At 63.0% G+C, this 56,023-nt stretch carries 62 protein-coding genes (2 of these 62 cut by a window edge); 14 read left to right on the forward strand and 48 right to left on the reverse strand.

Annotated features, from left to right (window positions below; translation table 11 throughout):
* Positions 1-382, reverse strand: partial view of a BTAD domain-containing putative transcriptional regulator gene (locus tag G4D79_RS25895; protein ID WP_214514539.1) — the 5' end (the start) only. Its footprint begins 2,867 nt before the window's first position; 382 of the gene's 3,249 nt are visible here — the first part of the coding sequence; the start codon lies at positions 380-382; its stop codon lies beyond the left edge, outside the window.
* Between the two features lie 49 nt (positions 383-431).
* Between G4D79_RS25895 and G4D79_RS25900 the strand changes: the two genes are divergently transcribed.
* A complete protein-coding gene (locus G4D79_RS25900) occupies positions 432-1,301 on the forward strand; it encodes a 1,4-dihydroxy-2-naphthoate polyprenyltransferase (RefSeq protein WP_019744341.1) in 870 nt (289 codons plus the stop codon).
* 12 nt (positions 1,302-1,313) lie between these two features.
* On the opposite strand, the gene G4D79_RS25905 is transcribed toward G4D79_RS25900, so the two are convergent.
* From G4D79_RS25905 to G4D79_RS25920, 4 genes are read right to left on the reverse strand one after another with little or no spacing between them, the layout of a single operon-like run.
* Positions 1,314-1,694 (reverse strand): phage holin family protein, encoded by a 381-nt coding sequence (locus tag G4D79_RS25905; protein WP_003941998.1) that lies wholly within the window; start codon positions 1,692-1,694, stop codon positions 1,314-1,316.
* A gap of 49 nt (positions 1,695-1,743) precedes the next feature.
* Complete coding sequence (locus tag G4D79_RS25910) at positions 1,744-2,310, reverse strand: Clp protease N-terminal domain-containing protein (protein ID WP_003941949.1); 567 nt, start codon at positions 2,308-2,310, stop codon at positions 1,744-1,746.
* A 5-nt stretch (positions 2,311-2,315) separates the two neighbouring features.
* Entirely contained in the window at positions 2,316-2,567 is a 252-nt protein-coding gene (locus G4D79_RS25915; protein WP_003941869.1) for an HTH domain-containing protein, read from the reverse strand.
* Positions 2,568-2,621: 54 nt separating this feature from the next.
* Positions 2,622-3,359 (reverse strand): 1-acyl-sn-glycerol-3-phosphate acyltransferase, encoded by a 738-nt coding sequence (locus G4D79_RS25920; protein WP_054828445.1) that lies wholly within the window; start codon positions 3,357-3,359, stop codon positions 2,622-2,624.
* 122 nt (positions 3,360-3,481) lie between these two features.
* On the opposite strand from G4D79_RS25920, the gene G4D79_RS25925 reads away from it, so the two are divergent.
* Positions 3,482-4,105, forward strand: coding sequence for a GNAT family N-acetyltransferase (locus G4D79_RS25925; RefSeq protein WP_063314764.1), 624 nt, complete (start codon positions 3,482-3,484; stop codon positions 4,103-4,105).
* On the opposite strand, the gene G4D79_RS25930 is transcribed toward G4D79_RS25925, so the two are convergent.
* On the reverse strand, positions 4,003-5,106 hold the full coding sequence (locus tag G4D79_RS25930; RefSeq protein WP_063314765.1) for a PLP-dependent cysteine synthase family protein: 1,104 nt from the start codon (positions 5,104-5,106) through the stop codon (positions 4,003-4,005). The two genes, G4D79_RS25925 and G4D79_RS25930, sit on opposite strands and share 103 nt — an antisense overlap.
* A complete protein-coding gene (locus tag G4D79_RS25935) occupies positions 5,103-5,489 on the reverse strand; it encodes a DUF4229 domain-containing protein (RefSeq protein ID WP_030535490.1) in 387 nt (128 codons plus the stop codon). Before G4D79_RS25935 ends, G4D79_RS25930 begins: the two co-directional genes overlap by 4 nt.
* Before the next feature lie 291 nt (positions 5,490-5,780).
* Between G4D79_RS25935 and G4D79_RS25940 the strand changes: the two genes are divergently transcribed.
* Together G4D79_RS25940 and G4D79_RS25945 are read left to right on the forward strand one after the other, a co-directional pair.
* Entirely contained in the window at positions 5,781-5,993 is a 213-nt protein-coding gene (locus tag G4D79_RS25940) for a BldC family transcriptional regulator (RefSeq protein WP_003942029.1), read from the forward strand.
* A gap of 165 nt (positions 5,994-6,158) precedes the next feature.
* Positions 6,159-6,365, forward strand: coding sequence for a hypothetical protein (locus G4D79_RS25945; protein WP_003941996.1), 207 nt, complete (start codon positions 6,159-6,161; stop codon positions 6,363-6,365).
* 25 nt (positions 6,366-6,390) lie between these two features.
* Here G4D79_RS25945 and G4D79_RS25950 read toward each other — a convergent pair whose 3' ends face one another.
* The 7 genes from G4D79_RS25950 to hemL all read right to left on the reverse strand — a co-directional run bounded on the left by G4D79_RS25950 (position 6,391) and on the right by hemL (position 14,319).
* Positions 6,391-8,052 carry a MinD/ParA family protein gene (locus G4D79_RS25950; protein ID WP_214514540.1) on the reverse strand — a complete coding sequence of 554 codons (1,662 nt, stop codon included), beginning with the start codon at positions 8,050-8,052 and terminating at the stop codon, positions 6,391-6,393.
* Positions 8,053-8,195: 143 nt separating this feature from the next.
* On the reverse strand, positions 8,196-9,158 hold the full coding sequence (gene ccsB, locus G4D79_RS25955) for a c-type cytochrome biogenesis protein CcsB (RefSeq protein ID WP_003941951.1): 963 nt from the start codon (positions 9,156-9,158) through the stop codon (positions 8,196-8,198).
* Positions 9,155-10,819, reverse strand: coding sequence for a cytochrome c biogenesis protein ResB (locus tag G4D79_RS25960; protein ID WP_063314766.1), 1,665 nt, complete (start codon positions 10,817-10,819; stop codon positions 9,155-9,157). Before G4D79_RS25960 ends, ccsB begins: the two co-directional genes overlap by 4 nt.
* The gene (locus tag G4D79_RS25965; RefSeq protein ID WP_003941906.1) at positions 10,816-11,664 is read right to left on the reverse strand and encodes a cytochrome c biogenesis CcdA family protein; all 849 of its coding nucleotides are present in this window, start codon (positions 11,662-11,664) and stop codon (positions 10,816-10,818) included. The genes G4D79_RS25960 and G4D79_RS25965 overlap by 4 nt, the downstream gene beginning before the upstream one ends.
* Before the next feature lie 2 nt (positions 11,665-11,666).
* Entirely contained in the window at positions 11,667-12,272 is a 606-nt protein-coding gene (locus G4D79_RS25970; protein ID WP_003942071.1) for a TlpA disulfide reductase family protein, read from the reverse strand.
* Positions 12,269-12,928 (reverse strand): histidine phosphatase family protein, encoded by a 660-nt coding sequence (locus G4D79_RS25975; RefSeq protein ID WP_003941868.1) that lies wholly within the window; start codon positions 12,926-12,928, stop codon positions 12,269-12,271. Before G4D79_RS25975 ends, G4D79_RS25970 begins: the two co-directional genes overlap by 4 nt.
* Before the next feature lie 65 nt (positions 12,929-12,993).
* Positions 12,994-14,319, reverse strand: coding sequence for a glutamate-1-semialdehyde 2,1-aminomutase (gene hemL, locus G4D79_RS25980; RefSeq protein ID WP_037129903.1), 1,326 nt, complete (start codon positions 14,317-14,319; stop codon positions 12,994-12,996).
* Positions 14,320-14,429: 110 nt separating this feature from the next.
* Between hemL and G4D79_RS25985 the strand changes: the two genes are divergently transcribed.
* Both G4D79_RS25985 and G4D79_RS25990 read left to right on the forward strand, forming a co-directional pair.
* Positions 14,430-14,777, forward strand: coding sequence for a hypothetical protein (locus G4D79_RS25985; protein ID WP_007735283.1), 348 nt, complete (start codon positions 14,430-14,432; stop codon positions 14,775-14,777).
* Between the two features lie 59 nt (positions 14,778-14,836).
* Positions 14,837-16,768, forward strand: coding sequence for an acyl-CoA dehydrogenase (locus G4D79_RS25990; protein WP_024487810.1), 1,932 nt, complete (start codon positions 14,837-14,839; stop codon positions 16,766-16,768).
* 40 nt (positions 16,769-16,808) lie between these two features.
* Here G4D79_RS25990 and G4D79_RS25995 read toward each other — a convergent pair whose 3' ends face one another.
* Complete coding sequence (locus tag G4D79_RS25995) at positions 16,809-17,825, reverse strand: ABC transporter permease (RefSeq protein ID WP_075832659.1); 1,017 nt, start codon at positions 17,823-17,825, stop codon at positions 16,809-16,811.
* Positions 17,826-17,956: 131 nt separating this feature from the next.
* Here G4D79_RS25995 and G4D79_RS26000 point away from each other — a divergent pair, with 131 nt between their 5' ends.
* Positions 17,957-18,517 carry a TetR family transcriptional regulator gene (locus G4D79_RS26000; protein ID WP_007735287.1) on the forward strand — a complete coding sequence of 187 codons (561 nt, stop codon included), beginning with the start codon at positions 17,957-17,959 and terminating at the stop codon, positions 18,515-18,517.
* On the opposite strand, the gene G4D79_RS26005 is transcribed toward G4D79_RS26000, so the two are convergent.
* The 9 genes from G4D79_RS26005 to G4D79_RS26045 all read right to left on the reverse strand — a co-directional run bounded on the left by G4D79_RS26005 (position 18,508) and on the right by G4D79_RS26045 (position 28,099).
* Positions 18,508-19,383 (reverse strand): TIGR03619 family F420-dependent LLM class oxidoreductase, encoded by an 876-nt coding sequence (locus G4D79_RS26005; RefSeq protein ID WP_007735289.1) that lies wholly within the window; start codon positions 19,381-19,383, stop codon positions 18,508-18,510. The genes G4D79_RS26000 and G4D79_RS26005 overlap by 10 nt on opposite strands.
* Positions 19,380-21,038 carry an ABC transporter substrate-binding protein gene (locus tag G4D79_RS26010; protein WP_214514541.1) on the reverse strand — a complete coding sequence of 553 codons (1,659 nt, stop codon included), beginning with the start codon at positions 21,036-21,038 and terminating at the stop codon, positions 19,380-19,382. The genes G4D79_RS26005 and G4D79_RS26010 overlap by 4 nt, the downstream gene beginning before the upstream one ends.
* Before the next feature lie 24 nt (positions 21,039-21,062).
* A complete protein-coding gene (locus tag G4D79_RS26015; protein ID WP_042925645.1) occupies positions 21,063-22,124 on the reverse strand; it encodes a DUF1214 domain-containing protein in 1,062 nt (353 codons plus the stop codon).
* A gap of 88 nt (positions 22,125-22,212) precedes the next feature.
* Positions 22,213-23,358, reverse strand: coding sequence for a sulfotransferase (locus G4D79_RS26020; RefSeq protein WP_075832655.1), 1,146 nt, complete (start codon positions 23,356-23,358; stop codon positions 22,213-22,215).
* A 22-nt stretch (positions 23,359-23,380) separates the two neighbouring features.
* Positions 23,381-24,172 (reverse strand): SDR family oxidoreductase, encoded by a 792-nt coding sequence (locus G4D79_RS26025; RefSeq protein ID WP_075832653.1) that lies wholly within the window; start codon positions 24,170-24,172, stop codon positions 23,381-23,383.
* Positions 24,166-24,525 carry a nuclear transport factor 2 family protein gene (locus G4D79_RS26030; protein ID WP_003942015.1) on the reverse strand — a complete coding sequence of 120 codons (360 nt, stop codon included), beginning with the start codon at positions 24,523-24,525 and terminating at the stop codon, positions 24,166-24,168. Before G4D79_RS26030 ends, G4D79_RS26025 begins: the two co-directional genes overlap by 7 nt.
* A gap of 24 nt (positions 24,526-24,549) precedes the next feature.
* Positions 24,550-26,451, reverse strand: a complete 1,902-nt coding sequence (gene cysN, locus G4D79_RS26035) for a sulfate adenylyltransferase subunit CysN (protein WP_063314774.1) — start codon at positions 26,449-26,451, stop codon at positions 24,550-24,552.
* Positions 26,451-27,356 (reverse strand): sulfate adenylyltransferase subunit CysD, encoded by a 906-nt coding sequence (gene cysD / locus G4D79_RS26040; RefSeq protein ID WP_019744365.1) that lies wholly within the window; start codon positions 27,354-27,356, stop codon positions 26,451-26,453. Before cysD ends, cysN begins: the two co-directional genes overlap by 1 nt.
* On the reverse strand, positions 27,353-28,099 hold the full coding sequence (locus tag G4D79_RS26045) for a 3'(2'),5'-bisphosphate nucleotidase CysQ (RefSeq protein ID WP_214514542.1): 747 nt from the start codon (positions 28,097-28,099) through the stop codon (positions 27,353-27,355). The genes cysD and G4D79_RS26045 overlap by 4 nt, the downstream gene beginning before the upstream one ends.
* A gap of 254 nt (positions 28,100-28,353) precedes the next feature.
* Between G4D79_RS26045 and G4D79_RS26050 the strand changes: the two genes are divergently transcribed.
* Positions 28,354-28,965, forward strand: coding sequence for a TetR/AcrR family transcriptional regulator (locus G4D79_RS26050; protein WP_214514543.1), 612 nt, complete (start codon positions 28,354-28,356; stop codon positions 28,963-28,965).
* Between the two features lie 12 nt (positions 28,966-28,977).
* On the opposite strand, the gene G4D79_RS26055 is transcribed toward G4D79_RS26050, so the two are convergent.
* The 12 genes from G4D79_RS26055 to G4D79_RS26110 form a co-directional block, all read right to left on the reverse strand.
* Positions 28,978-29,259 (reverse strand): metal-sensitive transcriptional regulator, encoded by a 282-nt coding sequence (locus tag G4D79_RS26055; RefSeq protein WP_003942012.1) that lies wholly within the window; start codon positions 29,257-29,259, stop codon positions 28,978-28,980.
* 31 nt (positions 29,260-29,290) lie between these two features.
* Positions 29,291-29,563, reverse strand: a complete 273-nt coding sequence (locus G4D79_RS26060) for a hypothetical protein (RefSeq protein WP_007735305.1) — start codon at positions 29,561-29,563, stop codon at positions 29,291-29,293.
* Complete coding sequence (locus G4D79_RS26065; RefSeq protein ID WP_003941872.1) at positions 29,556-30,071, reverse strand: hypothetical protein; 516 nt, start codon at positions 30,069-30,071, stop codon at positions 29,556-29,558. Before G4D79_RS26065 ends, G4D79_RS26060 begins: the two co-directional genes overlap by 8 nt.
* Positions 30,064-30,501 (reverse strand): hypothetical protein, encoded by a 438-nt coding sequence (locus G4D79_RS26070; protein WP_003942066.1) that lies wholly within the window; start codon positions 30,499-30,501, stop codon positions 30,064-30,066. Before G4D79_RS26070 ends, G4D79_RS26065 begins: the two co-directional genes overlap by 8 nt.
* Positions 30,502-30,516: 15 nt before the next feature.
* Entirely contained in the window at positions 30,517-30,672 is a 156-nt protein-coding gene (locus G4D79_RS26075) for a hypothetical protein (protein ID WP_003941930.1), read from the reverse strand.
* 57 nt (positions 30,673-30,729) lie between these two features.
* Entirely contained in the window at positions 30,730-31,392 is a 663-nt protein-coding gene (locus tag G4D79_RS26080) for a hypothetical protein (protein WP_007735307.1), read from the reverse strand.
* Positions 31,393-31,441: 49 nt separating this feature from the next.
* Entirely contained in the window at positions 31,442-32,416 is a 975-nt protein-coding gene (gene hemB / locus G4D79_RS26085; RefSeq protein ID WP_007735309.1) for a porphobilinogen synthase, read from the reverse strand.
* A gap of 75 nt (positions 32,417-32,491) precedes the next feature.
* Complete coding sequence (locus tag G4D79_RS26090) at positions 32,492-34,054, reverse strand: bifunctional uroporphyrinogen-III C-methyltransferase/uroporphyrinogen-III synthase (protein ID WP_003941969.1); 1,563 nt, start codon at positions 34,052-34,054, stop codon at positions 32,492-32,494.
* A gap of 60 nt (positions 34,055-34,114) precedes the next feature.
* Positions 34,115-35,089, reverse strand: coding sequence for a hydroxymethylbilane synthase (gene hemC, locus G4D79_RS26095; RefSeq protein WP_019744374.1), 975 nt, complete (start codon positions 35,087-35,089; stop codon positions 34,115-34,117).
* Entirely contained in the window at positions 35,086-36,447 is a 1,362-nt protein-coding gene (locus G4D79_RS26100) for a glutamyl-tRNA reductase (RefSeq protein ID WP_003941867.1), read from the reverse strand. Before G4D79_RS26100 ends, hemC begins: the two co-directional genes overlap by 4 nt.
* Positions 36,444-37,331 (reverse strand): redox-sensing transcriptional repressor Rex, encoded by an 888-nt coding sequence (locus G4D79_RS26105; RefSeq protein ID WP_042923244.1) that lies wholly within the window; start codon positions 37,329-37,331, stop codon positions 36,444-36,446. The genes G4D79_RS26100 and G4D79_RS26105 overlap by 4 nt, the downstream gene beginning before the upstream one ends.
* Before the next feature lie 140 nt (positions 37,332-37,471).
* Entirely contained in the window at positions 37,472-37,732 is a 261-nt protein-coding gene (locus G4D79_RS26110; protein ID WP_214514544.1) for a glutaredoxin family protein, read from the reverse strand.
* Positions 37,733-37,932: 200 nt separating this feature from the next.
* Between G4D79_RS26110 and G4D79_RS26115 the strand changes: the two genes are divergently transcribed.
* Positions 37,933-38,928 carry an HAD family phosphatase gene (locus G4D79_RS26115; protein WP_003941873.1) on the forward strand — a complete coding sequence of 332 codons (996 nt, stop codon included), beginning with the start codon at positions 37,933-37,935 and terminating at the stop codon, positions 38,926-38,928.
* 39 nt (positions 38,929-38,967) lie between these two features.
* On the opposite strand, the gene G4D79_RS26120 is transcribed toward G4D79_RS26115, so the two are convergent.
* The 7 genes from G4D79_RS26120 to G4D79_RS26150 all read right to left on the reverse strand — a co-directional run bounded on the left by G4D79_RS26120 (position 38,968) and on the right by G4D79_RS26150 (position 44,392).
* Complete coding sequence (locus tag G4D79_RS26120; protein ID WP_042923247.1) at positions 38,968-40,005, reverse strand: lysophospholipid acyltransferase family protein; 1,038 nt, start codon at positions 40,003-40,005, stop codon at positions 38,968-38,970.
* Entirely contained in the window at positions 40,002-41,135 is a 1,134-nt protein-coding gene (locus tag G4D79_RS26125; protein ID WP_007735316.1) for an NAD-dependent epimerase/dehydratase family protein, read from the reverse strand. The genes G4D79_RS26120 and G4D79_RS26125 overlap by 4 nt, the downstream gene beginning before the upstream one ends.
* Before the next feature lie 217 nt (positions 41,136-41,352).
* Positions 41,353-41,454: a 30S ribosomal protein bS22 gene (locus G4D79_RS26130; RefSeq protein ID WP_003402602.1), complete on the reverse strand. Its 102-nt coding sequence runs from the start codon at positions 41,452-41,454 to the stop codon at positions 41,353-41,355.
* 244 nt (positions 41,455-41,698) lie between these two features.
* Entirely contained in the window at positions 41,699-41,935 is a 237-nt protein-coding gene (locus tag G4D79_RS26135) for a helix-turn-helix domain-containing protein (RefSeq protein ID WP_003941845.1), read from the reverse strand.
* 126 nt (positions 41,936-42,061) lie between these two features.
* Positions 42,062-42,877, reverse strand: a complete 816-nt coding sequence (proC, locus tag G4D79_RS26140; RefSeq protein ID WP_003941923.1) for a pyrroline-5-carboxylate reductase — start codon at positions 42,875-42,877, stop codon at positions 42,062-42,064.
* Between the two features lie 34 nt (positions 42,878-42,911).
* Positions 42,912-43,757, reverse strand: coding sequence for a thioesterase family protein (locus G4D79_RS26145; RefSeq protein WP_214514545.1), 846 nt, complete (start codon positions 43,755-43,757; stop codon positions 42,912-42,914).
* Complete coding sequence (locus G4D79_RS26150) at positions 43,754-44,392, reverse strand: MerR family transcriptional regulator (protein ID WP_058038152.1); 639 nt, start codon at positions 44,390-44,392, stop codon at positions 43,754-43,756. The genes G4D79_RS26145 and G4D79_RS26150 overlap by 4 nt, the downstream gene beginning before the upstream one ends.
* 150 nt (positions 44,393-44,542) lie before the next feature.
* Between G4D79_RS26150 and G4D79_RS26155 the strand changes: the two genes are divergently transcribed.
* From G4D79_RS26155 to G4D79_RS26170, 4 genes are all read left to right on the forward strand, one after another.
* Positions 44,543-45,166 (forward strand): TetR/AcrR family transcriptional regulator, encoded by a 624-nt coding sequence (locus G4D79_RS26155; protein ID WP_003942051.1) that lies wholly within the window; start codon positions 44,543-44,545, stop codon positions 45,164-45,166.
* A 155-nt stretch (positions 45,167-45,321) separates the two neighbouring features.
* Positions 45,322-46,788 (forward strand): wax ester/triacylglycerol synthase domain-containing protein, encoded by a 1,467-nt coding sequence (locus G4D79_RS26160; protein WP_058038153.1) that lies wholly within the window; start codon positions 45,322-45,324, stop codon positions 46,786-46,788.
* Between the two features lie 3 nt (positions 46,789-46,791).
* On the forward strand, positions 46,792-49,128 hold the full coding sequence (locus tag G4D79_RS26165; RefSeq protein ID WP_007735324.1) for a glycerol-3-phosphate 1-O-acyltransferase: 2,337 nt from the start codon (positions 46,792-46,794) through the stop codon (positions 49,126-49,128).
* Complete coding sequence (locus tag G4D79_RS26170) at positions 49,125-50,558, forward strand: HAD-IB family hydrolase (RefSeq protein ID WP_003941905.1); 1,434 nt, start codon at positions 49,125-49,127, stop codon at positions 50,556-50,558. Before G4D79_RS26165 ends, G4D79_RS26170 begins: the two co-directional genes overlap by 4 nt.
* Here G4D79_RS26170 and G4D79_RS26175 read toward each other — a convergent pair.
* Genes G4D79_RS26175 through G4D79_RS26185 form a run of 3 tightly spaced genes read right to left on the reverse strand, consistent with a single transcriptional unit; the run spans position 50,538 to position 53,513 of the window.
* Entirely contained in the window at positions 50,538-51,422 is an 885-nt protein-coding gene (locus tag G4D79_RS26175) for a sugar phosphate isomerase/epimerase (protein ID WP_042923251.1), read from the reverse strand. The two genes, G4D79_RS26170 and G4D79_RS26175, sit on opposite strands and share 21 nt — an antisense overlap.
* Before the next feature lie 7 nt (positions 51,423-51,429).
* Positions 51,430-52,563, reverse strand: a complete 1,134-nt coding sequence (locus tag G4D79_RS26180; protein WP_214514546.1) for a hypothetical protein — start codon at positions 52,561-52,563, stop codon at positions 51,430-51,432.
* Entirely contained in the window at positions 52,563-53,513 is a 951-nt protein-coding gene (locus tag G4D79_RS26185; RefSeq protein ID WP_003941975.1) for a Ppx/GppA phosphatase family protein, read from the reverse strand. Before G4D79_RS26185 ends, G4D79_RS26180 begins: the two co-directional genes overlap by 1 nt.
* Before the next feature lie 66 nt (positions 53,514-53,579).
* Here G4D79_RS26185 and G4D79_RS26190 point away from each other — a divergent pair, with 66 nt between their 5' ends.
* On the forward strand, positions 53,580-54,365 hold the full coding sequence (locus tag G4D79_RS26190; RefSeq protein ID WP_003941928.1) for a hypothetical protein: 786 nt from the start codon (positions 53,580-53,582) through the stop codon (positions 54,363-54,365).
* A 100-nt stretch (positions 54,366-54,465) separates the two neighbouring features.
* Here the strand turns inward: G4D79_RS26190 and G4D79_RS26195 are convergent, their stop codons facing one another.
* Together G4D79_RS26195 and G4D79_RS26200 are read right to left on the reverse strand one after the other, a co-directional pair.
* Positions 54,466-55,155, reverse strand: coding sequence for a response regulator transcription factor (locus G4D79_RS26195; protein WP_003942020.1), 690 nt, complete (start codon positions 55,153-55,155; stop codon positions 54,466-54,468).
* On the reverse strand, positions 55,152-56,023 hold the 3' portion of the coding sequence (locus G4D79_RS26200; RefSeq protein WP_003941938.1) for a cell wall metabolism sensor histidine kinase WalK. 364 nt of this gene lie beyond the right edge of the window; only the last 872 of its 1,236 coding nucleotides appear in the window; the start codon falls outside the window, past its right edge — the gene reads right to left on this strand; it ends in the stop codon at positions 55,152-55,154. The genes G4D79_RS26195 and G4D79_RS26200 overlap by 4 nt, the downstream gene beginning before the upstream one ends.

The raw sequence follows: 56,023 nt of genomic DNA on the forward strand, positions 1-56,023 counted from the left end.
CGACGGTGCGCAGACCACGGGCGGCGTCCGCTGCCCTGGCCAGGTCGACACGCTCCCGAGCGAGAGTGAGCCGGTATCCGGCCGCCGTGACTTCGAGGGCCCCGTCCGGGAGTGCAGATCGCAGGCGCGAGACCTGAGTGTGGAGGGCGTTCATCGGTGAGCGCGGCGGCTCCAGCCCCCAGACGTCGTCGATCAGGCTCTGCGCGGTACGTGGCTCACCCGGATTGCGAGCCAGCGCAACCAGCAGAGTTCGAGCTCGCGGACCCGGCAACGGAACCAGACGATCGCCCACTTTGGTCGAAACGGGTCCGAGCAAGGCAATGTCTGCCAGGTCTTCGCCCGACTGCGCGTACCTGGCGCGCTCACTCACGTCTCGAGTCATGTGCTGATCCACCGCGTTCGATCGTATTGCACAGTGCAAAGATCGTTGTATGGCAACAGCTGCTCAATGGATCGAAGGCGCGAGGCCGCGCACACTCCCGAACGCGATTGCGCCCGTGCTGGTCGGCACCGGAGCCGCGGCGTCCCTGGACCTCGCAGTGTGGTGGAAGGCGCTCCTGGCACTGATCGTCTCCTTGGCCTTGATCGTCGGGGTGAATTTCGCGAACGACTACTCCGACGGAATCCGCGGAACGGACGACGACCGCGTCGGGCCACTGCGCTTGGTCGGATCGAAGTTGGTCAGTCCCGGAGCTGTGAAGGCCGCGGCGATCAGCTGCTTCACCGTTGCCGCGGTAGCCGGGTTCGTTCTGGCGGCGACCACAGCCTGGTGGCTGGTTGCGGTCGGCGTGTTCTGCATCATCGGTGCCTGGTTCTACACCGGCGGCAAGAAGCCTTACGGATACAGCGGGTTCGGCGAGATCGCCGTGTTCATCTTCTTCGGACTGATTGCAGTGCTGGGAACTCAGTTCGTACAGGCCGAGCGGGTGGATCTGGCCGGGCTGGCCGGCGCGATCGCCATCGGCTCGTTCTCGAGCGCGGTGCTCGTTGCCAACAATCTTCGAGACATCCCGACCGACACCGAGTCTGGAAAGATCACTCTCGCAGTCCGGCTCGGCGACGCCAAGACCCGCACACTGCACGTGATCCTGCTGGCCGTCCCGTTCGTCGCGACCCTGCTGCTGATCCTGCGCACTCCGTGGGCATTGCTCGGATTGCTGGCGTTGCCACTGGCAATCCGAGCCAACGCCCCACTGCGTTCGGGCGGGCAGGGTATGGCCCTGATCCCCGCGTTGCGCGACACCGGACTCGCCATGCTCGTCTGGGGTGCCGCGACCGCAGTTGCGCTCAGTCTCGCCTGAAAGTCGACGGACTCAACGGTTGTCCGGGACGAACGCGCTGAGCAGGAAGTTCACGATCGAGATGATCAGCGCGCCCCAGACTGCCGTCCAGAAGCCGTCGACCGTCAAGCCGTAGGACGTTCCAGACGAGATCCACGCCGTCAGCATCAGCATGAGGGCGTTGATCACGAGCGTGAACAATCCGAGAGTCAGGATGAGCAGCGGTAGCGAGAGAAGCTGCACTACCGGCTTGATGAACGCGTTGACCACCGTGAAGATCAAAGCGATCACCGCGATCACGAGAACCGTGCCCCAGGTGCCGTTGTCGTGGTTGGCGATCGTGATGCCGGTGACCCACGCCGACGCCAGCCAGATGGCTATGCCGTTGATGATGAGACGTGCCAGAAATGTCATGTCTGAATGCTGGCACATCCCGCCCCGTGCATGCGGAGCCGTGCCGAATCTAGGCGGCGCGATTCATCTTCGCTTCCAAGCGCTCACGGATCACCGACATCGTGACCTGCGTTTCGAGGGCCTGACGGGTAGGCCCGTCGGCGACACGCAGGATGCCGAGCAGGATGTGTTCGGCACCGATTCGATTGTCCTTGTGCGCGAGCGCTTCACGGAGCGAGAGTTCCAACACCTTCTTGGAGTCCTTCTCGAATCGTGAACGAGGGAACCCGAATCGGCTCTTGCGAGAAGTGTCGACGCCGTCCGGCACAGGAGTCTCGTCCAGCACACCTTCGCCGAAGGACTGCTCGAGACTCTCCCGAACCGCATCGAGATCGATGCCGATCGACTTGAGTATCTCGGCGTCGTCGTCGAAATTGTTGGAGCTACCTTCGTTCGATCCGGCGCCGGCGTGGCGGATCACGTCGAGCGTGACACCAGACTCGGTGAGCACCTCGGTGGCGATGCCCCGATCAGAGGTGAGCAGCGCGGTCAGAAGTTCCATCGGCGTGACAGGACCGGAGCCGGCGACAGCATCGACAACGACGCCTCGAGCCTGTGCGGAGAACCTTTCGAACATGGCAATTACCTGCCCTTCTCGCGCAGTGAACGCAGCATCGATTCCGACTGCGCGGACGCGTATTTCTTGTGGACGGCTTGACGGCTGACCTCGAGAGCTTCCGCGATCGCCTGCCAGGACCATCCGTGACGGCGCGCATTAGCGACCTGAATGGCCTCGAGTTTTTCGAGAAGACGACGCAGCGCTCGAACAGCACGCAATCCCTCGGTGGGATCCGGGCTACCGGCGGCAGCAGCGAGAGAGGTTGCTTCGGTCATGATGTCAATTTAGGTTGACAACCGGAATCTGTCAACCAAAATTGACAGGCGCGCCTAGTATCCGGCGACGGCCCCGTTCACTGCCACCTGCAAATCCGCCTGCACAGTTCGGGCGATATCCATCGGCTTGTCCGGAAGTTCGGTCACCGGCATTCCGACAAAGACACTCGCAGCCTTGACGTCGCCGGCCACCGGACCGTAGTTGATGCCGATCGACACCAGAGCCGGTGAGCATCCCAATTTCTCGGCGCGCGCGATGATGTGGCCGATTCCACTGTTGACGTGCTGCAACCGCGTCGGATCTTCGGTGTTGCACGTCCCTTCCGGGAAAATCGCCAGACAATCCCCGTTGCCCAGACGCTCGGCCGCGACGTCCATCATCACTCGGCCGGCATCCGAAACAGCCCGGAGACCGTAGTTCTTGCTGCGAAAAACCGGGATGCTGCCCATCATGTCGACCTTCTTGCGCTGTGAAGGATCAACGAAGAGTTCGTCTTTGGCGAGGACCCGGGTCCGTCCGATCACTCGACGCAACGGAGTACGCCACGCGGTCGCGGCGAGCGTGAACTGGTCGCTCTCGGTCAGATGATTGACCGCCACGACCAACTGCGTCTTACGTTCCAGCAGAGTCTTCAGCGCAGCTTCCGCACCCGGCGCGTACCTCACTCGCGGGCGGTACTTCAGCGCCAATGCGGCATAAGCGAGCTTCGCCACGAATCGGTTCTGCTGATGACTGCGGTAGTACTCGTACACAGCCTCGTAATTGTCGAGTGAAACTTCAGGATTGCCCATGGTCCGCCCTCGCTGGAGAAGTGCCCCTTGACCAAACGATACACAACCTACGGTTGCGTAGGTTTGCGTTACAGAAGGCGTAGCGCTGGGAGAAACTCCACTCTCGAGGTAAAACGGTTTCTGTGATCCGCTCGGCCATATCCACCGACCTACCCGCACTGCAACAGATCGAGATCGCCGCGGGCGAACCGTTCCGAGACATCGGGATGGACGCCATCGCAGACGATCCACCGCCGACGCTCGACGAGTTGAACGATTTTCTCGCAGCCGAGCACATCTGGGTTCAGACCGACGCAAACGACGTACCCGTTGCGTACGCGCTCGTCGAGATCGTGGACGGCGGTGCGCATATCGAACAGGTCTCCGTTCACCCCGATCATGCCCGCAAAGGCCTCGGAGCTCAGCTGATCGACGCCGTCACCGAATGGGCGGCGGACCATCACCACGATCTCGTGACTCTGACGACGTTCGTCGACGTTCCGTGGAACGCGCCGTACTACGAGCGACTCGGGTTCGTGCGTCTGGCCGAGAACACGCTCTCTCCCGGCCTGATACGCATCAGAACGGACGAGCAGTCGTCCGGGCTGGACGCCTGGCCGCGGGTGACGATGAGCCGCCCGTCACACGGTCCGGCGCCGGCGATTCAGGAACTGGCCGTCCACGCACCCGAACGGACGAACTCGTCCAGCACTGCCGTCGGACCGAGCAGGTCGATCCCTTCCGACGCCACCCATTCGTCGTTGTAGTACGTCCCCGAGTAACGCTCTCCGCCGTCGCACAGGAGGGTGACGACGCTGCCGCTGCGCCCGGCCGCCATCATTTCGGCAATCAACGCAAAAGCTCCCCACAGGTTCGTCCCCGTCGAGCCGCCCACTTTGCGCCCCAGGGCCGCGCTGGCGTGCCGTGCGGCCGCGATCGAGCCTGCGTCCGGCACCTTGATCATTCGGTCGACCACCTGACCGACAAACGACGGTTCGACGCGCGGACGGCCGATGCCCTCGATCCGGGAACCTCGAGTACCGACGATCGACGGATCGCTCGCTCGCCACGCGTCGAAAAACACGGAGTGCTCCGGGTCCACCACGCACAGCCCCGTGTCGAATTTCCGGTAACGAAGAAAGCGGCCGATCGTGGCACCGGTTCCGCCCGTCCCGGCTCCGACGACCACCCAGTCGGGAATCGGATGTTCCTCGTGTTCGAGCTGAGTGAAGATCGATTCGGCGATGTTGTTGTTTCCGCGCCAATCCGTCGCGCGCTCGGCGTGGGTGAACTGGTCCATGTAGTGACCGTTCAACTCACTCGCGAGCCGATGCGATTCCGAGTAGATCGACGACGGATCGCTCACGAAATGACAACGTCCCCCCTGCGCCTCGATCAACGCGATCTTGGCGGGACTCGTGCTCGCGGGCATCACCGCGACAAAATCCAGGCCCAGCAACTTCGCGAAATACGCCTCGCTGACAGCAGTCGATCCGGACGACGCTTCGATGACAGTGGTCTCTTCGGTAACCCAGCCGTTGCAGATCGCGTAGAGGAAAAGCGACCGTGCGAGTCGATGCTTGAGACTCCCCGTGATGTGGGTCGACTCGTCCTTCAGATAAAGCTGGACGGTCCAGTTACTCGGCAGCGGATAGCGCAGCAGGTGAGTGTCCGCGCTGCGTTGCGCGTCGGCTTCGATCAACCGCACCGCGTTGTCGACCCACTGGCGTGAGGTCCGACGGTCGACGTCGAGCGAGCCCGTGGTCACCGCCCGTCTCCGCGCAGCTTGGAGCGAAGATCGTCACGATCGGACCGACGCTGGGCGTCGACCGCCGCAATGCCCGCATTGACACGCTTGCGCAGTTTCGCGAAGAGCAGCAACGACAGCGGCAGCGCGATCAGAACTGCGAACAGCGCCGCGACGATCAAGGGAACGTCCGTGCCGGCGAGCTTTCCGCCACCGATGATGACGGCACCGATCACGACGACAAGCAGCAGCCGAGCGACCGAGTACAGCACCACGTCGCGGGCCAGTTGACCCTTGGTCACCGGCCCGGAAGCCGACTTTGCTTGCCCAGAGTTTGCGGAAGGTTTACTGGCCTTGACCGGCTCAGAAGGAACATTTTCGGGGTTTTCAGACAACTGACTCACCCTCTCAGGTTACCCATTCCGAATACGGGTGGGACCGAGCCCGCTATATCCATTTTGTCCTTTACTTAAACATTACTTTTTCTTGAAAGATCGACTACCCGGCTATATCTGTGCAAACATTGCGCTACCACTCAGAAAACGGTCGAATGTGAGCGAAGGACTTCGAAACAAACTCGACGCAGGTTTTTGGCAACTGGTCGACACACCGGTTCGGAACCAAAGTTCGGAATCACTGCTCGGTTCGGAATCACTGTTCGTCAAACGTTCGACATCAACATGGAGGACCTCACAATGAGCGCACCAACCTTCAATACCGCCGCAGACGCACTCATGACGCCCGGACAGGTAGCGGCATTGTTTCATGTCGATCCCAAGACCGTGACCCGCTGGGCACACGCAGGACGACTGGGCTCGCTTCGCACGCCAGGAGGACATCGTCGATTCCGTGAGACCGAGGTCATGCAGCTTCTGCGCTCGCTGACCACCGAAGCAGACAACAACTGAGCAACTTCAGCTCACTTCGAAGCACTTTGCGGTACCCGAGAGATCTTGCAGTACCCGACAGATACAGCACTAGCGCACTGAGCCGAAACGCTTGTCCGCACCACTTCTGGTGAAGCGGGGCGGAGACTGAGTAGGCTCGACTTCAGTTCCCTGAGGAGGTGCGCCGTGTTGTATCTGTTGGCGTTGGTGGGTTTGGTGACATTGATCGTTCTGATGTGGAAGGCATTCGGGCCCGATCCGTCGACGCGCACCCCGGTGAGCGGTGTACGCGGGCCGGATGACGATCCCGAATTCCTGTGGAATGTGAACCAGCAAACACGACGCAAGCGCACGGAAGGTCCGGACGTACCGCCGACTGACGCGTCGACGTAGCGTCCGGGCTCACCCGGCTATCCGATTACCGCCCCGTCAACGCGAACGGGGAGGCCGGAAAGTCCTGCGCAACCACCGCAGCCAACTCCAGCACCGCTTCCCGAGTACCTGGACGCAGCCGGTCCAGATCGATTTCGGCGCCCTCTTCCAAATGCGGATCGAACGGAATCAGTTTCACCGCTCGACAGCGCTGCTCGAAGTGCTCGACGACCCGCGGCAGATCAACCTTGCCCGAGCGAGGCCGTACCGCGTTGATGACAGCTACGGACGTGGCGACCAGCCTGCTGTAACCGTGAGCGTCGAGCCAGTCAAGTGTTGCGGAGGCGCTACGTGCACCGTCGACGGAACCGGAACTGACGACGATCAACGAATCTGCACCTTCGAGAATGGCCTGCATCGCCGAGTGCATCAATCCGGTGCCGCAGTCGGTCAGAACTATGCTGTAGAACTTCTCGAGCATGTCGACCGTGCGCGTGTAGTCCCCACCGCTGAAGGCCTCTGAAACTGCTGGATCGCTGTCGGAGGCAAGCACTTCGAGCCGGTGTCGATTTTGCGATGTGTAGCCACGGACGTCGCTGTACTTCTCGATGCTGTTCTCGTCGCGCAGCAGGTTTCGCACTGTTGCCGGAGTTTCGAGCGGGATCTTCTGGCTCAGCGTTCCCCGGTCGGGGTTTGCATCGACAGCGACGACGCGATCGCCGCGGATCGAGCCGAACATCGACCCCAGTGTCGCTGTGGTCGTGGTTTTTCCGACGCCGCCTTTGAGACTGAGCACCGCAACCTTGTAGCAGCCCTGCAGCGGCTGGTTGATCTGGCGCGTCAACTCGACGAGGTGCTGCTCCTTTGCACCGTTTCCGAGGTTCACCGATCGGCCGGACAACGTGTACAGCGCCTTGCGCCAGCCACCCACCGGGGCAGGCCGGACAGGCCGCTTGACGAGGAGCGCAGCCGAGAGATCTTGCGCAGTCATCGGGAGAGCGGACTCGAAGCGACTGTCCGGAGCCGAGGTCAGTCCGGTCTGCGGCATCGGAGCGCGAGTAGGTGGCGCCGTCGGCGGGGCCATCGGCACGGCCTGACCATTCTGGAGGGCGTGGCCGTTCTGCACCGGCGCAGCGCCGGGATGACCGAACTGCCGAATCGCGGGATTGGGCGGATGGACGCCGGGCGAAAAAGGTGCCTGCGGTTGCTGGAGCGGTCTCGCGGATGAATGCGCCGTCGGGCCGGGCTGCGAATTCTGAACAGGATGCAGGTTCTGAACAGGCTGCGAGTTCCGAACAGGCTGCGAATTCTGAACAGGCTGCGGAACGCCAGTTCGTGAATCCGGAAGCGACCCTACACGATTCGTAGGTTCGTAGGTCTGCATCGGCATCGCAGGCGAGGTCGAGAACTGGCCGTTGATCGGGCCTGGCTGCGCTGCCGGATACTGGATGACCGGAGTCTTGGGACCTGGTACCGGAGCCGCTGGGGTCGTCGTCGGCGGCGGAGCGGCGGGTGCACTGGGCACCTGGCCGGCGACTTGCTGGAGCGGCCCGGAGTCGACCGGGGCCACGAAGAGACTACGAACGTCGCTGGGAACCGAGTCCGATGACGGCTCGGGCGCGGATGCGCGCGGCTCGCGCCGCGTCGGCTCGGCAGGGCGCACCGGCTCCCACAATCCTGCTCCGGCGTCTTCAATCTTGTCGGCCATCTCGCCGCTCCCCCTCGTCGATCCCACAGCTACCAGACAGCTAGTAATTCGCCAAGCTGCATCGTAACTGTTGCCCGCCCCTGACGTACCTACCGGTAATACCTACAGACCGGTCGGCAGCCACCCACGGTACCTCGAGAGGATCAGGTGAGTCCCGCGTAGGAGTGCAAGCCGGAGACGACCATGTTGATGATGAAGAGATTGAACAGCATCGCAACAAAACCGGCGATGTTGATCCAGGCGGCCTTCGTCTCCCGCCACCCGGACGTTGCCCTCGCATGCAGGTAGGCCGCGTAGATCACCCAGGCGATGAAGGACATCGTCTCCTTCGGATCCCAACCCCAGAAGCGTCCCCACGCAGCTTCCGCCCAGATGGCACCGAGGATGACGCCGGCGCCGAACAGCGGAAACGCGATGATCGTGCTCTTGTACGCCAAGCGGTCGAGAGTCTGGGCATCGGGCAGTCGCTCTGCGATCCGGCCACCGATACTCGTGCCTTCGTCACCGGGCGGGAACTTCAGTCGCAGCAGGAACAGAAGGCTCGCGATACCGCCGATCATGAAGATTCCGGAACCGACGCTGACGATCGTCACGTGAATCGGAAGCCAGTACGAGCGCAGCGCCGGAACCACGGGAGCCGCGTCGGCGTAAAGGACCGTGCCGGCGAGGAACATCAAGATCAGAACCGGCACCAGCAAGAAGACCCACATCGGACGGTACGCCGGCTTGATCAACAGGACGTGCCCGACCAGCAACGACGCCGCACACGCCATCGCCACGAATTCGTACATGTTGCCGAGCGGGAATCGTTCCGTCGCAAATCCGCGGAGCACGATCGACGCGATGATCAGCACCGTTCCGACGACCAGGACAGCTCGGCCCATTCCGCCGAATCGTTCCGAGAGCGACTTGCTCGGAGTCTCCGCGACCCTGCCAGGCACGGATGCGTCGACACCGCCGGCGGAGACCAGTTCCTTGTCCTGAACCGCCTTTGCTCTGGCCGACGCGTACTGCACGATGAGCAGCACAAACGCCAGCACGAGCACGGTGAAGGCGGACTTGAAGGCCCAGTCGCTGTACTGCGCGAGTGTCTCGTTCGTTGTCATCGGGCGTTCTCCTGCGCGTGCGGTTGGTTCACCGCGGTGGTCGGATTGCTTTTCAGCAAGCGGTCGGCGAGGCGGTCGAACTCGTCGCCCCAGCCTGCGTGGTCGGTGCGGGCAAGCCCACCAAGTTCTACTACAGTACGTCGTTCGTCATCTGGATAGATACGTGCCCAGACGCGGCGACGCTTGATCACGAGCGAGACGAGTAGGCCCGCCATCATGGTCAACGCCGAAACCAACACCCACACCTGAGCGGGATCGTGGGAGACCTGCAGGTTCACGAAGTCGACGGCACCATCGAATCGCACCTGGGTTCCGTCGGCAAGCGTCGCGCTCTCCCCCGGAAACAGATTGACTCGATCCTGCTTGACCAGTCGGCCCTGATTGATCAGTTCGGTGTTGAGTTCGAACAGCGATTGCGGGTTACCGGTATCGAGTCCGGTGTCGCCCTTGTAGATGTCGATGGCGACTGCCGGATCGTTCATCGCCGGGTAGCTCGACGACAGCAGGTTGCCGTGGAACAGCGCGGTGGGCGCGAACAATCCTTCGATGGCAATCTGATTCTTCCGACGCTCGTTCGCATCGGGATACATGCCGCCCGGCGGGTCGAAGCGCATCGCGCCACTGCTCAGGAACGTCGTGGCGTCGTCCGGACGCCACTGGAGCGTCTCGGTGCGGGTCTCACCGTTCGGGAACGTGACGGTGAATGTCGGCGCGTATCCGTGTCCCTGCAGGTACACACGATCGCCGGCGATCCGCAGTGGGTGGTTCACCTGGATGGTCGTGTCCCGCCAGGTATCGGACTCGAGGTCGTCGCCTGCCTGGTACGAGATGTCCGAGGTGAACATCTCGGCCTGACCGGTCTCGAGGTAGTCGGCCTGGAAATTCTTCACACGTACACACAGCGGGGTCATGCCGGTGCCGTCGAGGCTCAGACCGGCGACGAAGGAGTCGAACACTGCCGGCGAGGTGGTGCAGAACCCGGGGCCGTCGTTGGCGATGACGATGCGATTGCCCTCGTAGCCGAACAACTTGCCCGCGGCGATCGCGATCAACAATCCGACCAGCGAGAGGTGGAACACGAGGTTGCCGAACTCGCGGAGGTATCCCTTCTCCGCCGAGATGGTGATCTCGCCTTCGCGTCGTGATTTCGAATCGCCGCGACGCGTTTCGACGCGCCACCCGCGCAGTTCTTTCGACACCCGGGCAGCAAGTTCGTCGGGAGTCTCGCCGTCCACGACGCTCTTGGTGTGGTGCGGCAGGCGAGCAAGATTGCGCGGCGCATTCACCGGACGGGTGCGCAGCGCCTTCGCGTGCTCCACGCAACGCGGCAGGATGCAGCCGACCAGCGAGATGAAGAGCAATGCGTAGATCGCGGTGAACCAGAAACTGCTGAACACGTCGAACAATTCGAGGCGGTCCATCCACGGACCGAGCGTCGGACGCGCGGCGATGTAGTCGGTGACCTTGCCCTCGTTGAGGGTTCGCTGTGGCAGCAGGGCGCCGGGGATCGCAGCGAGCGCGAGGAGGAACAGCAGTACCAGCGCGGTCCGCATCGAGGTGAGCCCGCGCCAGGTGTTGCGCCCGAGTGCAACGACTCGACCGATCACCGACTGCTTCGGCAGCACGGGTTTCGGGTGGTCGTTATTGTCGTCAGCTGTCATATCGGCAGCGTCACCTCCGAGATAAATGCGTCGCGAACCCAGCCGACGAACTGGTCCCACGCGCCTGTGACGAGGGCGATTCCCACTGCCACCAACATGATTCCGCCGAAAATTTGAATGGTGCGTGCATTACGACGCAACCAGCCGACGCCGGTCAGCGCGCGCGCCGATCCCAGCGCCAAGATGATGAACGGCAGGCCGAGTCCGATGCAGTACGCGACGATCAACGTGACACCACGAGCGGCGGTCATCCCGTCGGTTCCCGCCGCTACGGACATCACGCCTGCCAATGTCGGACCGAGGCACGGCGTCCAGCCCAGAGCGAACACTCCCCCGAGCAGCGGCGCACCCACCAGTGACGACACGCGACGCGGTTCGAAACGAACGTCCTTCTGCAGCGCCGGAATCAGCCCGATGAAGACGAGACCCATTGCGATGGTGACGACACCGCCCACTCGCATCAGGACCTCGCGGTTGACGAGCAGCGTGGAGATCACGCCGAATACCGACGCGGTCGCGAGGACGAACACAACGGTGAAGCCCGCGACGAACAGTCCGGCCGCACCGGCCACCCTCAGGCGACTGCTCCGGGTGATCGTCCGGGTCCTCGCCTCGTCCGCGGTGATCGCGGGGGCGTCGGCACCGACGACGCCGGCCAGGTAGGACAGGTAGCCGGGAACGAGCGGCACGACGCACGGTGAAGCGAACGACACCAGACCGGCGAGCACACAGGCGCCGAGGGCGAGCAGAAGCGGACCGGACGACGCCGCGTTCTGAAACGCTTCGCCCACACCGGCACTCAATGTGTCGCTGCCGGCCAGCAGCGTAGTGGTCGTGGTTGTCATCTTTACTGCGCGTCTTCCTGAGCTACTCGCTGGACGACGGGCAGCAAATCCTCGGCGAGAAGTTCTTGGAGGAACACCGCGGCGACGCGATGCTGGCGGTCCAGCACGATCGTCGTCGGAATGACCGACGTGGGGTAGCCGTCACCGAGGGCGATCAGCGAACGCATCGACGGGTCGTAGATCGACGGGTACGAGACCTTGTTGTCGACCACGAAGTCCTGCGCTTTGTTCTTGGTGTCGTCGCGGACGTTGATGCCGAGGAACTGCACGCCCGAATCCTTGGTCTGCTCGTAGACCTGTTCCAGATCGTCGGCTTCGGCACGGCACGGTCCGCACCACTGACCCCAGACGTTGAGGACGACGACCTTGCCCTCGAAGTCGTCGACACCGACCTTCTGACCTTCGTTCATCAGATCGGGCCCGGAGAGCTTGCCGATGGTGCCTCGGTCGGACGGCGGATCGTAGAAGATCTTGGTTTGTCCGCCCGGTGAGACGAAGTCGAAAGTTCCGCCCTGTGCGACGGCGTCGTCGCCGGTCGCGCAGGACGAGAGAAGAAGCATCGCCGACGCAGCGGCTGCGAATGCTGCGGCGATGCGGCGCGAAATCATGCTCCTGTCACTCTCGGGTCGGAGGCGCCGGCAGGTTCGGAGTAGACGATGTCGACCAGGGTGTCGCCTTCGTAGACCAGTGAAGTCAACGACGCCAGTCCACACTGACGGTGACGGGGATCGTGCCAGAGACGCTCGCCCTGCAGGAATCGACGCAGTGTCCAGACCGGAAGCTGATGGCTTACGACGACGGCTTCGTGTCCGACTGCCGCGACGCGTGCGGCATTGACGGCTGCGAGCATGCGATGGGCGATCTGCAGGTAGGGCTCGCCCCAGGACGGGGTGAACGGGTCACGCAGTTTCCACCAGTGACGCGGACGCGAGAGCGCACCGTCCCCGACGGCAACCTTGAGACCCTCGAACTCGTTGCCTGCCTCGATCAGGTTTTCGTCCGTGACGATGTCGAGCTTGTGTGCCTCGGCGATCGGAGTCGCGGTCTCTTGTGCCCGCTGCAGCGGCGACGCGACCACGTGGGTGATGTCGTGATCGGCGAGCACCGACGCGACCGCACGAGCCTGAGCTTCGCCCGCCACCGACAACCGGAAACCCGGGAGCCGTCCGTAGAGGATCCCGCGCGGGTTGTGTACTTCGCCGTGGCGCAGGACGTGGACGATGGTGCGGGTGGACGTGTGGTCGGGGTGATCGGCGTCGGTCACAGTCGAGGGTCCTCGCTGAAGATGATGGATGTCGGAAGCGTGCGGTGTTCTGGAACTGGAACTGCTCAGGGCTTGACGGCAGCAGCTGCGGCCTTGGCTGCGTGAGGCATGGCGTCGGCGATGATCGAGAAGGCTCGATCGTCGAGGGCTGCGGAGACGAACCACGCTTCGAACGCGCTCGGCGGCGGGTACACGCCGCGGGAGAGCAGTGCGTGGAAGAAGGCGGGGAATCGCCAGGTCTGCGCGGCTTTGGCTTCGTCGTAGTTGGTCACCGTGTTCTCGGTGAAGAACACGCTCACCAAGGTGCCTGCGTACTGCACTCGGTGTTCGACGCCTTCGGCGGTGAGTGCTTGGGTCATGAGGTCGCCGAGGGCGGTCGCGTTCCGGCCGAGCTTGGCGTACACCTCGGCGTCGGCGGCGCGCAGGCTCGCGAGTCCGGCGGCGACGGCTACGGGGTTACCCGAGAGGGTGCCTGCCTGGTAGACGGGACCGTCCGGTGCGAGGTGGCCCATGATGTCGGCGCGGCCGCCGAATGCTGCGGCAGGCAGGCCGCCGCTCATGACCTTGCCGAAGGTGTAGAGGTCGCCTGCGACGTTGTCGATGCCGTACCAACCCGAGGCACTGACGCGGAATCCGGTCATCACCTCGTCCATGATCAGGAGTGCGCCGTGCTCACGGGTGAGACGACGCAGACCCTCGTTGAAACCGGGAAGCGGTGCGACGGCGCCCATGTTTCCGGCGGCAGCTTCGGTGATGACGCACGCGATGGCGCCGGGATTGGCCGCGAAGGCCGCGGCCACCGCGTCGAGATCGTTGTAGCGCACGACGATGGTGTCTTCTGCTTGAGCGCCGGTCACGCCGGGAGAGGTCGGCAGCCCGAACGTCGCGAGGCCGGATCCGGCGTCGGCGAGAAGGGCGTCGACGTGGCCGTGATAGCAACCGGAGAACTTGACGATCTTGGTCCGCCCGGTGAATCCGCGGGCGAGGCGGACTGCGCTCATCGTGGCTTCGGTTCCGGAGTTGACCAGACGAACCTTTTCCACGGGCGCGACGCGGGCGACGATTTCCTCGGCGAGAGCAACTTCGCCTTCGGTCGGCGCACCGAAGGAGAGACCTCCGAGGGCTGCTTCGCGAACTGCTTCGACGACTGCCGGGTGAGCGTGCCCGAGAATCATCGGACCCCAGGACGACACCAGGTCGACGTAGTTGTTTCCGTCGACGTCGGTGAGGGTGTAGCCGGATGCTTCGCGAATGAATCGCGGTGTTCCGCCGACCGAACCGAACGCGCGGACGGGCGAGTTGACGCCACCCGGAATCACGTTGCCGGCACGTTCGAAGAGCCGAGCGGAGTTCGTTGCATGCACGTCGGGATCACCGGAAGACACAGTCACGGCTTCCAGTGTCCCAGTTCTGTCGAATCTGACAACGACAGGGTGTAGGACTTCGGTGCTCGAGGCGAGTTTTCCGGTCGAACCGGGCCCCGCGTGAGACGATTCCGGGCATGAAGCGACTGTTGACGACGCTGATGGTCTCGGCTGCGATTCTTCTCACATCGTGTGGTTCGGACGCTTCGAACGACGACAAGGCGACAGTTTCGTCGCCGCCGAGTGCCACCGACTCGGCTCGAACCACCGCGGCGACGAGCACCGACCCCGCGTTTCTCGGCGGGTGTTCGGCGGTGTCCGTCTACGTTCAGCAGCGTGTTCAGAGCGGCGACACGTCGACCCAGACGGCGGGCGCCGACTTCCTGAAGATCGTCGAGAACGACCCTTCGTACCAGGCTATGTCCGAGAGCGAGAAGGAACTCTTCCGCCAAGGAATCGAAGCGGGTGCCGCGGGCTCCTGCTGAATGTGAGGTTGGGATCGAACCGGGTTGCCCGCGGTGCGCTACGCGCTATCGTCGGTTCCATGGCCACCACAGCGGACCACCTCAGGACAACACTCGACGGACGCTGGCGGGAGGTGCGTGAGCGCGTTCGCGGCGAATTGAACGACGAACGTTTTGCTCCGCACTACACACCCAACACCGCCATTGCGCGCTCCAAGGCTCTCGAACAGATGCGGGTCCTCGCCGATCTCGGGTACGCCGCAAACGGTTTCGCGGTCTCTCACGGCGGAACGGGCGACGCGGGTGGCGCCGTCACCAGCATCGAGATGCTCGCGATGTCCGACCTCTCACTGATGGTCAAGGCCGGCGTCCAGTGGGGTCTGTTCGGCGGCGCCATCGAAAACCTCGGCACCGAGCGTCACCACCAGGCGTACGTCAAGCCGCTGATCGATCTGGACCTGCTCGGTTGCTTTGCGATGACCGAGACCGGTCACGGCAGCGACGTCCAGGAACTCGAAACCACGGCGACCTACGACGTCGAGACGGGCGAGTTCGTCGTCAACTCCCCCACTCCGTCCTCTCGCAAGGACTACATCGGCGGCGCTGCCCAGCACGCCACCGTCGCAGCGGTGTTCGCACAGCTGATCACCGGAGGCGAAAGTCAGGGCGTCCACTGCTTTGTCGTGCCGATTCGTGACGACGCCGGCAACGACCTCCCCGGCGTCACGACGTCCGACTGCGGGCTCAAGGGTGGACTGCCCGGAGTCGACAACGGCCGCATCGTCTTCGACCAGGTCCGCATCCCGCGTGAGAATCTACTCAACCGTTACGCCGACGTCGCCGAGGACGGCACGTACAGCTCGGCGATCGAGAACCCGAACCGTCGTTTCTTCACGATGGTCGGCACACTGGTTCGTGGACGTGTCACCGTCGGTGGTTCCGCGGCAGCGGCCGCCCGCGTCGGATTGGCCATCGCCGGTCGATACGCCCTGCAGCGCAGGCAGTTCAGTGCTCCGAAGAGTGACGACGAAGTCCTGATCATGGACTACCTCGTCCACCAGAAGCGTCTGCTGCCGTTGATCGCCCGCTCGTACGCTCTGCAGTTCGCACAGAACGAACTCGTAGCCGCGATGCACGACATCCAGAGCAGCGACGACCCGGATCCGCAGGAGCAGCGCGAACTCGAAGGTCGCGCCGCCGGACTCAAGGCCGCCAACACCTGGCATGCCACTCGGGCCATCCAGGAGGCACGCGAAGCCTGCGGCGGCGCAGGCTATCTCGCCGAGAACCGCCTCACCGCACTCAAGGCGGACACCGACGTCTTCACCACGTTCGAGGGTGACAACCACGTTCTGACGCAGTTGGTCGCAAAAGAACTCCTCACCTCCTACGCCGACGAAGTCCGCGGCATGAGCCCGGTCGACTGGATGCGCTTCGCCGCTACGACGGTCTCCGACGTGGTCAAGAAACGCACGGCAGCGCAGCAGATCCTGCAGACGATCGTCGACACTCGCCAGGACAACGAAGAGGACGGCAGCCTCTTCAATCGCGGCACCCAGATGAAGATGTTCGAAGACCGCGAAGAGTACCTACTCGCCACTGCGGCAAGGCGATTGCAGGCAGCGCAGAAGCGCGAGGAGAACCCGTTCGACGCGTTCAACTTCGTGCAGGACCACGTGCTCAAAGCCGCTCAGGCGCACATCGAGCGCGTCATCCTGGAAGCATTCGTCGCCGGCATCGACTCGTGTGAGGACGAGACCGCAAAGGAACTCTTCGGCGAGGTGTGCGATCTCTACGCACTGTCCGTGATCGAAGAGGACAAGGCCTGGTTCATGGAGCACCGGCATCTGTCGGTGGAGCGTTCGAAGGCCGTGACGCGCGGAATCAACGAGCGTTGCCGCACCCTGCGCCCCCACGTCGAGACACTGATCGACGGGTTCGGCATTCCGGACATCCTGCTGGGGTCCGCGATGCTCGACGGACCGGGCACCGACGCGGTACGGCTGAAGTAAAGGGTTCGGGTGGGGTCGGCAATCGCCGGCCCCACCACACTCAGTGCGCTGCTGCCTTTTTCGACTGGCGAGAGGCGAGCAGTCCGGTCAGGCCGAGTGCCGCGACCAGCCAGATCCCCAGAACGAGCAGGTGCGGTCCGGCGCCGTTGCCACTGAAGTAGATGACGGAGCGGATGGGCTCCATGGCTGCCGATCCGAGCCAGAACGAATGGATGTGCTGCCAGAATCCCGGCAGGAACGACACCGGAATGGCACCACCCGAACTCGGGAAGTTGATGAAAACGAGCACCGTCAGCACCGCGAAGATCGCGGCTTGGCCGAGCAGTCGATTGAGCAGAATGCTCACCGCACCGACGGTGAACGTGTAAACCATCGAGATTCCCAGCAGTTGCAGGATCTGGCCGAATGACGCCCCGAAGGCGTGCATGAAGATGCTGGTGATGCCGAAGGCTATGAGCGGGGTGAGTATCGCCGCACCGGCCAGGATCGAATACTGCTCTCGCAACCGCATTCTCGGCGCAACCTGACTGAGCACCGTGATGGTCAGGTAGCCACCGAGGGTGCAGACGATCAGGAAGTAGAAGAGTCCGACAGTCGAGGAGTCGCGCGCCGTGACAGGCGCCGAGTCGATCACCGTGACCTGCTGCCCCGTCTGCTCCGCAACCGAATGCGCCAAGCTGCTCACCACGGAAACCGTCGAGGCGCCCGCGCCGGTGGCGATATGTGCGGTCACGGTGTCACCGATCTCGATGGCGCCGATCGCATCGCGGTTGTCGATCCGAGAGAGTGCGTCGGCGGCGTTGGCTGTGGCAACGATGTCGAACTTGTCACCCGACGAAGCCTGGATTCCGTCGATCAGCGGGGCCGTGACGGACGGCGACCCGACCACCACGATCGGTGCCTGATTCGGCGTCGGCGAATGGAAGGCGCTGACGTAGCACAAGCAGAACATGATGACGAAGAACAACGGAAATGCGAGTCCACTGCCCACCATCTTCCAATTGGTCGGCGGATCGACAACTTCTTCGCTGGGTGCTCGGACGTCGGTATCTGTCATATTCCACGCTCTCTTCACTAACCGCATCTAGCTGTCAACACCGTTGACAGACTCAACAGTCAACACCGTTGACACGTTATAGTCAACGCCGTTGACAACGCGGTCGGCGAGCGAGCACAGAGGTCGATGTCGTGACACCCACGAGGCACACGCCAGAGCAGGAGCACCCCTCGACATCCGAGGCGATTCGCGCGGCGGCGTTCCAACTGTTCGGCGAGCACGGGTTCGGCGGCACGTCAGTTCGCGCCATCGCCAAAGTTGCCGGAATCGATCCGGCCCTGGTCATCCGGCATTTCGGGTCCAAAGAAGCACTGTTCCTGGAAACCACGCCGGTTGCGGACTACTTCGAAGGCCAGTTCGACGGCCCACTCGACACCCTCGGTGAGCGAATCGCCGCCTTCGTCCTGGGCAAGGCCGACGCCCGGATGCTGTCGGTGTACACAGCGCTCATGCGAGCGTCGGACAGTCCACGCATCCGGGAGCGACTCCGAGACATGACCGGAGTATTCGCCACCAATCTCGCCGCTCGTCTAGACGGCGAAGACGCGTACACCCGCGCACTCCTGGTCTCCGCCCAGGTGTCCGGGCTGTTGAGCGTCCTCAGCGACGAAAGTATCCCCCAGTCCGCAGATCGCGACGAGTTGGCAAAACTCTACGGCCGGGCGATGCAGACGCTGATCGATCAGTACTGAGCGATGACCTCCTCGGCAAACCGCCGAATGGAGTCGAGTCGTCCCTGACGATCACCGGAGTCAACTCCGTAGTGATACCAGGGCAAAACTCTGATTTCCGTGACTCCGAGAGTCTCGAGTTCGCGATATCCGTCCAGATCACGAACATCCGTCGGCGAGACGTTGACGCCGAAAGGAACATCGGCACGACCGTACTCGACCCGCAATTCCGTGAGACGATCGATGGCGCAGGCTAATTCGGCTTTGGTCGTGTTCACCGACATCCAACCGTCAGCCAGCCTGGCTGCACGACGCAACCCCGGTTCGCTGTGCCCACCGATGTAGATCGGAACCGGAATCTCCGGAGCAGGACTGATCATCAGAGCGTCGAAATCGTAGTGCTTGCCGTGGTATTCGACCCATTCCGGCCCACGTCCCGCACACACCGCCTTGATGATCTCGATGGCTTCGTCGGTACGCGCGCCGCGGGTGCGCATCTCGGTACCGGTGAAGGTGAATTCCTCGGGAATCCAGGACAAACCGACGCCGAGAGCGACGCGGTTCCTCGACATCACGGCCATGGTCGCGACCTGCTTGGCAGTCAACAGCGGATCGCGCAGTGGAAGTTTGAACACGTTGGTGTAGAACTGAATTCGCGATGTGACGGCCGCCATCGCCGCCATGGCAATGAACGGATCAGGCATCGGCGTCTCGGGCGCCCACATCCGCTTCCCGTCAGCAGTGTACGGGTACGGCGCCGACACCTGCTCCGGATAGAACACGGAATCCGGCATCGCGATTCCGTCGAACCCCACCTCTTCGGCGACCTGCGCCAACTCGCACAGTTCCAGCGCGTCGATCATCGCACCCGCCAAGGACCACTTCATCGTTCCACCGTTTCGCCGTTGGGCGAGATCCAAGCGCCGCCCAAGAACATGATGTCGGTGATGTTGCGAACGACGCCGTGAACGTTGCCGTCCCATGCGGTCAACACCGACGCCGGCCCCCAGATCACGTAAGGCACAGTCGCGTTGGCGTACTCCTGCACCTTGCTGATCGCCTCACGGACAGCATTGTCCGTCGATGCCGTCTGCACAGCTGTGATCATCGCGTCCATCTCCGGGTCCGCGAAGCCGGACGGGTTGTTCTTCGAATCACTGGCCATACTGTTGTACAAATTGAGGTACGGCGCTTCTTCTCCGACCGGAGCGCCACCTCTGGTCATGTCGAAATCGTGGTCCTTGTATACCCGTCGAACCAGATCGGTCACATCGGTCGCGTAGTCGATGGTGACGTCGAAACCGATCGCGTTCAGCGACGCCTGAACCGTCAGTGCCGTCGCCTGTTGGCTCGGCTCCGAGGTGGTGAGGTAGCGGAGTTTCCCGTCGTACCCGTCGGACTTCGCTTGATCGAGCAGCGCCTTTGCCTTCACCTGATCGAACGGAATGCCTGCTGTGTTGTTGTACCAACGTGACGTCTGCGGGACCAGTTCGGAACTGGCGGTGCCCAATCCGTTGTTCGCCCGGGTATTGACCGCCGCCGGATCCACCCCGTAGGCGATCGCCTGACGGACGCGAACATCGGCCCCGGGCTTGCCCTCACGGTTGTTGATCGTGCCGATCCCGTTCTGTCCGGTCGGACTGAGGTAACCCGAGTATCCGTCGTCGAGAGCTTGTTCGATCACGGCCTCGTCGCGGAGGATGTACGTCATGTCGATCTGGCCGCTCTTCAACGATTCGTACTGAGACTGCGCACCCGACGTGGGAACAAACCGCACTGTGTCCAGTGGAGGTTTACCGCCCTGATAATCCGTGCGTGCGGCGAGTACCAGTTCTTCGTGCGGGGCGAACTTGGCCAAGGTGAACGGACCCGCCCCGATCGGTGTGAACGCTCTCTCCCCGGTTCCTGAAACCGACCCTGCCTCTCCCCCTGAACTTCGCGCAACGATCATTCCGGGCCCGAGCGACAACAGCGCCGGGAATTGACGCCAGGGCCGCTCGAGCACGAATTCGACTGTGGTGGCGTCGGGCGTCTCGATCCGATCCACGATGTTGAGCCAGGTCTGCGATACATCACCCTTGCCTGCCACGAATCGATCGATACTCCACTTCACCGCTTCCGCGTCGAGCGGACTTCCGTCGCTGAAGGTGAGGCCGTCAGCCAAAGTGACGGTGTACGAGGTGAAGTCGCTGTTGTTCGACAGTGTCTTCGCGAGTTGTGGCACGAAGCTCCCGTTTGTGGAGTCGCTGCGTACCAGCGTGTCGTAAATCGCGGCCATTTCGGTTCCGCCGGTCGAACCGGCGGCTTGCGTTCTCGTGGGGTCCAACGAGGAAGGGAACGAATAGGACCCGAAGGTGAGAACACCGCCGTAGATCCGCTCCCCCACATCTGGGGCGCCCACAAAACCAGCTGCGCCACTACTGCTCGGTGAAGCCGATCCCGAGTTGTCCCCACTGCTCGACGCGCAGCCGGCCAACATCAATGCACCGGCAAGCCCGAGCGCGACAAAGCGAGGGCCGAACCTAATCTTCCTGGTGTACATACGTTCCCAATCTCCGTCAGCGTGTCAGATCTTGACTACCTTCGACGTCGGGATCGGGTGCGAGTCCGCCTTGATCCAGCGCAGCGCCCATGTCCCCTCGGCATGCGAATCGGTGTCGATCCAGTTGCCATAACCCGGATCCTTCGCCGCCACGACGATTGTCATGGTGCCGTCGTCGTTGAGCTTCGCGGTGTGATTGTTGATGTAGATGTTCGTGCGGTTGTAGTCGAGGGACTCGACCCAGAAGTTCTGCAGCACGAAGTTGAAGTACTCGCAGTTCGGAACCTCGGTCTCGATGACCCACGCCTCGTCCTCGGCGAGCTTCCAGTAACCGTGGAAGTAGAAGATCGTCGGATCGCCGCCGGCATCCTGGAAGTAGTCCTGTCCCCAGTCGAAGATCTCGTTGGTGTGCGGCTGGAATTTGCGCGACCATTCCAGGAAGGTCTCCGCCATCCCCTTCACGATCCCGACGGACTTGGTGAGGCGCTCGCCGATCTCTTCCGGAGTCAACGGGACGAACTCCCCGTCCGGGTTCAGGCATTCGATGGTCAGATCACCGACAATCTCGTTGCGTCGATCCTGGTGAGTTTGCCGAACGGAGATGAGGTTGCTGTCGGGCGCCAAAGGCAGCCAAGCGCCCTCATCGGGCTTGTCGACGCTCGCGATGAACTCGAAACGGCCGTTCTCGTCGACCTCGAGGTCGTGGATATGCAGATCGCCGGTCTGCAGCATGGTGCCGTCGATGTGGTACCGATTTACGCGCGAGCCGAAGGTGATCAGCGGGACGGTGCCTCGGGTGCCGATGATCCGGTAGTTGTACTTACCGGAAATGTTGGCGCGCATGTAGACGTTGTCCGGGTTGTCGGCACCGATCTTCGTCATCATGTTCGGGTTCGGAGCCGACGAGAACTGCGGCCACCGCGGATCGGTGTACTCGACACAGTTGATCGTGCCGTACCGAAGCAACCGACTCAGGTAGCGGACGCCCTCGGCTTGAGTCAGCGGATCCTGAGGGACGATCTCGTCTTCCAGGACCTTTCCGACCTCGAGCAGATCTGCGCAGAACTTTTCCCAAACAGCATTCATGTGAATCTCCTTGTTTCGGTTGGGGCTTCGCCCTGTGCGCCTTTTTGGTAGTCGGCACTACCAAAAAGGCGCACAGGGCCGGAGGGCTTCAGGGTGTGGTGGCGAACTTCGCTTCGACGTCGGCAGCGCTCACGCCGAAATCCTCGAGCGAATAGCGATGCGACGGACGACGGTGCTCGGCAAGGCTGGCCTGATGCGACGCCTCCACCGCGGCGCGGGCGTCGTCTGTGAAGGGCAGGGCGAACTGTGCATAGATCTTCTCGACGGTGCCGACCGCATCGGCGATGAAGTCCTTGTAGTCGACGTCGATGAACTGATCGGGGTTGTAACGGCTACGGGCATTGTTGAAGTTCGCATTCCCTCGCGCCCACAACTCCAGTTGCGTGCGCCCGATGGCCGGACGATCGAAGGCCCTCGACATGTCGTGTCCGCCCTGCTCTACGAGGCTGAAGGTGGACGCCATCGATGTCAACGGGTCCCGGAAGGTCCGAACGAACAGTGCATCCGGATAGACCGACATGATCTCGTCGATCGCGAAGACATGGCTCGGGCTTTTGAGCACCCACCGTCTGTCCTGGTCGTGCAGCCCGATCAACTGCAGGTTCTTCTTGTGCCGCGCATATGTTTCGGTCCAGTCCTGCTCCGCCAGCCACCGGGTGTAACTCGGCACGTACGCCACCGTCTCGAACGCGGTCGAGAGCATCGTCTGCTGCAGCAGCCGCCAGCATTCCTCGACCTCCTCCGCCCCCATGAAATGAACCTTCATCAGGTCTGCCTCGTTACGCTGGCGAGCACGGTAGAAGGCGTCGGAGCGAACGTAATCTTCGTTCTCCGACCACGTGTCGCGCTCGGGGCGCGGCTGCGGCGTCTCGGCGAGCCACATCTCGGCGCCCTGATGCGCTGGGTCGGCACCGAGCAAGCGGTGCAGCGCGGTGCTGCCGGTGCGGGTCAACCCGACCACGAAGATCGGGCGTTCGATCGGAACATCTACGTGCTCTGGATATTTCGCGAATCCGGCCTCACTGGTCAGGCGACCCGCGAGCGCTCCGACGATCATCTTGCGAGCGATCACCTTGCCGTGAGGAGTGAGGTCGGCCTCGTTCTGGAACGACTCGAGGAGAACTCGAAGTCCTTCGAGATAGCCTTCGCTGCCGAAGTTTTCGTACCCGGCCGCCTCGCGCGCAGCCTGGTGCAGGTGATCGATGGAACCGATGCCGTCGTAATCCTGTGTCATGGCTAGTCCTTGTATGAGTTGATCAGTGGTGCGTGTGACCGCAGTTGACGTCGAGACATTGCCCTGTGATGGCCCTGGCTGAATCGGACAGGAGGAAGACGACAGCGTTTGCGATGTCATCTGGCTCCGGCAATCGGCGCAGATCGGCGCCCGCTGCGATCTCGTCGTAGATCACCTTGGGGTCGACTCCTGCCTCCGCCGCCTTCTTCTCGAACATGTTCTTGACCGAGTCCGCCCAGATATAGCCGGGAGCAACCGAATTGACTCGAACGCCCTTGGGACCGAGATCGATCGACAAACTGCGTGCCATTGCCAGGAGCCCGGATTTCATGATGCGGTAGGCCCCGAACCCGGGAAGCTGGTTGCGCAACACCATGGACGTGACCATCACGACGGACCCGTGCGACTCGATCAATGCCGGAGCAAATTCTCTGGTGACGTTCAACGCCGCGAGCAAGTTGATGTCGATGCCCGACTGGATGGACGCCACGTCGGCGTCCAGGAGCGGGACCTGCGCGGGTTGAACAAATGCGTTGTTCACCAAGCAATGCACCGCACCGAACTCAGCGACAGTTGTCTCCGCCAACGAAGCGATCGAATCGACGTCGGTGAGGTTCGTCGGGACGGCCAACGCGATTCCGCCGCGGTCTCGAATCTCCGTTGCCACCGATTCCAAGCGCTCGGGTGTGCGGGCAGCCAGAACAACCTTCGCTCCGGCCGCCGCGCTCTGCAGCGCAATCGAACGACCGAGCGCCGGGCCCACTCCCGAGACGACGACAACCTTGCCTGCCAGCAGGCCCTGATGGGTCAGCACAGCGCCTGCGGATCGAGAACAACACTCAGGGAGATGATCTTGCCGTTCTCGTCGAACTCGAACACATCGGTGGCAGCGAAGTCAGGGATACCGGCGCGCTGCACCCGAAGCTGCATGGCTGCGTACTTTCCCGTCACCGAAATCGGACCGAGCAGGCTGACTGTGAAATCGACCTGCGCGTTCGCGGTATCGAATTCGCGAATCTCGTCGATTCCGCGGTAGGTCTGGACCCCCAGCGGTTCGTGTTGAACTGCGTCGGGCGCAAACAGCGCAACCAGTCCGTCGACGTCGTGACTTCCGAGACACTTGACGTAATCTTCTACGGCAGAAACTATTTCAGCCCTGTCAGGCATGGATGCTCCTCGTGTTCAGGCGGATCAAGAAATGGTTCCGCGGGCGCGGAGATGGTCGACGATCGCGATCGCAGCGTCCTCGGTCGTCGTGACACTGGTGTCGATGTGAATGTCAGGGTTCTGCGGCGGTTCGTACGGCGAATCGATTCCGGTGAAGTTCACCAACTCGCCCCGTCGAGCCTTCTTGTACAGACCCTTGGGATCTCGCTCCTCTGCGACGGCAAGAGCGGTGTCGACGAAGATTTCGACGAACTGTCCGTCGCCGATCAATTCACGGGCGGCATGACGCTCGGCCTCGAACGGTGAAATGAAGGACGCGAGCACGATCAGACCGGCGTCCGCCATCAGTCGGGTGACCTCGGTGACGCGACGGATGTTCTCGACGCGGTCGGCTTCGGTGAATCCGAGGTCTCGATTCAGCCCGTGACGGACGTTGTCTCCGTCGAGGAGGTAGGTGTGCGCGCCGAGTGCGTGCAGTTGACGCTCGACATCGTTCGCGATGGTCGACTTTCCCGAACCGGAGAGACCGGTGAACCACAGAACTGCGGGTTGGTGTCCCTTGAGCCTGGTGTGCGCGGCCTCGTCGACGTCGACGGATTGCCAGTGAATGTTGTCCGATCGACGCAGCGAGTGCGTGATCATGCCCGCACCGACAGTGCCGTTGGTAAGGCGGTCGATGAGGATGAAGCTACCGGTGTCACGGTTACCGACGTACGGGTCGAACGGGACCGGTCGATCGAAACTGAGGTTGCACACACCGATTTCGTTGAGCGCGAGAGTAGTCGTTGCGGTCTTCTCGAGAGTGTTGACGTTGATCTTGTGTTTCGGTTTGGTGATGCGCGCAGTGACTGTGACGGTACCGATCTGGCACAGGAACGGCCGTTCGGGCAGCATGGGAGCCTCACCCATCCAGACGATGCAGGCCTCGAACTGATCGGCTACGGCCGGCGGATTGTCGCCGATGGACAGCACATCACCGCGACTGATGTCGATCTCGTCGGCGAGCGTGATGGTGACCGAGCGGCCCGCACCGGCAACGTCGAGGTCGCCACCCATGGTCACGATGCGCTCGACTGTGGACGTCTTTCCACTGGGGAGCACGCGGATGGGATCTCCGGGAGATACGGTGCCTGAAACGATCTGGCCGGAGAATCCGCGGAAGTCGAGGTCCGGCCGGTTGACCCACTGCACCGGCATCCGGAACGGAGCCGCGGCGGCAGCATCGTCGATGTCCACGCTTTCGAGATGCTCGATCAGGCTTGGTCCGGAATACCACGGGGTATTCGCACTGCGCTCGGTGAGATTGTCACCCATGTATGCCGACATCGGGATGGCGACGAACCCGTCCAGACCGATCTCGTGAGCGAACTCTGCGTAATCCGCGGTAATGGCATCGAAGACCTCTTGCGAGTAGTCGACGAGGTCGAGCTTGTTCACGGCAAGCACCACGTGCTTGATCCCCAGCAACGACACCAGATACGAGTGCCGGCGGGTCTGAGTCAGTATCCCCTTGCGGGAATCGACAAGGATCACAGCAAGATCGGCGGTCGACGCGCCCGTCACCATGTTTCGGGTGTACTGCTCGTGCCCCGGAGTATCGGCGACGACGAACTTGCGTCGCTCGGTCGTGAAGTAGCGATAGGCGACGTCGATCGTGATGCCCTGCTCACGTTCGGCAGCGAGACCGTCGACCAGGAGCGCGAAATCGAGCCCCTCCCCCTGGGTTCCGCTCTTGCGCGAATCGGCTTCGAGCGCCGTCAACTGGTCGTCGAAGACGAGTTTCGATTCGTAGAGCAGACGGCCGATCAAGGTGCTCTTGCCGTCGTCGACGCTGCCGCACGTGATGAATCGCAGCATGCTCTTGTTCGCATGACGTTCGAGGTACGCCTCGATGTCGTCAGCGATCAGATCCGAGGAAACAGTCATCAGAAGTACCCCTCTTGCTTCTTCTTCTCCATCGACGCGCTGGAGTCGTGGTCGATGACCCGTCCCTGGCGTTCGGAAGTGGTGGTGAGCAACATTTCCGAGATGATCTCGGTCAGGCTCGTTGCGGTCGATTCGACGGCTCCGGTCAGCGGGTAGCAGCCGAGGGTGCGGAAACGAACGCTCTTGAGTTCCGGGGTCTCTCCCGGCAGTAACGGCATCCGGTCGTCGTCGACCATGATCAGCGCACCGTCCCGCTCTACGACGGGCCGCTTGTCGGCAAAATACAGCGGAACGATCGGAATCTCTTCCTGGCGTATGTATTCCCACACATCCAGCTCGGTCCAGTTCGAGAGAGGGAAGACGCGCAGACTCTCGCCCGGCGCTTTGCGGACGTTGTACATCCGCCACAGTTCCGGTCGCTGCTGCTTGGGATCCCAACGGTGCGCAGCTGATCGGATCGAGAAGATGCGTTCCTTGGCGCGGGATTTTTCTTCGTCACGGCGGGCGCCGCCGAATGCAGCGTCGAACTTGTAGTGATCGAGGGCTTGTTTGAGGCCTTCGGTTTTCCACATGTCGGTATGGACAGCGCTGCCGTGAGTGAACGGGTTGATCCCCTGCTTCACGCAGTCCGGGTTGGTGTGGACGATCAGATCGAGATCGCCTGCAGCAGCGGTACTGTCACGAAGTTTGTACATTTCACGGAACTTCCACGTGGTATCGACGTGCAGAAGCGGAAACGGCAGCTTCGACGGATAGAAGGCCTTGCGCGCCAGATGCAGCATCACGGCGGAGTCCTTGCCCACCGAGTACAACATCACCGGGTTCTCGCTCTGGGCAACAGCTTCACGCATGATGTGAATGCTCTCGGCTTCGAGTCGTTCGAGGTGCGTCAGTGTCGCGGTCATCGGCCCAGTTCCTCCAGTGCTTTCGGGGCGAGTTCGGGTCGGCAGATCAGCAGATCCGGCAACCACGGGTTTTCCTGGTTGTAGCGCAGTTCGCTGCCATCGATACGCGAAACATGCAGTCCCGCAGCACGTGCGACAGCAACGGGCGCCGCCGAATCCCATTCGTACTGTCCGCCCGCATGTGCGTAGATGTCTGCCTCACCCGAGACGACCGCCATTGCTTTGGCTCCGGCGGATCCCATTTCGATCAACTCCGCGCCCATCGAGTCGGCCATGCGCATGACCGGTTCCGGACGACGCGTCCGCGATACGACGACTCGAACCGGCGTTGCGGCATCCCGTTCGGTCCGATCATCGCTGCTCGAATAGGTGACGCCAAGGGCAGGCATTGCGACCGCACCGGTTGTGAGGACACCGTTTTCGGTCAGCGCAACATGAACGGCCCAGTCCGATCGTCCGGCCTCGCCGTACTCACGGGTGCCGTCGAGAGGGTCGACGATCCACACCCGATCCGCAGCCAGCCTCGCGAGTTCGTCAGCCCCTTCCTCCGACAGCACTGCATCCGCAGGAAAGCGTCGGGCAAGTTCGGCGACGATGAATTCATGACTGAGCCGATCGGCCGCGTTCTTGAAAGTCGCGACATCACCGTCGTTTTCGCCGAGGGATTTCCGATGGTCGAGCAGAAGTTCTCCAGCCGCAGCGGCGATGTCGATCGCCGCGCGTTCATCGTTAGTGCGTGTCATAGGTACTCCACAACTGTGTAGACCTCCCGATCGATACGGGAAGAAAGGTCAGGCAGACCGCAGAGTGTCCAGCGCTTTGCACTGGCCTCGATGTGGTCTGCGCCATACCGTAACACCAGAATGAACGATGTTCATTCTATTTCGAACAATGTTCATTCTATGATCTGAGTCACATCGAATTCTGGGCGGCGTTCGACAACGAACAGTGTTCGATGTGAATTGAGGATGCCGACCACCGCGACTACGGTGATCAAATGAGCAGTACCAGCAGCAAGTCGATCTACGGCGACGCCGAAGTGCGTCGACGCCGAACTCTCGACGCGGCGATCTCGCTTCTGGACGAAGGAGGCTACTCCGCGCTCACGATCCGCGCTGTCGCCAAACGAGCCGGCACCAGTACTGGCCTGATCTACCAGTACTTCGTCGACAAGCAGGACATCTTCGCCGCCCTCCTCAGCGAAAGTCAGCTGGAAATGGCGGACTTCGTGAACACGCTCCCCCGCGAGCAGGGACTGAGCGCCTTACTCGAGTCCATGATTTCCGAGTTTGCTCGGCACTGGGCACGGGTGGGTCGACTCACCACCACTTGGCGCGACATCGAAGGCATGGCCGGGTCCGACCGAGAAAGCATGCGGGAACTTCACGCATCCGTAGCGGTCTACAACTCGGCATTGATTCGCGCGCTCACCGAATCTGCTGCAGCCGAAGGGAGCCGGTTGATCGACGACCCCGCGTTGATCCATCTCGTGCTCTCCGGACTCAAAGGCCTGTCGGACACCATCGTCATCAACATCGCCAAAGAAGTCACACCCGAGTACTTCGTGAGCTTCTCCGCCCGGGCGCTCGCGCGGTCCATCACGGAGTGACGGACCGACACCTTACGAACGAACGAGGCGAGCGATGGCCGCCTGAGCTTCCTTGATCTTGACGTCCGCTTCCGGACCACCCTGCTTGGCAGCTTCAACGACGCAACCCGCAAGGTGGGCGTCGAGAAGCTTCAGGGACACGGACTGCAACGCGCTCGTCGCGGCGGATACCTGGGTGAGCACGTCGATGCAGTACCGGTCGTCTGCGACCATGCGTGAAATTCCGGCTACCTGACCTTCGATACGACGAAGGCGCTTGAGCAGATCGTCCTGCTCGGGGCTGTAACTACTCATACCGCAACTATACCCCCTACCCGTATGAGGGCTACTGCGATGCGACGAAGCCCACCCGGACGCGGCGCACGACATCGATGGCCATCAGCCCCGCAACCAGAATCGACAACCCGGCGCCCGAGATCCAGAGACCGTCGTAGTGCGTGCTCTCGAACGGTGGAGCGCCCTCCAGTATCGGTCCGAAGTCGGACGTCGTCGTACCCGCTCGCCAGCACACGACCGCCAGAATCGTTGCGGCGACGATACCGAGTACACCGATCCACGTCTTCACGTCGACACGCGGGGATGGCTGTGGCTCAGTCATCGGCAGACCCGTCCGGTTCGACACCAACCACAACGACCTGACTCAACGCCTCGCGCAGTGCCTGATCGTCCTTTGCCCACGCCCGCACCAATCCCCCGGTGGTCAAACGTAAGCCGATACCGTGCCGACGCCTGGGCACTCCGGACAGCTCACCGAGCGCGCGTGCCGTTTCCCACGGTTCCATTTCGTCCTCGTAGGCAGCGTCGTCGGACTCCGGGAACACCTCGGCGATCTCGGTGATCGGCACCTCTTCGGTTCCCTGACGCAACGTGGTCGCGGTCAGAAGTACGCTCGCGTGCCGCCGTGCTGCGATCACCTGCACGTAGACCAATCCGGTGAGGATCACGGCGAACATCGCCAGACCGAACCAATGCACCACCGGGCCCGTGAACAGTTCGATGACCAAGGCGATCAGGCAGAAGATCGGACCGAACGCGATGGCCCACCACCGAGAACCCGGTTCGTAGTACAGAACGTCCGGGCCGATTTCCGGCGCGCGATCAGCCACGGGCAAACCAACTTCGGGTGGTGTCGCGGTAGATCGCGACGCAGGCACAGATCAGCATGACGGGAACAACCAGCGCGAGCACGGTACTGATCCCGGCGACGACCAGCGCGATCTGCAGCACCGCGAACACTCCGGACACGATCACCAGGATCCGTCGGCACAACGCCCGTCCGGCGCGAGTGGGACCGGCGAGGCCGCCGATCGCGAGGCCGGTCAACAGCAGAACCAGCCCGGACACCCGCACGAAGGTGACGTAGATGTCGATGTTTCCGGCCGAAACGCCTTGATCGGTGAACTGCTCACGCAACGAATACGAAGCGCTGGTGACATTGATCAGGCCGAAGAGTATGAGCAGGAACGCGCTGGCGATCCACAGCCAGAATGCTGCCTCGACAGCCGTCGGGCGCCTGACCTTCGTAGAGATACTCACGGGTTCAAGTGTGCGCTATCCGCTGACGATGCCCGGAATCATGAGCATCAGGAGTGTCACCAGAACAGAGGCTCCGAGGATCGCGAACAAGATCACTTCGGTGCGTGAACCACGTTGGCGCAGTGGCGCGTCGTGGGTGCTTTCCGTACGCAGGGCCTCCTGAGAACTCATCGCGTCCGACCTCTCCCCTACTACTTCAGTGACCCGTTTCACAGTACCCCGAGCTACCTACCGGTTCCCCGCCGGGGGGAAACGAAGAAAGTACGGATTGGACTCTTTTCGGTGCATCATCACGATCGCCCCGACAGCAGCAACTGCCTGCAGGATTTCCGCTCCGCCGAACAGCAGAGTGGCCGCGCCGCCGTCTCCGCCGAGCCCGAAGATCACCGGGATCGCGGAGACCAGCATGAAGACGCCACAGAACGTCAGCAACATTCGAGCCCAGTTCCTGCCGCGACTCATCGCGCGCACGAACAGAAGGAACACCGCGGTGACGATCACGACCAAAACCGCAGAGAACACGATGACCAGTGGGAACATGCCCTCCACGTCGGAACGCGTCAGACCGGCGTCGACAGCTGCCTGATTTCTGAGCATCTCGTCGACGAACATCGACTTCTGCCCGAGCAGCATCCAGATCATCGCGCCGCCCTGGACCAACCCCAGCGCCGTCACAGCCCACCACAACTGAATCGCAGTCACGACGTCCGTCGGCGGCTCGGGTTTCGGCGCAGGTCCCGGGTATCCGTTGTAACCGGGGCCGTATCCCGGGATCTGACCCGTCGGCATCGGTCCGAGTTCGCGGTACGGCTGATTCTCGAACGGCTGGTTCTCGTAGGGAGGTTCCCGGCGGGGCGGTTCCTGGCGCGACGGCGGCCACTGCTCGGTCATGACACCAGCGTATCGGTCGATACCGGCGCAGCCACCATGCGTGACTCCGTCACAGCCATCCGGCAACTTCCGACGCCCAGTACGTGAGGACCACGTCGGCACCGGCGCGGCGAATGCTGATGAGCGATTCGAGAATCGCCGCGTCCCGATCGATCCACCCGTTCTGCGCGGCCGCAGTGATCATCGAGTACTCCCCCGAGATCTGGTACGCAGCGACCGGAACCGGGGACCGGTCGGCGGTCTCACGCAGAATGTCCAGGTAGGACATTGCAGGCTTGACCATCACCATGTCGGCGCCCTCGGCGACGTCGAGGTCTACCTCGCGCATCGACTCGCGGCGATTGGCGCCGTCCTGCTGATACGTACGACGGTCGCCTTGCAGTGAGGATCCGACGGCTTCACGGAACGGCCCGTAGAACGCTGACGCATATTTCGCGGCATAGGCGAGCTGGCCGACATCGACATACCCCGAAGCATCGAGTGCACCACGGATCGCAGCCACCTGACCGTCCATCATGCCGCTGGGGCCGAGCAGGTGCGCACCCGATTCAGCTTGCGCGAGAGCCATTTCTACGTATCGGATCAAGGTCGCGTCGTTGTCGACAGCGCCGCCGGCAGTCAACACGCCGCAGTGGCCGTGATCGGTGAACTCGTCGAGGCAGGTATCGGCCATGATGACCGTCGAATCGCCGAGTTCGTCTGCCAGAGCGCGCAATCCGACGTTGAGGATGCCGTCGGGATCGGAGGCACCGGACCCCTGGGGATCCTTGTCCTCCGCCTTCGGGACACCGAACAGCATCAGGCCACCGACGCCGGCTTCCACCGCTTCCACCGCTGCGGACCGCAGCGAATCGAGGGTGTGCTGGAAAACGCCTGGCATGGAACTGATCTCACGCGGTGCGTCGATGCCGTCGGCGACGAACATCGGCAAAACGAGGTGCCGGGGTTCGAGCGAGGTCTCTGCCACGAGTCGCCGGAGCGCAGGAGTGCGCCGGAGCCGGCGAGGGCGATGAGTAGGAAACACGAGAAGTAGCCCTCCTTCGTCGGAACCTGTGAGCGGTTGAGGAGTCCACAGACTCCTCAACCCCTCACGGGTGCGCTAGCGCCTTCGAGACTTCTTGCGCGGGGGCGGCAAAGCACCTTCGGCGCGCAGACGAGCAGCATGCTCGGCGAGAGCCTCCACCAGCGGTCCCACCTGCGAGGTCTCGGGCTGCACGTCGACGCGCAGACCGAACTCGATAGCGGTTTCGGCCGTCTTCGGGCCGATGCACGCGACCAACGTGCGGGCGTGCGGCTTGCCGGCGATGCCGACGAGGTTGCGCACGGTCGAGGACGAGGTGAAGCAGACGGCGTCGAATCCACCGGTCTTGATCATCTCGCGGGTCTCGGCCGGCGGCGGCGCTGCCCGGACGGTGCGGTAGGCGGTGACGTCGTCGATCTCCCAACCGCGTTCGCGCAGGCCCTCTGCGAGGGTTTCGGTCGCAATGTCCGCCCGCGGCAACAGAACCCGGTTGACCGGATCGAAAACGTCGTCGTACGGGGCGAATTCGGCCAACAGGCCTTCGCTGGACTGCTCACCGGTCGGGATCAGCTCGGGGTTGATGCCGAACGAGCGCACCTTGGCTGCGGTTGCTTCACCGATGCAGGCGATCTTCACACCGGAGAAGGCGCGAGCGTCGAGGCCGAACTCTTCGAACTTCTCCCACACTGCGCGAACAGCATTGGTGGAAGTGAAGACGACCCACTGGTAGCGACCGTCGACGAGTCCCTTGACCGAACGCTCCATCTGAGCCGGGCTGCGAGGCGGCTCGACGGCGATGGTCGGAACCTCGATCGGGATCGCTCCGTGAGTGACCAGACGGTCGCTCATCTCGCCGGCCTGATCCTTGGTGCGCGGCACGAGGACGGTCCAGCCGTACAGAGCGCGCGATTCCCACCACGACATCTTGTTGCGCTGCGCGACAACCTTGCCGACGGTGACGATGAGCGAGCCCACCAGTTCGGATCCGGCTTCGTTGAGCGTCGCGAGAGTTGCCTCGACGGTTCGCTGCTGACGAGTGGTACCGCGGACGGTGATCGCAGCAGGCGTCTGCGGGGCCAAGCCGTTCTCGACCAGCGCGCTGGCGGTCTCGGCGAGATGTCCGGACGTCGCGTGCAGGACAAGCGGTCCCGGTGCAGCGGCCAGAGCAGCCCAGTCGACTTCACCGCGAACGTCGGCCTCGGTGTGACCCGAGCCGAGCGCCATGCCGGCGTAGCTCGGCACAGCCGAACCGGAAGGTAGACCCGGGAGAACCTCGAACTGAACCTGCGTGCGGGCGACTGCGGTGACCTCTGCGATCACGGAATCCGTGGTCAGCGGGTCGCCGGAGACCAGACGCACGACGTCGTGACCGTTCTTGGCCTCGTGCACCAATGTCTTTGCAACCTCGGCAGGCTCGCCGAGTGCCGGACGCACGTCCGCGATCAGCTCGCCGGTCTCCTCGTCGCGGCCCATGTCGATCCCGACGAGTGCGACGACGCCCTTGTCGACATCCGGATCGGTGAATGCCATTGCGGCGCCGGTGAGGACGTCACGTGCGCGAACGGTGAGCAGGGCGGGGTCGCCCGGTCCCGATCCCACGAACAGGATCCGTCCGGGAGTGTTCTTTCGGACTCGGGTCATCGGTGATTCTCCAGTGCGCTGTATCGAAATGGGAACTTGGTGCAAGTGCAAAGTGGGGCGTCAAACATCGGCTGCCTCGCCTGTAGTCACGTTCATCAACTCGCGGGCGCCGAGTTCGAGTAACTCGCGCGCTACCGCTCGGCCGAGTTCCTCGGCCTTGTCCGGCGCACCCACTGCGCCGGTACGGATGACGTCCGAACCGTCGATGGCGGCTGCGCAGCCGCGTACCGACAGTTCGTCGAAGATTCTGCCGTCGTCGTCGAGGGATTCGACGATCTCCGCGATCGCTCCCACCGGAGCGGTGCAGCCGGCTTCCAACTCGGCGAGCAGGGCGCGCTCGGCCGTAACTGCCGCCCGGGTACCCGCGTCGTCGTGCTCGGCGAGGATCGCCGCCAATTCCGCATTGGCAGAAAGGCATTCGACGGCCAGAGCACCCTGCGCCGGAGCGGGGAGCATCTGCACGGGCTCGATATTCTCGGTGATGAGATCGAGCAGACCGATACGAGACAGGCCGGCGCGAGCGAGGATCACGGCGTCGAGTTCACCGGATTCGACCTTGCCGAGACGGCGCTGCAGGTTGCCCCGCAACGGCACGATGTCGAGGCCGAGACCGAGTGCCTTCAGCTGCGAAACACGGCGCGGCGCCGAGGTTCCCACCTTGGAACCGGCCGGAAGCTCCCCGAGGACCAGACCGTCACGGGCGACGAGCGCGTCACGCGGATCTTCGCGTGGCGGAATCGCCGCGATGACGAAACGCGGGTCCTGCGCGGTCGGTAAGTCCTTGTAGGAATGCACCGCAACGTCGACGCGGTTGTCCAGCAAGGCTTCTCGAAGCTCTGCCGTGAACACTCCGACGCCGATCTTCTGGACGGGATCGGTGGACTGGTCGCCCTTGGTCTTGATGATGACCAACTCGGCGGGATGTCCGGCCGCAATGAGGGCATCGCGCACGGTACCGGCCTGCGTGGTCGCGAGAAGACTTCCGCGAGTGCCGATCCGCAGCGGGCTCCCCGATCGAGGGGTGGTGACGCTCATGCCTGCAGGTCCCTTCCAGTGCGGTCGCCGTCCACCAGATCGGTGGGTGTGGCCACGGCCGCGGGAGATCCGGGGCTGAGTTCGAAGAGTTCGCGCAGCGCTGCTGCGTAGGAGTCGCCGCCGGGGGCCGACGCGAGTTGCTTGACGCGCACGGTCGGGGCGTGGAGCAGCTTGTCCACGACGCGTCGCACGGTGCGTGCAACCTCGTCGCGCTGCGGATCGTCCAGGCCGGGCAGACGCGAATCGAGTCGCATCAGTTCGGCTTCGACGACGTCGGCGGCGCGCTGACGCAAAGCCGTCACGGTCGGAGTGACCTCGGCGAGGCGCTGTCCGGCAAGGTAGGTCGCAAGCTCGCCGGCGACGATGGTGCGTGCGGCATCTGCGTCGGAGGCGGCTGCGCCCGCCGCTGGATCACGCTGCAGCGTCTCCATGTCGAGAACGGTCACACCCGGCAGGCCGGCGACGGCGGGATCGATGTCGCGCGGCAGCCCGAGGTCGCAGATGACGAGGTGCTTGGTGTTGTCGCGATCGGGCTCGGCGAGTGCGCGGTGCACATCCGCCAGGGTGACCACTGCCCCGACCGCGCCGGTACAGGTGACCATGACATCTGCCTGCGCCATCGCGGCCGAAAGCTGATCGAAGGCAACACCGTCGGCGTCGACGCCGTTGGAGCGTGCCGTCTCTGCCAGGTGCTCGGCGCGTTCCTGTGTCCGGTTGACGACGACGATGCGTGCGATTCCGGCGCGGGTGAGATGCGCAACCGACAGACCGCCCATCGAGCCTGCACCGACAACCACGGCAGTGCGGCCGACCAGGCCGCCCTCACCGATGATGCCCGCTGCACGATCGAGAGCCACGGACACGACTGATGCTCCGGCGGAGTCGATTCCGGTTTCGGAATGCACTCGCTTGCCGACGCGCAGTGCCTGCTGAGCCAGTTCGTGGACTACGCGTCCGGCGGCCTGCTGCGCATCCGAAGATGCGTAGGCCGAACGGATCTGGCCGAGGATCTGCTGTTCGCCGATCACCATGGAATCGAGGCCGCTGGCCACCGCGAAGAGGTGCTCGACGGCTGCTTCGCTGTAGCGGACGTACGCGTGAGCGTGCAGCGCTGTCAGGTCGAGACCCGAATGGTCGGCCAGGATTTCACCGACCTCGGTGAGTGCACCGTGGAACGCGTCCACCACCGCGTAGACCTCCACCCGGTTACAGGTGGAGACGATCATCGCTTCGGAGATGTGCGAAGACGCCAGAAGCTTGTCGATCAGCTTCGGACGATCGGTGTCGGTGACAGCTACTCGCTCGAGCACCGGGACGGGCGCGGTTCGATGCGAGACCCCGACAAGCAGAACACTCACGGCGCGATCACTGATCCGTTTCTTGTCGAACCTGCTCCGACCGGAGCGGGTGAACTGGTGGATGGGACTGACGAAGCGGATGCGGCGTGAGCCACTCGTACTCGCGGCGCGCTGGATGCCTGATCGGCATTGCGCGCACTGTTGAAGGAGAGAACCTGCATCTCGACGGCTAGATCTACACGTCGCAGTTCCACGTGATCGGGAACGTCGAGGGCGATCGGCGAAAAACTCATGATGCAGCGCAGCCCGGCGCTGACGAACTGGTCGCACACGCCCTGAGCTGCCTCGTCCGGTGTGGAGATGACGCCGATGGTCGCATTCAGTTCACGGCAGGCGACGGTCAGTTCCTCGGTGCTGCGCACGACGAGATCCCCGACTCTGCTTCCGATTCGATCTGCGTCACTGTCGAAGAGTCCGACCATCTCGAAACCGCGGCGGCTGAATCCGCCGTAACCGACCAGTGCCTTGCCGAGGTTTCCGACTCCGACGAGAACGACCTTGTGCCCACGATCGAGTCCGAGTGCACGCTCGATGCGGATGCGGAGCCTGTTGACGTCGTACCCGACGCCGCGGACACCGTTGGGTCCGAGGAACGACAGATCCTTACGCAACTTCGCTGATCCGACACCTGACGCCTGCGCGAGTTCCTCGCTCGAGACGATGGAGGTACCCCGGTCGGACATCACTCCGAGGACCCGCAGGTATGCGGCCAAGCGCGTCACCGTAGCCTGGGGGATGACGCGATCCTGAGCGATCGGGTCGGTAACCGAGGCGCTGGCAGCGTCGGTGACGGAAGAGCCCGCAGCGCCGGTGACGCGCTGAGCCACAGGCTCATGCGTCTGGTGCGGTTCGGTCACGTCGCTGGCTCCTCGTCCGGTCGACACGACTGTCGACCTCCACGATGCTCCGGGGGAATGTTCACACCACGGTAACCGCTTGTGAACCCATGCACAAAGTTGCTCGAGACGGGTTCGATGTGCCGTTCACCTGCAAAGCGGCTCCGCGGACAACTTTGAGGGTTGCCTTACTTGCGTAAATCGTCACGAAGGCGCTCCTCGTCGACTTCCCAGTAACCGTGCTCGCGTCCGTCGAGAAGAATGACGGGCAATCTGTCTCCGTACTCCGCTCTCAGCTCTGGATCCGTCACGGCAGCTTCGTCCACGTCGATGCACGTCAATTCCAGCTCGAACTCGGAACAGACCCGTCGCAGGACCTCCGCCGCGCCGACGCAGGACGCGCATCCTGCGCGTGTCAACAGGGTCACTTCATGCGTAGCTGCAGTCATCGACGCATACCTTTCTTCTACGGGGACGCCATCTACTTGATCGGTCGAGTGTGCCTCCGGAGCCCCACTCGGTACCAAATCGGCGGAGAGGAACGTCACACACCACAGGGAAGGTCACCATCCAACCCATCGGGCCTCATCGCGGAGGATAGGCTGACTCGAAGAGTTCTCTGCTCGAGAATGCAACACGGGAGGTGCGGGTGCCTGCGCGATCACTACCGAACGGCTCCGGATTCGGATCAGGGCTTGCCGGGGTCATTCTCCCCGGGCGTCGCCACGTGAAGAATCCGCTGGGCCCGAGTGAGTCGGAAGTTCGAGCCAATCTCGCCGGCGAGGCGAGCGCTGACGCAGCTCTGGCATTGCACGAAGCTGCCAACCCCACAGAACCGGAAACCGGCGAAGAGCCCCCGGCCGTTCCGCGCGACCTCACGGCCGCCGCATTCTTCGACGTCGACAACACCATGGTGCAGGGTGCGTCGATCATCCACTTCGCCCGTGGTCTCGCTGCACGAAAGTATCTCAAGACCTCGGATCTGGTGGATTTCGCGTGGAAGCAGATCAAGTTCCGAGTCACCGGCCGAGAAAGTAGCGACGACGTCGCCGAAGGCCGCGAGAAAGCACTGTCCTTCGTGGCCGGTCGATCCACCGCCGAACTCGCCCGCCTCGGCGAGGAGATCTACGACGAGGTCATCGCCGACAAGATCTGGCCAGGCACGAGGGCGTTGGCCCAGATGCACCTCGACGCCGGACAACAGGTGTGGTTGGTGACGGCAACTCCGGTCGAACTGGCTCAGGTCATCGCCGAGAAACTGGGATTGACCGGCGCCTTGGGCACTGTCGCCGAGAGTGAGGACGGCGTCTTCACCGGCCGACTCGTCGGCGACATCCTGCACGGCATGGGCAAGGCGCACGCCGTACGGACGTTGGCGGTGCGTGAAGGACTCAATCTCAAGCGCTGTTCCGCCTACTCCGACAGCCACAACGACGTTCCGATGCTCTCGTTGGTGGGGACACCGGTGGCGATCAATCCCGACGCAGATCTTCGTGAACTCGCGAAGAACCGCGGGTGGGAAGTTCGCGATTTCCGCACCGGACGAAAGGCCGCCAAGATCGGCGTACCGACGGCGCTGGTGCTCGGAGCGGTCGGCGGGGCGCTCGCGGCAATTCTCGCCAGGCGCAAAGAACAGAACGTCTGAGCGGGTTCGGTCCGGATCGAGCAGCGATCCGGACCGAACTCAGCCGAGAAAGACGTTGCGACGCTTGGCCAACAGTCGATACAGCGTCTGCTGAATGGTTTCCCGGACGTGGTCCGTGACCTCGAACAGGACCATCGGATCGTCGGCGGCACCGCTCTCGAAGGTGTCGGTGACGATGGGCTTTCCGAACTCGATGTACCACTTCGACGGCAACGGAACCAGGCCGAGCGGCCCGAAGTGTGGAAACAGCGGTGTCACCGGGAAATACGGAAGACCGAGAACGCGTGCGAGTGTGGTGAGATCACCGATTTTGGGATAGATCTCCTCCGAACCCACGATCGAGCACGGAATGATCGGAACACCGGTTCGCATTGCGGCCGACACGAAGCCACCGCGCCCGAACCGCTGCAACTTGTACCGCTCACTGAACGGTTTCCCGATGCCCTTGAATCCTTCCGGGAACACGGCCGCGACTTCACCGTCGTTGAGCAGACGCTCGGCGTCGGGGTTGCAGGCCAACGTATGACCGGCTTTGCGCGCCAGTCCACCCACCACTGGCATCTCGAATGCCATGTCCGCAGCCAACATTCGCAGTGGACGATGCGCTGGATGGTGATCGTGCACGGCAACCGACGTCATCAGTCCGTCGATCGGGATCACACCGGCGTGGTTGGCGACCACAAGCGCTCCCCCGGTGAGGGGAATGTTCTCGATCCCACTAACCTCGACGCGAAACCACTTCTCGAACAACGGGCGCAACATCGGCATGACGACGTTGTCCGCGAAATGCGGGTCGAATCCGAACTCGTCGACCTCGTAGTCGCCCGACACCCGACGTCGGAAGAATTCTGCTGCCGAGGCGATCTGGTCGACGATCGCCGACCTGGCCGAATCGACGAACGTGCTCTCACCGCCGTGGTCGGCCGCCGAGGACACTCCGGACGGATGCCGACGTTCACTTTGTTCACGGATGTCACGCTCCGCACCGGTGACGGACTCACGCGAACGGGAAGTTGCCGACTTTCCGGTGTGAGTTGCGCTGGGCCGCAGGGGAATTACCTTCGCCACGTCAGTCACCCCTTCACCGCACTTCGTCCCGACAGCGGCATGTGCATCACGTCTGCACTTGTTGCCGCCGCGGCGGTGTCACCGCCGAGGATGGTGGTCAACGCATTCTCCGCCCGATCGATCCACTCGGACTTGATGATCCGGCGCGTCTGCATCGCACGCATGAAATCGTCGAGTGCTTGCATGGTGGTCCATCGCGGCTCGAACCCCAGCTCGCTGCGCATGCGAGTGGTGTCGAGTCCGCAGCCGAACCGGAAGTACTCGAGTTGCTCGTCGGTGTACAGCCTCATGGACGACCCCACCAACGCGCTCCCGACGCTGCGGAACAGAGCGAGCGGCATGGGAACTTCCACCCTGCCTGCCCGGCGGATCGCCTGCGACATCATGACCACTCCGTCGCCGGCGATGTTGTACGTACCCGAAGCGTGTCCGATGGTCGCCTTCTCCAGCGCCGCGAGGGCATCCTCGACGTGGAGCAATTGCAGGCGCGCGTTGCGCCCGACGATGGTGGGCACGAGTGGGGCGGTGACGTAGTGCCCGACGGTTGCAGTCAGCTGAGGTCCGATCAACGGCGCCAACCGCAGAATCCCGACCGAGATGTCCGGGCGCCGACGCCCCATTCCGCGGAGATATCCCTCGATCTCGAGGCTGTCGCGGGCATATCCGCCCGGCGGCCGGCGGCGTGCACTCATTTCTTCGGTGAACTGAGCGGGATCCTTGGCACTGCACCCGTAGACGACCGAAGCCGAGCGCAGGATCACCTTGCGAACCGTCGGCGCTTTCTGGCAGACCGCGAACAGTTGCATGGCGCCGATGACGTTCATGTCCTTCATCGCGGCGCGGCTGCCGGCTTTGGGGGCTTTCTGAAGCGTCGACGCGTGCACGACGGTGTCGACCTCGGCGTTTCGGATCACTTTGCCGATCAGCGGATTGCGGATGTCTGCTCGCACGAATTCCGCGCGGCCCATTCTGCGCATCATGTCCTTGCTCGGACTGACGGCGTCGACGGCGATGACACGCTCGATCGACGGATTCTGCGCAAGCCTGGTCACCAGGTAGCCGCCGAGAAATCTGCTCGCCCCGGTCACCAGTACGACGCGAGGCGTCGTGCCCCCTGAAGTGTTGTCACCTTCAACCACCAAGTACCCCCATATCCAGTAGAAACGCGCTCTGCCGAAGCGTCCCTCCCGCGATTTTCCCCCACTTTACGGGCAGAGGGGGTCCCGCGCTGACTACCCAAATTTCGGCCATTCAAGACAAACCGCCCAGCCAATGAGACGTGGCACACATCGCTTCCCCCCGAATATGCTGATGCCCGCCACCCCGGAAGGGATGGCGGGCATCAACAGGTACTGCTTATTTACCGAGTTTCCTGCGCTGTACTCGGGTACGACGAAGCAGCTTGCGGTGCTTCTTCTTCGACATGCGCTTGCGACGCTTCTTGATCACTGAACCCATAGCGGGTGTCCCTCACGTTCTTCTCTAGCGTTCCTGCGCACGCCGGTCACGTACGCCTGCGCCAAGCAATTGGCGCCTGGCCCTCGTTTTAACTAGCTCAGCGCCTTACGACACCAGCTTGCTGGTACGACAGTGACTCATCGTACCGGTGTGGAGTCACTCGGCATAAACCGAGCCTCCGGCACAGCAACCGCTGTGCCCGCGACTCGGCTCACGCCGAGGTCATCCTCTTCGAACCGGCTGGTCAGCCGGCATCGAAGTACGAGGTTTCGAGGTAATCGTGCACTGCCTTCGCATGTACACGGAACGAACGGCCCACTCGTACAGCGGGCAATTCGCCACTGTGTACCAACCGGTACACAGTCATTTTCGACACCCTCATCAAAGTTGCTACCTCAGCAACAGTGAGGAATTGCGTGCCGGCCACTGCCGGCTTTCCGTCGTGGGACGAACCCATGGACGGCTTGTTTGCAGACACCATTAATCCACATACCTCCAGCACGACTCGCGCCGCCGGCTTCCCCTCCGGCGGAACAGACACGTACGTACTAAGTCGAGCTTAGCTGTACTAGTGGGGTTAAAGCGACGGGTGTGGCTAAACGGACGACTAATCCGCAGCTGCACCCATTGCGGCCGAGCGCGACTTGGCGGCATCCAAGGCATCGAAGAACGCCGTCCGCAGGCCGCCCGCTTCGAGCTGACGCAGTGCCGCAGCCGTCGTTCCGCCCGGTGACGTCACCGCGGCGCGAAGATCCGTCGCGCTGTCGCCGGTGCGATCGAGCATCGCTGCGGAACCGACCATCGTCTGCACCACCAATTCGGTAGCGACTGGGCGCGTCAGGCCGAGACCGACTCCCGCGTCGATCATCGCTTCGGCGACCAGAAAGAAGTAGGCCGGGCCGGAACCGGAGACAGCCGTGACCGCGTCGATCTGCGATTCGGGAACCGTGACCACCTTGCCGACGCTGCCGAGGATGCCGCGTACGAGCTCGAGATGCTCGGCCTTGACGTGCCGTCCGGGCGAGAGCACGCTCACGCCCTCCCCGACCAACATGGGGGTGTTCGGCATGACGCGGATGACCGGGAACCCTGCGGGCAGACGCGTTTCGAAGAATCCCGTGGGGATTCCCGCCGCAAGGGAAACGATCAATTGTTCGAGGTCGCCGTCCAGATCGACCTTCGTCAACGCCGTGAGCGCTGACTCGACGTCGTTCGGCTTCACCGCGATGACGATGACGTCCGCACCCTCGGCGGCATCGGCGACCGTGCTGACGCGGATGGAGTATTCGGCGATCAATTCGTCTGCGCGAGGCTGATATTGCTCGGCGACGACCAGATCCTTGATGGCGTGGCCGGCCTGCAACAGCCCGGAGATCAGCGCCTCGCCGATCTTGCCGCCACCGATAATCGCAATTCTTGTCATGGCGAACAGCCTGCCACGACCGCAGCGATCGACCCTAGCGGGGCATCATCGCCAATTGACGACTCTGGACGACGACTGCGCCCGTCGAATCGAGAACAGCATGATCCTCTTCGAACCACGTGCTGCCCAGAACATCCGAGCTCGCCCGCACGCGAAGCCATCCCGGCGTCGGCAGTCGGCGCAGGTACGTCGTCAACTGCACGGTCGGCGCCCACCCGAACAGGCCGCGGTTCATCGTCACCGGCGCGCTGATGTCACCCGCCATGATCGCGAACAGCACAGCGGTGTCGAGGTCGTTTTCGTCCTCGGGTCGAGGACGGACCCACATCCTGACCTCGGCCTCGCCTTGGCTGCCGGTCAGGAAGTGCGCCGAGGTGGTGTCGATTCGCATGTCGCAACCCTGACCGACATGCACGACCTGCGCCATCGGGTGATCGCCGATGACTGCCACCGCACTCTCCGGCGGTTCCGGTGACATGTCGTCGATCGACGAGGCCGTGACGAAGGTGGGGTCGCCGTCATCGGGGAGTCCGAGCGTGACCGCCGCGCGAACAGCGCTGCGGCCCGCCTGGCTCAACTCGACGTCTAACAACGCGACCTGGCGTCCCTGCTTTCGGACGATCACCTCCAGTTCGACTTCACCCGGATCTGGGGCCGACAGATAGTTGGCGCTCACCGCGAGTGGCTGCATCTTCATAAGCGAGTCGTTCTCACCTGCGCCGTCTCGCAGACATTGACGCGCTGCAGCGGCGCACACAGCCATCATGGAGCCGCCGTGCACTTTCGGCCCGATGGTCCAGATCGAATCGATCGTTGCGGTGTATCGCCCGTCGCCGAGCGAGGTGAGGCGATTGAGATCTTGAAAGGGACTGGTGCTCATCGATTTTCCTGTTCGGTGCTTTCTCGGTGTTGCGGGAAATGTCGTGCGGCCAAGTCTTGGTGCGCCAGGCGTCGCAAAGCTGTCAGGACGGGTTCGTACATGGCGGTTCCGAGGACCGCATAGCGAATGCCGTCCTCGGTCGAACTGGTAGGCATCAGCTCGATTTCCACTTCGGCAATCCCTCGGATGTGGTCGCCGTAGGCGCGCAGGCGCTCGTCCGAGAGACTCAGTCCTGCATCCTCGAGGCCGATCAGTGCCCGCTCGAGGTGCGCGACCGCCACGTACCTCGGTTCGAAGACCTGACCGAGAAACTCCAGAACCTTGCGAGCTCTGGGGAACTCTGGATCCGGTTCAGGTTCGACGTACGGGGGTAGTTGCGCGATTGCGCGGCCGAAAGTCTCGAATTCGGATCGCTCGTCACTGTCCACCAGTTCGAGCACCGCGCGAATCCGTGGAATCGCGAGTCCCGCCCCGGCCAGGGCCCTGATCAACGCGAGTCGCCGGACGTGCTGTTCGCCGTACCTCGCTCCCGTTGCGCTGGTCGGCTCACCAGGCATCAGCAGACCTTCACGGAGGTAGTACTTGATAGTGGCCAGTGCAACGCCGGACTGTGCGGCCAGTTCGGAAACCTTCACCGCTCCTCCGTCCAACTCGCTCGACCCTTTACTGGATAGTGATGCTATCCAATGGTGGCCGAGCATCGGTAAGGAGGACACGCCTTGCGCTAGGGTTGAACCTTCTTTAGTCACACCACCAGAAATTTCCGAACGGAGCGAACAGGCGGAATGACGGATTTGCAGTCGGAGGCTCAGCCCGACGAACAGTGGCGCATCGTGGAACCACTGACGCTGACTCCCCTGCTCACCGCCGCACTCGAGGTGTTCCACGAACTCGGTTACCACGGAGCGTCGGTTCGTGACATCGCAAAACGTGCCGGTGTCACCGTGCCGACGCTGTATTACCACCACGGCAACAAACAGGGCATCCTCGTCGCGCTGATGGAACCGGGCATCGAGAACGTCACCGCACGCGCGAGCGCTGCGGTCGACGCTGCCGGACCGTCGCCGACGGCACAGTTCGGCAATCTCGTCGAGGCGTGTGTTCTGCACATGACCAGTCGCTCCGACATAGCCTTCCTCGATTCCGAACTGCGATACCTCGAGGACGCGGAACGAAAGAGCTACGCCGCCAAGCGAAAGAAGCTCGAGAACCTACTCGTCGACGTACTGACGGCAGGCGTCGAGAGCGGTGAGTTCACGGTCCCGGACATCACCGGAACGGGCCGTGCACTACTGGGAATGTGTCAGTCCGTCGTCCTCTGGTATCGACTCGACGGACCGCAGACTCCGCGCGAAGTCAGTGTTCTCTACCGCGAGATAGCCCTGAAAGCCGTCGGCGTCACTTCTTGAGCACTGAACTTCCCGGCATGTCCGATTAGCCCTTAACTGACGAACGTCACACCTGTCGGCTGACACCGAAACCGGGACGCGCCCACGGTCGCGGGTCCACACTTAGAAGCAGAGATGCGCGGGGTGGATCCGCAGACCGAGGGAGTTCTTGACGTATGGCCAACAGCAATCCATTTGTTCCTCCTAGCGCGGTCGACGTCGACCTTTCCGCGGTCGCCTGGGGGGCGAACCGCACGATGTCCGACTTCGAGACTGGAATGTGGCGGATGGAAGAGGCGCAGCCGCAACTGCGCTCACCGATCGTTGCGGTAGAGGTACTCGATCGTGCCCCGGACTGGGATCGACTTCTCGACGCAGTCGAGTGGGCATCGCACGTGGTTCCGCGTATTCGTATGCGAGCAGTGGAACCGGCAATGCAGCTGGGCAATCCGGTGTGGTCCGTCGATCCCGAGTTCGACATCGGCTACCACCTACGACGCGTCCGCTTACCTGCACCGGCGGACTTCGATCACGCACTGCGCATGTGTCGTCACCTTGCGACGGAACCTTTCGACAAGGCTCGACCGCCGTGGAGCGCGCTGCTCATCGAAGGTCTCGACGACGGTCGCGCCGTGTTCGTGGTCAAGACTCACCACTCCATCACCGACGGCATGGGCGGCATCCAGATGATGACGCTCCTGCACAGCAGACGCCCGGACCCCACTCCGAACAAGCCCGACCGCACACCGCCTGCTCCTGAGCATCTGTCGTCGGTGGGCGCCTTCGGCGAGGAGGTCGTCAGCGAGATCCGGCGTGCGCCCTCGCGTATCGCCAAGCTGGTCCGTGGTGCCACCAATGTTGCGACCACGGCGATCTCGAGTCCGATCACGACTGCTTCCGAGGTCCTCGGTTACGCCAATTCACTCCGCAAGATCGTCACTCCCCCAGCTCGTTCCGGTTCCCCTCTGCTCCACGATCGTGGTCTCGGACGATGGTTCGGAACTCTCGAGGTGGGTGTCCCCGAGCTCAAGGCCGGGGCGAAAGCTGCCGGTGGCTCACTCAACGATGCGTACGTCGCTGCCTTGCTCGGCGGCTTCCGTCGCTACCACGAAGCCTTCGGACAGTCCGTCGACAGCATTCCGATGGGTATGCCGATCAGCATGCGTACGGGCGCAGACGCCAACGGCGGCAACAGGTTTGCAGCCGTTCGCTTCAACGGCCCGGTCTCCGAAACCGATCCGGCCAAACGCATCAGGCAGGTGCGAGAGATCGTTCTGAGTCTGCGTGAGGAACCGGCGTTGGACGCTATCGACGTCGCCGCCCCGATCCTCGCCCGCCTGCCGAATTATCTACTCGCGAACTGGTATCTGTCACAGTCGACGGGTCTGGACCTGCAGGCCAGCAACGTCGCCGGCGTACCGGTACCGGTCTATCTCGCCGGAGCGAAGATCGAGCGGATGTTCCCGTTCGGCCCGGCGCCCGGTTGCGCGGCGATGGCGACACTGGTCTCCCACGTCGGGGTGTGCTGTATCGGAATCAATCTCGACACCGCTGCGATCACAAAACCCGCGCTGCTGATGCAGTGCTTGCAGGAGAGCCTGGACGAGATCGTCGCTCTCGGAGTCACAACGGAAGGTGCGTGAGTCATGAGCGAGAACACGACCAACCCGCGCGTGTACCTCACCGAAACCATGACAGAGGCCGAAGCCGGCGTGCTGCGAAAGTGGCTTGCCGACAAGGCAAGCTCATCCGAAACTCGGCCGGTCACCGTCAACATCACCGACAAGACCCTGGCAGAACTGGCGGCACGGACCGACGACCCGATGCTCGCACCGCTTCGCGTGGTGTGGATTCCGGACACCCATACCAAGCACAACGTCGCGGTGCGACTACGTGATGCGCTGGCACCACGCGATCCTCTCCACCCCGGACGCGGTGCACAACGCAGAACCCTGCGCACCGACCCCTCTCGGTGCCAGGTCATCGAAGGTGAACCCGCACCACTGAGCGATCTCGAGCGTCGCCTCGAAAAGAGCGGTGGCGGTTCGCTACCGGAGTTCATCCGACGGCAGGCCGCTCTGGCACTCGAACGCGCCGAATTGGGCCTACTGGGTGGCCAGTACAAGGTGTCACGGTTCGTCGTCGACGAGATCACCGACACCCGCCGATTCGCCACCGAGGTCATGGCTTTGGCCGACCGGTTGAACATCGCCGTCGCCGAAGTCGATCGCCGCGCACGTGAAGCTCTCGAAGAAATGGTTGCCACCCAGAGTCGCCAAGCCATCGCGGTGTGGGATCGCCTGGGCCGCTACTTCGCTCGCGCCTACAAGCTGGACGTGGACACGAGCCGCTTCGAGGAACTCCGTGAGCTGAACAAGGAACACTCACTGGTCTTCCTCCCCAGTCACCGTTCGTACCTCGATCCCCTCGTCCTGCGTCCGGCGTTGATCGCGAACGGCTTGCCGCTCAATCACGTCATGGGCGGCCTCAACATCAGTTTCTGGCCCATGGGCTCGATCCTCAAGCGCAGCGGCACCGTCTTCATTCGTCGAAGCATCGGCAACGACGAGGTCTACAAGTGGTCGATGCACGAGTACATGCGCTATCTGCTGACCAAGCGCTTCAATCTGGAGTGGTACATCGAAGGTGGACGCGGACGTACCGGGAAACTACGCCCGCCGCGCTTCGGTCTCCTGACCTACCTGACCAAGGCATTTCAGGTCAGCGGAGCGTCCGACGTGTACCTCGTCCCGGTTGCGCTGAGCTACGACCAACTCTACGAGGTCGGGGCCATGGCTGCCGAGGCGCTCGGCGCCGAGAAGACACCGGAAGGCCTGCGCTGGATGGTGGGTTACGTACGCGCCCAGGGAAAGCGCAACGGTGTCGCGCACGTGACCATCGGCCGGCCGCTCTCACTCGCGGACGCACTCAGCCAGGAAACCGATCAGCGCCTCGCCATTCAGAAGGCCGGCATCGAGGTGTGTCACCGCATCAACGAGGTCACCCCGGTGACCGTGTCTTCACTGGCGATGTTGGCGTTCCTCGGAATCGAAGACCGGGCGTTGACAGTTCGTGAACTCACCGCGATTCTCACGCCGCTGTTCGGCTACATCACCGCGCGAAATCTTCCGATCGCCGGCGACGTCGAACTGTCCGATCCGCGTGTCATCGAGAAGGCATTGCAGACACACGTCGATTCCGGGGTGCTCGAGCGCTTCGATCGGGGCGGCGAGCAGGTCTTCTACCTCGGCAAGGACCAGCATCTTGTCGCTGCCTTCTACCGCAACAACACGATTCACTTTCTTGTCGTGCGTGCCATCACCGAACTCGTACTTCAGGCAGCCGTCGAAGAGCGGTTCGAGGACCCCATCGGGGACGGGTGGGCAGAGGCCAAGCGCATCCGAGATTTGTTGAAATTCGAGTTCTTCTTCAGTGACCGGGACACGTTCGAGCAGGAGATGCGGACCGAGCTGACGCTGATCGACCCCGAGTGGGAAACCGTCATGGCCGACGACAAACGAACCGAGCACATGATCGAGACGGTTCGCCCGTACCTCGCGCACCGCGTGCTCCAACCGTTCCTCGAGGCGTACCAGGTTGTCGCCGATCAGCTTGTGCTCGCGCCGATTTCGACATCGTTCGACGAAAAGTCGTTCATCAGCAACTGCATCGACGTCGCACATCAGCGTCGACTGCGGCAGCAGATCGCCAGCAACGAATCCGTCTCCGGTGAGTTGTTCGCCACCGCACTGAATTTGGCGCGCAACCGTAACTTGATCGAAGTCGACGACGACGGAGTCCGGGCCAGGCGCCTGGCATTCGCTGCCGAGATCAAGGTTCAGGTCGAGCGCCTGCGTCACCTTCGCGCACTCGCGCATGCACGACTCGATCAGGTGGCGATGCCGGTACCGGACGCCGCCGCGGTAGTGACCATTCCAGAAGCAAACCGAGCGCCCGCCGCGAACGAGGAAGTAGGACTGTGACCGGACTCGAGCGTCTGCACTCCGCCATCGAAGCCGCCCCGCCCGGGCCCGGAACGATCGCCGCCTTCGACCTCGACGGCACCTTGATCAGCGGGTACTCGGCCAGCGTTGTGTACCGAGACCGCCTGCGACGCTTGGATATCAGCGTCGGCGAACTCTTGCGCACCACCGGTGCCGCGATCGACACCCAATTCCGCGGTGCTGACGTCGGAGCACTCATGGACATCGGCGTTCGAGCCTTGGGCGGCCGTACCGTCGAGGAACTGAACGACTGGGGCCGACGGCTGTTCAAGCAGGAAATCGCCGCGATGATCTACCCGGAAGCCCGCGGGCTACTGGCGGCACACCGGCGAGCCGGCCACACGATCGTGATGGCTACGTCGGCGACTCCGTTCCAGGCCAAGTACGTCGCCGAAGATCTCGACATCGAAGACGTGCTGTGCACCGAGCCCGAAGTCGTGGACGGCATGCTCACCGGCGAACTGTCTTCGCCCGCACTGTGGGGGCCGGCCAAGGCCAATGCCCTTGCAGGCTATGCCGAGAAGATGGGCGCCGATCTGAAGAACGCGTTTGCATACTCCAACGGTGTCGAAGACGTATTCATGCTCGAGGCCGTCGGGCGACCTGTCGCGTTGAATCCCGATCGTGGTCTGGCCAAGATCGCGTTGCGCAATCACTGGCCTTCGGTCAGCCTGCGTAAACCGCAACGAGGCGCAACACCGATCTCCACGATCCGAACGGCGACTGCCATGGGCGCGCTTGCTGCCACCGCCGCCCTCGGTGCGTCGGCAGGCATTGTCACCGGGAACCGTCAACTGGGTGCGAACCTGGTCGGCACGTACGGCCCCGACATCTCGCTCTCACTGCTGGGCATCGACGTCGAGATCGACGGCGAGCACAACGTGTGGGATCACCGCCCGGCGGTGTTCATGTTCAACCATCAGAGTTCCCTGGACATGTTGGTCCTGGGCACCGTGATCAAGCGTGACGTGACCGGCGTCGCGAAGAAGGAAGCGGCAAGCGATCCGCGGTTCATGCCCGTCGGTGCACTGCTCGACGTCGCCTACATCGACCGCACCGACACCACGAAGGCGAAGGCTGCACTGCAACCGGCAGTCGACAAGCTGAAGAATGGTGTCTCGATAGTCATAGCTCCGGAGGGCACCCGTTCTCCGACGCCACGTCTGGGCCCTTTCAAGAAGGGTGGATTCCACTTGGCGATCCAAGCCGGTGTGCCGATCGTGCCCGTGGTGATTCACAACGCGGGTGAACGGATGTGGCGCAATTCGCTTGTCGCCCATCCAGGCCCGGTCTATGTCTCGGTGCTCGATCCCATCTCGACCGAAGGCTGGGAGACCAAAGACCTCGACGCACACGTCGAGAAGGTGCGCGCGCAGTTCGAAGCTGCGCTACTTGCCGGCCACCGCTGAGCGTGCCAGGTGCTCGCGTGCAAACGCGAGCGCCTGCGCCAGCATCGACGACCGCTCCCGCCGGGTGCGCGCGTTCTGCGTGTTGATCTCGATGACTGCCTGGCCGCTGAATTCGCTCGCAGCCAATTGCTGACACAACTCCGCGCACGGCTGTGAGCCATGCCCCGGAATCAGGTGCTCGTCCATCGACGCCCCGCGACCGTCGGCCAGGTGCAGGTGCTCGAGCCCCTTGCCCATACGGGAGGCCAACTCCAGGGCATCCATGCCCGCCGTCGCGGTGTGCGACAGGTCGAGTGTGTAGTGAGCATGATCGGAATCGGTCGGGTCGTACGACGGACTGAACGCGGACAACGCTGCCCCTGGACCGCCACGTTTACGCAGACGCTCCGCGGACTTGTCCTTGCCGCCGAAGAAGCTGTCGGCGCGCATGGGGAACATGTTCTCCACCGCCACCACGACGCTGCTCTTCGATTCGAGTTCGACAACCTGTTCCGCGAAGCCTTCGGCGTACTTGCGCTGCCACCGGAACGGCGGGTGGACGACCACCGTCGTCGCTCCCAAGGTTTCGGCGGTGCGCACCGAACGCTCGAGCTTCTCGACCGGATCGGAACCCCACACGCGCTGCGAAATCAGCAGACACGGCGCATGCACGGCCTGCACCGGAATGGCGTACTTGCGAACGAGGGCGGCAACAGCACCGATGTCCTGACTCACGGATTCGGCCCACACCATCAGTTCGACACCGTCGTATCCGAGATCAGCGGCGTAGCGAAATGCTGCTTCCGTGTTCTCCGGATATACCGAAGCCGTCGACAAGCCGACGGCTATCGGCCGACGAACCATGCGCTGCGATCCCCCGATCATCGTCCGATCAACCCGAGGTCAACAAGAACGCCAGTGGACCGAGCGTCACGATCATGCCGACGACCACCGCGATCACGAAACTCGTGATGTCGTCCGTCTTCCGCAGAACCCGCACGACAGCAACCAGGCCGACGATCACGATCAGCGCGAGCACCAACGCCACCCACGGCAGCATGTCCCACAGCTTCTCGAAGCCCTTGAACATCGCGCCGCCGACGATCAGTGCAACAACCACCTGACCGGCAAGCACTGCCCATTCACGGATCGAGTTACGCTCGCCTGCCTCTTCCGCTGCCGGTTCGGCTTCGACATCGGACTCCGCGGCGGCACTGGTCTTTTTTGCACCGTCATCGACAGCCGGCGCCTTGACCAGATCGACCACGGCGGTGGATTCGGCCTCGCCGGCATCCGCGTCTGCGATCTTGTCGATCAGTTCGGTGCTCTCTTCCGGCGCGGCCGGAGCGGGAGCGGTCTGTGCAGGTGCCTTGGCGACGGGAGTGGGGACACGCGGCGGCAGGATCGGCGGACGCAACGACGGCGACTGCGTTGCGGCGCGCTCCTGACGCATCAGGTCGCCCGCCAGGGTCTGACCCGACAGCAGGGCTGGTTCCTGCGTTACCTGCGTCGGTGACGAGGAGTTGAGCGGTGCCCGGCTCACCCACTGCCCGGGCGAGGACTTCGAGGTCTGTCCCGGCGAAGGCGTGGAAGTCGGCTTCGGAGTGGTGACCGGCGGCGCAGCAACCGGCTTCGACTCGCCCTTGGGTGCCTGCGGCTCGTCATCGTCATCGTCGTCGTCGAACGAGACGGCGAAGGCTGCGGTGCGATCGGCGGGAACCTTCGGTGCCGGTTCGACTGACTTGGCGGTTTCCGCGACAGCCTCGGCCGGCGCTGAAGGTGCAGAGTTCTCCGGCGCAGCGGTTTCCGGCGCAGCGGCTTCAGGCTGGGCTGCTGGTTCGCCGGACTCGGGCTCGGCGGCCGCGCGCGATCCCGACTGGCGAACGATCGGGATCTCACCCGTCAGTTCGGCGACGGAGATGCCACCGGCTACGCCGCGCCTGCGTCGTCCACCTCGGGATTCGACGCTCTGACCGTTCCGCTTGAGCAGTTCCGCTACGGAAATCTGCTGACTGTCCTCGGTCATCAAGCACTCACCACCAATTCACCGCCCATTTCTGTGTCGAGCTTTCGCAGAATCAGACCCTCACGCAGTGCCCAGGGACAAATTTCCAGTTCGTCCACTCCGAGCGCCCGCATGGTTGCCTCTGCGATGAGCGCGCCGGCCACAATCTGCTGTGACCGATCCGAGCTCACTCCTTCCAATTCTGCACGGTCCGCCGCCGTCATCCTGGATATGAAGGCTATGAGTTGCCTGAGTCCGCTGGAAGTCAGGGTCCGTTTTGCCCGGGGGCCTGCGGCAGAAGGGGCCGCGCCGGTGAGCCGAGCCAACGATCGGAAGGTCTTCGAAGTCCCGACCGTGCGGTCCCAGTCGCCGGCGGCGCGCAGTTCCTTGGCTGGTCCGACCAACTCCGCGTCCAGCCAGTCGCGCAACACAGCGACCCGGCGCTTGCCCGGCGGATCGGCCTGTAGCCAGTCGCGCGTCAACCGTCCGGCACCGAGTTGCAGTGAGAAGGCGACGTCCGGATCCTCGTCACCACCTGCTGTGAGTTCGAGCGAGCCGCCGCCGATGTCCAGGTTCAGGATGCGTCCGGCGCTCCAGCCGTACCAGCGGCGCACGGCCAGAAAGGTCAAGCGGGCTTCGTCGACCCCGGACAGAACCTCGAGGTTGACTCCGGTCTCGGCGCGGACGCGGGCGAGTACGGCTTCGGAATTGTTGGCGTCACGGACCGCGGAAGTGGCAAAAGCCATCATTTCCTCGCACCCGGACGTCTTGGCGATACCGGCGAATTCGGAAACCGTCGACACCAACCGATCGGCTCCTGACGTGGTGATATCGCCGCGGTCGTCAGTGTTTTCTGCCAGCCTCAACGTGGACTTGGTCGAGCTCATAGGTGTTGGGTGGCCGCCCCGATGGGCGTCCACAACCAATAGATGGACGGTATTGCTTCCGACGTCGAGTACCCCTAGTCGCACATCGCCACGTTACTGGGTCTACGGTCGGCCCTTGTGACAGCAGGTAACCCAGACCGGTCCCACAAGATGACTCCGAGCCCCGAGGTCGATCTCGATTTCCCGCGCGAATGGGTCGAATTTGTCGATCCGGATAACTCCGAACACCTCATTTCCGCTGATATGACGTGGTTGCTCTCGCATTGGACCTGCGTGTTCGGCACGCCGGCGTGTCAGGGCATCATCGGAGACCGCCCGGACGACGGTTGCTGCTCGCACGGCGCTTTCCTCTCCGATCAGGAAGATCAGGACAAGCTCGATGCGTCAGTGAAAATGCTCACAGCCGAAGACTGGCAGTTCATGGAAAAGGGTCTCGGCAAGAAGGGCTACGTCGAAGAAGACGACCTCGAGGACGAGCCCGCGCTGCGCACCCGCCGCTACAAAGGAGCGTGCATCTTCCTCAACCGGCCGGGTTTTGCCGGAGGCGAGGGCTGCGCTCTGCATTCCATGGCGCTCAAGAAAGGCATCGAGCCGCTCGAGGTGAAACCGGACGTGTGCTGGCAGCTACCGATCCGCCGCACCCAGGACTGGGTCGACCGTCCGGACGGCGTCCAGATCCTCAAGACCACGATCACCGAGTACGACCGCCGCGGCTGGGGTGAGGGCGGCGACGACCTCGCCTGGTACTGCTCCGGCTCCCCCGACGCTCATGTCGGGGAGCGGCAGGTCTGGCAGTCCTACGGGCCCGAGTTGACGGAACTTCTCGGAAAGCGCGCGTACGACGAGCTGGCTCGCCTCTGCAGGCGTCGCGCGGGCCTCGGCCTCATCGCAGTCCATCCGGCGACCACGATCGCTCAGAACAAAGCTCAGGGCTGACTCCGCCTGAACAAAAAGAATTCAGCCGCTCACACGATCGTGTGAGCGGCTGAATTCTTCTCGACATTTCTTCTCGACATTTCTTCTCGACGAGGTTCGATCACGCTTCGAGCTTGTAACCCAATCCACGGACCGTGACCAGATGTTCCGGCTTGGCCGGATCCGATTCGATCTTCGAACGCAACCGCTTCACGTGTACGTCAAGGGTTTTGGTGTCACCGACGTAGTCGGCGCCCCAGACGCGGTCGATCAACTGTCCGCGGGTCAGCACCCGACCGGAGTTGCGGAGCAGGTACTCGAGGAGATCGAACTCCTTGAGCGGCAACGTCACCGGGTTACCCGCGACCTGCACGACGTGGCGCTCGACGTCCATCCGTACCGGTCCGGCCTCGAGCACCCCGTTGTCGGAGGCGAGGTCCGCCTCGTTCTCCACCCCGCGGCGCAGCACCGCACGGATGCGAGCGATCAGCTCACGCGCCGAATACGGTTTGGTCACATAGTCGTCCGCACCGAGTTCCAGTCCGACGACCTTGTCGATCTCACTGTCACGCGCCGTCACCATGATGACGGGGACGCCGGAGCGCGACCGCAGCGCCTTGCAGACGTCCGTGCCACTCATGCCGGGCAGCATGAGGTCGAGCAGGACGATGTCCGCTCCGGAGCGATCGAATTCCGCCAACGCCGACGGTCCGTCGTTGACGATGGTGGTCTCGAAGCCTTCCTTGCGGAGCAGGAACGCCAGCGGGTCCGCCAAGGACTCCTCGTCCTCCACGATCAGCACACTCGTCATCGTTTGGCCTCCATGCCGTTTTCTCTACTGCCTTGTTCTCGTCTGCCGATCCGCGTGGAACCGGCGGTTCCCGCGTCGTCAGAGTCGATGTCGTCGTCCGACTCCACGTGTGCCGGTATCTGCAACGTGAAGGTAGACCCTGTACCCGGTTTGCTCCACAGTTCGATGGAGCCGTTGTGATTGGCCGCGACGTGTTTGACGATCGCCAGCCCCAGACCGGTTCCACCGGTCTGCCGTGACCGCGCCTTGTCCACGCGGAAGAATCTCTCGAACACTCGCTCCTGGTCCGCTTTCGCGATGCCTTCTCCTCGGTCGGTGACTGCGATCGCGACATTGTCGCCGCGTACCGACCGACTGACGGAAACCGGAGACCCCTTGGGCGAGTATGCAATAGCGTTCTCGATGAGGTTGGACAATGCCGTGACGAGGAGAGTCTGATCCCCGAGTACTTCCAGCCCACTCGGATGGTCGGTGGTGACCGTGATCCCGGCGGCCTCGGCCGACAGATTCGACCTCGACAGTGCTTCGGACACCACGGTGTCGACGTCGACCACGTCGAGATCCGGCAGCTTCTCGGCACCTTGCAGACGCGAGAGTGCGATCAACTCGGTGACCATCTTGCCCAGACGAATCGACTCACCGAGCACCCGTTCGCCGAAGTGGCGCACCGATTCCGGGTCGTCAGCAGACTCGAGCAGCGCCTCCGCGAGCAGGCTCATCGCACCGACCGGCGTCTTGAGTTCGTGGCTGACGTTCGCGACGAAATCGCGTCGGGTCGCCTCCATGCGGACCTGCTCGGAATCGTCGTCGGCGAACAGGACCACGAAGTTGCGATCGTCCTTGCTGAGCAACCGGGCCGTGCCACGTA

It is taken from the genome of Rhodococcus sp. WY5 (assembly GCF_018588185.1).
GTDB lineage: Bacteria > Actinomycetota > Actinomycetes > Mycobacteriales > Mycobacteriaceae > Rhodococcus_F > Rhodococcus_F qingshengii.

Bases quoted from the DNA above. Each gene is read 5' to 3' on its own strand.
- cysN (WP_063314774.1), bottom strand. From the start codon at position 26,451: ATGACTGTTTCCTCGGATCTGATCGCTGACGACATCGAGGCGTACCTC.
- G4D79_RS26030 (WP_003942015.1), bottom strand. From the start codon at position 24,525: ATGCCTGACAGGGCTGAAATAGTTTCTGCCGTAGAAGATTACGTCAAG.
- ccsB (WP_003941951.1), bottom strand. From the start codon at position 9,158: ATGACAACGAACGAGACACTCGCGCAGTACAGCGACTGGGCCTTCAAG.
- G4D79_RS26110 (WP_214514544.1), bottom strand. From the start codon at position 37,732: ATGACTGCAGCTACGCATGAAGTGACCCTGTTGACACGCGCAGGATGC.
- G4D79_RS25910 (WP_003941949.1), bottom strand. From the start codon at position 2,310: ATGTTCGAAAGGTTCTCCGCACAGGCTCGAGGCGTCGTTGTCGATGCT.
- G4D79_RS25915 (WP_003941869.1), bottom strand. From the start codon at position 2,567: ATGACCGAAGCAACCTCTCTCGCTGCTGCCGCCGGTAGCCCGGATCCC.
- G4D79_RS26015 (WP_042925645.1), bottom strand. From the start codon at position 22,124: ATGAATGCTGTTTGGGAAAAGTTCTGCGCAGATCTGCTCGAGGTCGGA.
- G4D79_RS26135 (WP_003941845.1), bottom strand. From the start codon at position 41,935: ATGGTGTCTGCAAACAAGCCGTCCATGGGTTCGTCCCACGACGGAAAG.
- G4D79_RS26190 (WP_003941928.1), top strand. From the start codon at position 53,580: ATGACTCCGAGCCCCGAGGTCGATCTCGATTTCCCGCGCGAATGGGTC.
- G4D79_RS25950 (WP_214514540.1), bottom strand. From the start codon at position 8,052: ATGGCCGACAAGATTGAAGACGCCGGAGCAGGATTGTGGGAGCCGGTG.
- G4D79_RS25970 (WP_003942071.1), bottom strand. From the start codon at position 12,272: ATGATTTCGCGCCGCATCGCCGCAGCATTCGCAGCCGCTGCGTCGGCG.
- G4D79_RS25905 (WP_003941998.1), bottom strand. From the start codon at position 1,694: ATGACATTTCTGGCACGTCTCATCATCAACGGCATAGCCATCTGGCTG.
- hemC (WP_019744374.1), bottom strand. From the start codon at position 35,089: ATGAGCGTCACCACCCCTCGATCGGGGAGCCCGCTGCGGATCGGCACT.
- G4D79_RS26080 (WP_007735307.1), bottom strand. From the start codon at position 31,392: ATGACCGAGCAGTGGCCGCCGTCGCGCCAGGAACCGCCCCGCCGGGAA.
- G4D79_RS26005 (WP_007735289.1), bottom strand. From the start codon at position 19,383: ATGAAGTGGTCCTTGGCGGGTGCGATGATCGACGCGCTGGAACTGTGC.
- G4D79_RS26195 (WP_003942020.1), bottom strand. From the start codon at position 55,155: ATGACGAGTGTGCTGATCGTGGAGGACGAGGAGTCCTTGGCGGACCCG.
- G4D79_RS26055 (WP_003942012.1), bottom strand. From the start codon at position 29,259: ATGAGTAGTTACAGCCCCGAGCAGGACGATCTGCTCAAGCGCCTTCGT.
- G4D79_RS25995 (WP_075832659.1), bottom strand. From the start codon at position 17,825: ATGACAGATACCGACGTCCGAGCACCCAGCGAAGAAGTTGTCGATCCG.
- cysD (WP_019744365.1), bottom strand. From the start codon at position 27,356: ATGACCGCGACACTGACGCACCTCGAACGACTCGAAGCCGAGAGCATT.
- G4D79_RS26165 (WP_007735324.1), top strand. From the start codon at position 46,792: ATGAGCGAGAACACGACCAACCCGCGCGTGTACCTCACCGAAACCATG.
- G4D79_RS26010 (WP_214514541.1), bottom strand. From the start codon at position 21,038: ATGTACACCAGGAAGATTAGGTTCGGCCCTCGCTTTGTCGCGCTCGGG.
- G4D79_RS25990 (WP_024487810.1), top strand. From the start codon at position 14,837: ATGGCCACCACAGCGGACCACCTCAGGACAACACTCGACGGACGCTGG.
- G4D79_RS26180 (WP_214514546.1), bottom strand. From the start codon at position 52,563: ATGACCGAGGACAGTCAGCAGATTTCCGTAGCGGAACTGCTCAAGCGG.
- G4D79_RS25900 (WP_019744341.1), top strand. From the start codon at position 432: ATGGCAACAGCTGCTCAATGGATCGAAGGCGCGAGGCCGCGCACACTC.
- G4D79_RS26155 (WP_003942051.1), top strand. From the start codon at position 44,543: ATGACGGATTTGCAGTCGGAGGCTCAGCCCGACGAACAGTGGCGCATC.
- G4D79_RS26060 (WP_007735305.1), bottom strand. From the start codon at position 29,563: ATGACTGAGCCACAGCCATCCCCGCGTGTCGACGTGAAGACGTGGATC.
- G4D79_RS26145 (WP_214514545.1), bottom strand. From the start codon at position 43,757: ATGAGCACCAGTCCCTTTCAAGATCTCAATCGCCTCACCTCGCTCGGC.
- G4D79_RS25960 (WP_063314766.1), bottom strand. From the start codon at position 10,819: ATGACAGCTGACGACAATAACGACCACCCGAAACCCGTGCTGCCGAAG.
- G4D79_RS26160 (WP_058038153.1), top strand. From the start codon at position 45,322: ATGGCCAACAGCAATCCATTTGTTCCTCCTAGCGCGGTCGACGTCGAC.
- G4D79_RS26175 (WP_042923251.1), bottom strand. From the start codon at position 51,422: ATGATCGGGGGATCGCAGCGCATGGTTCGTCGGCCGATAGCCGTCGGC.
- G4D79_RS26075 (WP_003941930.1), bottom strand. From the start codon at position 30,672: ATGAGTTCTCAGGAGGCCCTGCGTACGGAAAGCACCCACGACGCGCCA.
- G4D79_RS25940 (WP_003942029.1), top strand. From the start codon at position 5,781: ATGAGCGCACCAACCTTCAATACCGCCGCAGACGCACTCATGACGCCC.
- G4D79_RS25920 (WP_054828445.1), bottom strand. From the start codon at position 3,359: ATGGGCAATCCTGAAGTTTCACTCGACAATTACGAGGCTGTGTACGAG.
- proC (WP_003941923.1), bottom strand. From the start codon at position 42,877: ATGACAAGAATTGCGATTATCGGTGGCGGCAAGATCGGCGAGGCGCTG.
- G4D79_RS25965 (WP_003941906.1), bottom strand. From the start codon at position 11,664: ATGACAACCACGACCACTACGCTGCTGGCCGGCAGCGACACATTGAGT.
- G4D79_RS25985 (WP_007735283.1), top strand. From the start codon at position 14,430: ATGAAGCGACTGTTGACGACGCTGATGGTCTCGGCTGCGATTCTTCTC.
- G4D79_RS26020 (WP_075832655.1), bottom strand. From the start codon at position 23,358: ATGACACAGGATTACGACGGCATCGGTTCCATCGATCACCTGCACCAG.
- G4D79_RS26045 (WP_214514542.1), bottom strand. From the start codon at position 28,099: ATGACACGCACTAACGATGAACGCGCGGCGATCGACATCGCCGCTGCG.
- G4D79_RS26130 (WP_003402602.1), bottom strand. From the start codon at position 41,454: ATGGGTTCAGTGATCAAGAAGCGTCGCAAGCGCATGTCGAAGAAGAAG.
- G4D79_RS26090 (WP_003941969.1), bottom strand. From the start codon at position 34,054: ATGACCCGAGTCCGAAAGAACACTCCCGGACGGATCCTGTTCGTGGGA.
- G4D79_RS26050 (WP_214514543.1), top strand. From the start codon at position 28,354: ATGAGCAGTACCAGCAGCAAGTCGATCTACGGCGACGCCGAAGTGCGT.